General features: G+C 33.3%; 59 protein-coding genes (1 of these 59 running past the window's edge). 4 read left to right on the top strand and 55 right to left on the bottom strand.

From position 1 onward, the window contains the following. Nucleotides 1–387 precede the first annotated feature (387 nt). From KA814_RS02735 to KA814_RS02705, 7 genes are all read right to left on the bottom strand, one after another. Nucleotides 388–1,452: an Mrp/NBP35 family ATP-binding protein gene (locus tag KA814_RS02735; RefSeq protein WP_046208387.1), complete on the bottom strand. Its 1,065-nt coding sequence runs from the start codon at nt 1,450–1,452 to the stop codon at nt 388–390. A gap of 169 nt (nt 1,453–1,621) precedes the next feature. Next, a complete protein-coding gene (locus KA814_RS02730) occupies nt 1,622–2,014 on the bottom strand; it encodes an MFS transporter (protein ID WP_064209397.1) in 393 nt (130 codons plus the stop codon). Between the two features lie 45 nt (nt 2,015–2,059). Next, nucleotides 2,060–2,515 carry a SepA family multidrug efflux transporter gene (locus KA814_RS02725; RefSeq protein WP_046208389.1) on the bottom strand — a complete coding sequence of 152 codons (456 nt, stop codon included), beginning with the start codon at nt 2,513–2,515 and terminating at the stop codon, nt 2,060–2,062. Nucleotides 2,516–2,703: 188 nt separating this feature from the next. Then, nucleotides 2,704–4,047: a multidrug efflux MFS transporter SdrM gene (gene sdrM / locus KA814_RS02720; protein ID WP_210122659.1), complete on the bottom strand. Its 1,344-nt coding sequence runs from the start codon at nt 4,045–4,047 to the stop codon at nt 2,704–2,706. Nucleotides 4,048–4,295: 248 nt separating this feature from the next. Continuing rightward, nucleotides 4,296–4,979, bottom strand: a complete 684-nt coding sequence (gene trhA / locus KA814_RS02715) for a PAQR family membrane homeostasis protein TrhA (protein ID WP_046208391.1) — start codon at nt 4,977–4,979, stop codon at nt 4,296–4,298. A gap of 18 nt (nt 4,980–4,997) precedes the next feature. Then, nucleotides 4,998–6,185, bottom strand: coding sequence for a UTP--glucose-1-phosphate uridylyltransferase (locus tag KA814_RS02710; protein ID WP_046208392.1), 1,188 nt, complete (start codon nt 6,183–6,185; stop codon nt 4,998–5,000). A 115-nt stretch (nt 6,186–6,300) separates the two neighbouring features. Next, entirely contained in the window at nt 6,301–6,801 is a 501-nt protein-coding gene (locus KA814_RS02705; RefSeq protein WP_046208393.1) for a metal-dependent hydrolase, read from the bottom strand. A 177-nt stretch (nt 6,802–6,978) separates the two neighbouring features. Here KA814_RS02705 and KA814_RS02700 point away from each other — a divergent pair, with 177 nt between their 5' ends. After that, on the top strand, nt 6,979–7,239 hold the full coding sequence (locus KA814_RS02700) for a SunI/YnzG family protein (RefSeq protein ID WP_046208394.1): 261 nt from the start codon (nt 6,979–6,981) through the stop codon (nt 7,237–7,239). A 182-nt stretch (nt 7,240–7,421) separates the two neighbouring features. After that, nucleotides 7,422–7,739 (top strand): heme oxygenase, encoded by a 318-nt coding sequence (locus KA814_RS02695; RefSeq protein ID WP_046208395.1) that lies wholly within the window; start codon nt 7,422–7,424, stop codon nt 7,737–7,739. Between the two features lie 104 nt (nt 7,740–7,843). Here the strand turns inward: KA814_RS02695 and KA814_RS02690 are convergent, their stop codons facing one another. The 7 genes from KA814_RS02690 to KA814_RS02660 form a co-directional block, all read right to left on the bottom strand. Beyond that, a complete protein-coding gene (locus tag KA814_RS02690) occupies nt 7,844–9,217 on the bottom strand; it encodes a YjiH family protein (protein ID WP_046208396.1) in 1,374 nt (457 codons plus the stop codon). Between the two features lie 404 nt (nt 9,218–9,621). Then, nucleotides 9,622–10,584, bottom strand: a complete 963-nt coding sequence (locus tag KA814_RS02685) for a FecCD family ABC transporter permease (RefSeq protein ID WP_046208397.1) — start codon at nt 10,582–10,584, stop codon at nt 9,622–9,624. Beyond that, nucleotides 10,581–11,615, bottom strand: coding sequence for a FecCD family ABC transporter permease (locus KA814_RS02680; RefSeq protein WP_064209396.1), 1,035 nt, complete (start codon nt 11,613–11,615; stop codon nt 10,581–10,583). Before KA814_RS02680 ends, KA814_RS02685 begins: the two co-directional genes overlap by 4 nt. Nucleotides 11,616–11,627: 12 nt before the next feature. Next, nucleotides 11,628–12,638, bottom strand: a complete 1,011-nt coding sequence (locus KA814_RS02675; RefSeq protein WP_210122658.1) for an ABC transporter substrate-binding protein — start codon at nt 12,636–12,638, stop codon at nt 11,628–11,630. Between the two features lie 94 nt (nt 12,639–12,732). Next, nucleotides 12,733–13,794 carry an alanine racemase gene (locus tag KA814_RS02670; RefSeq protein ID WP_064209395.1) on the bottom strand — a complete coding sequence of 354 codons (1,062 nt, stop codon included), beginning with the start codon at nt 13,792–13,794 and terminating at the stop codon, nt 12,733–12,735. 2 nt (nt 13,795–13,796) lie between these two features. Continuing rightward, nucleotides 13,797–15,554 carry an IucA/IucC family protein gene (locus KA814_RS02665; RefSeq protein WP_064209394.1) on the bottom strand — a complete coding sequence of 586 codons (1,758 nt, stop codon included), beginning with the start codon at nt 15,552–15,554 and terminating at the stop codon, nt 13,797–13,799. Beyond that, complete coding sequence (locus KA814_RS02660) at nt 15,551–16,726, bottom strand: MFS transporter (RefSeq protein WP_064209393.1); 1,176 nt, start codon at nt 16,724–16,726, stop codon at nt 15,551–15,553. Before KA814_RS02660 ends, KA814_RS02665 begins: the two co-directional genes overlap by 4 nt. Before the next feature lie 100 nt (nt 16,727–16,826). Here KA814_RS02660 and KA814_RS02655 point away from each other — a divergent pair, with 100 nt between their 5' ends. Next, nucleotides 16,827–18,776, top strand: coding sequence for an IucA/IucC family protein (locus KA814_RS02655; RefSeq protein WP_064209392.1), 1,950 nt, complete (start codon nt 16,827–16,829; stop codon nt 18,774–18,776). Nucleotides 18,777–18,845: 69 nt separating this feature from the next. Here KA814_RS02655 and KA814_RS02650 read toward each other — a convergent pair whose 3' ends face one another. The 6 genes from KA814_RS02650 to KA814_RS02625 all read right to left on the bottom strand — a co-directional run bounded on the left by KA814_RS02650 (nt 18,846) and on the right by KA814_RS02625 (nt 24,285). Further along, complete coding sequence (locus KA814_RS02650) at nt 18,846–19,352, bottom strand: Asp23/Gls24 family envelope stress response protein (RefSeq protein ID WP_046208404.1); 507 nt, start codon at nt 19,350–19,352, stop codon at nt 18,846–18,848. A gap of 58 nt (nt 19,353–19,410) precedes the next feature. Beyond that, on the bottom strand, nt 19,411–19,650 hold the full coding sequence (locus KA814_RS02645; RefSeq protein WP_019468675.1) for a DUF2273 domain-containing protein: 240 nt from the start codon (nt 19,648–19,650) through the stop codon (nt 19,411–19,413). Nucleotides 19,651–19,662: 12 nt separating this feature from the next. Beyond that, nucleotides 19,663–20,199, bottom strand: a complete 537-nt coding sequence (gene amaP / locus KA814_RS02640; RefSeq protein ID WP_019468674.1) for an alkaline shock response membrane anchor protein AmaP — start codon at nt 20,197–20,199, stop codon at nt 19,663–19,665. Between the two features lie 143 nt (nt 20,200–20,342). Then, nucleotides 20,343–21,908, bottom strand: a complete 1,566-nt coding sequence (locus KA814_RS02635; protein ID WP_046208405.1) for a BCCT family transporter — start codon at nt 21,906–21,908, stop codon at nt 20,343–20,345. Between the two features lie 344 nt (nt 21,909–22,252). After that, nucleotides 22,253–23,260, bottom strand: coding sequence for a zinc-binding alcohol dehydrogenase family protein (locus KA814_RS02630; protein ID WP_064209391.1), 1,008 nt, complete (start codon nt 23,258–23,260; stop codon nt 22,253–22,255). A gap of 17 nt (nt 23,261–23,277) precedes the next feature. After that, complete coding sequence (locus KA814_RS02625) at nt 23,278–24,285, bottom strand: NADP-dependent oxidoreductase (RefSeq protein ID WP_064209390.1); 1,008 nt, start codon at nt 24,283–24,285, stop codon at nt 23,278–23,280. Nucleotides 24,286–24,429: 144 nt separating this feature from the next. Here KA814_RS02625 and KA814_RS02620 point away from each other — a divergent pair, with 144 nt between their 5' ends. Then, nucleotides 24,430–25,425 (top strand): LLM class flavin-dependent oxidoreductase, encoded by a 996-nt coding sequence (locus tag KA814_RS02620; protein ID WP_064209389.1) that lies wholly within the window; start codon nt 24,430–24,432, stop codon nt 25,423–25,425. A 79-nt stretch (nt 25,426–25,504) separates the two neighbouring features. Here the strand turns inward: KA814_RS02620 and KA814_RS02615 are convergent, their stop codons facing one another. The 35 genes from KA814_RS02615 to rplC all read right to left on the bottom strand — a co-directional run. Continuing rightward, nucleotides 25,505–26,377 carry an alpha/beta hydrolase gene (locus KA814_RS02615; protein WP_064209388.1) on the bottom strand — a complete coding sequence of 291 codons (873 nt, stop codon included), beginning with the start codon at nt 26,375–26,377 and terminating at the stop codon, nt 25,505–25,507. A gap of 245 nt (nt 26,378–26,622) precedes the next feature. Next, entirely contained in the window at nt 26,623–27,015 is a 393-nt protein-coding gene (gene rpsI / locus KA814_RS02610; protein ID WP_019468668.1) for a 30S ribosomal protein S9, read from the bottom strand. A gap of 19 nt (nt 27,016–27,034) precedes the next feature. Then, entirely contained in the window at nt 27,035–27,472 is a 438-nt protein-coding gene (rplM, locus tag KA814_RS02605) for a 50S ribosomal protein L13 (protein ID WP_046208411.1), read from the bottom strand. A 202-nt stretch (nt 27,473–27,674) separates the two neighbouring features. After that, a complete protein-coding gene (truA, locus tag KA814_RS02600) occupies nt 27,675–28,481 on the bottom strand; it encodes a tRNA pseudouridine(38-40) synthase TruA (RefSeq protein ID WP_046208412.1) in 807 nt (268 codons plus the stop codon). Nucleotides 28,482–28,484: 3 nt separating this feature from the next. Beyond that, a complete protein-coding gene (locus tag KA814_RS02595) occupies nt 28,485–29,291 on the bottom strand; it encodes an energy-coupling factor transporter transmembrane component T family protein (protein WP_046208413.1) in 807 nt (268 codons plus the stop codon). Further along, nucleotides 29,281–30,144: an energy-coupling factor transporter ATPase gene (locus KA814_RS02590; protein WP_046208414.1), complete on the bottom strand. Its 864-nt coding sequence runs from the start codon at nt 30,142–30,144 to the stop codon at nt 29,281–29,283. Before KA814_RS02590 ends, KA814_RS02595 begins: the two co-directional genes overlap by 11 nt. Further along, nucleotides 30,141–30,953, bottom strand: coding sequence for an energy-coupling factor transporter ATPase (locus KA814_RS02585; protein WP_046208415.1), 813 nt, complete (start codon nt 30,951–30,953; stop codon nt 30,141–30,143). Before KA814_RS02585 ends, KA814_RS02590 begins: the two co-directional genes overlap by 4 nt. Before the next feature lie 555 nt (nt 30,954–31,508). Further along, a complete protein-coding gene (rplQ, locus tag KA814_RS02580) occupies nt 31,509–31,877 on the bottom strand; it encodes a 50S ribosomal protein L17 (protein WP_046208416.1) in 369 nt (122 codons plus the stop codon). Between the two features lie 18 nt (nt 31,878–31,895). Next, entirely contained in the window at nt 31,896–32,840 is a 945-nt protein-coding gene (locus tag KA814_RS02575; RefSeq protein WP_019468661.1) for a DNA-directed RNA polymerase subunit alpha, read from the bottom strand. A 76-nt stretch (nt 32,841–32,916) separates the two neighbouring features. Continuing rightward, nucleotides 32,917–33,306 carry a 30S ribosomal protein S11 gene (gene rpsK / locus KA814_RS02570; RefSeq protein ID WP_019468660.1) on the bottom strand — a complete coding sequence of 130 codons (390 nt, stop codon included), beginning with the start codon at nt 33,304–33,306 and terminating at the stop codon, nt 32,917–32,919. A gap of 23 nt (nt 33,307–33,329) precedes the next feature. Next, nucleotides 33,330–33,695: a 30S ribosomal protein S13 gene (gene rpsM, locus KA814_RS02565; protein ID WP_046208417.1), complete on the bottom strand. Its 366-nt coding sequence runs from the start codon at nt 33,693–33,695 to the stop codon at nt 33,330–33,332. Between the two features lie 21 nt (nt 33,696–33,716). After that, nucleotides 33,717–33,830 (bottom strand): 50S ribosomal protein L36, encoded by a 114-nt coding sequence (gene rpmJ, locus KA814_RS02560; RefSeq protein ID WP_002482634.1) that lies wholly within the window; start codon nt 33,828–33,830, stop codon nt 33,717–33,719. Nucleotides 33,831–33,861: 31 nt separating this feature from the next. Continuing rightward, on the bottom strand, nt 33,862–34,080 hold the full coding sequence (gene infA / locus KA814_RS02555; RefSeq protein WP_001118443.1) for a translation initiation factor IF-1: 219 nt from the start codon (nt 34,078–34,080) through the stop codon (nt 33,862–33,864). A 173-nt stretch (nt 34,081–34,253) separates the two neighbouring features. Next, nucleotides 34,254–34,904, bottom strand: a complete 651-nt coding sequence (locus tag KA814_RS02550; RefSeq protein WP_019468658.1) for an adenylate kinase — start codon at nt 34,902–34,904, stop codon at nt 34,254–34,256. 17 nt (nt 34,905–34,921) lie between these two features. Then, entirely contained in the window at nt 34,922–36,214 is a 1,293-nt protein-coding gene (secY, locus tag KA814_RS02545; RefSeq protein ID WP_046208418.1) for a preprotein translocase subunit SecY, read from the bottom strand. Further along, nucleotides 36,214–36,654, bottom strand: a complete 441-nt coding sequence (gene rplO, locus KA814_RS02540; RefSeq protein ID WP_046208824.1) for a 50S ribosomal protein L15 — start codon at nt 36,652–36,654, stop codon at nt 36,214–36,216. Before rplO ends, secY begins: the two co-directional genes overlap by 1 nt. 16 nt (nt 36,655–36,670) lie before the next feature. Then, nucleotides 36,671–36,850 (bottom strand): 50S ribosomal protein L30, encoded by a 180-nt coding sequence (rpmD, locus tag KA814_RS02535; protein WP_002482630.1) that lies wholly within the window; start codon nt 36,848–36,850, stop codon nt 36,671–36,673. Between the two features lie 16 nt (nt 36,851–36,866). Continuing rightward, on the bottom strand, nt 36,867–37,364 hold the full coding sequence (rpsE, locus tag KA814_RS02530) for a 30S ribosomal protein S5 (RefSeq protein ID WP_019468655.1): 498 nt from the start codon (nt 37,362–37,364) through the stop codon (nt 36,867–36,869). Between the two features lie 20 nt (nt 37,365–37,384). After that, a complete protein-coding gene (gene rplR, locus KA814_RS02525; RefSeq protein WP_046208420.1) occupies nt 37,385–37,747 on the bottom strand; it encodes a 50S ribosomal protein L18 in 363 nt (120 codons plus the stop codon). Nucleotides 37,748–37,778: 31 nt separating this feature from the next. Continuing rightward, nucleotides 37,779–38,315, bottom strand: coding sequence for a 50S ribosomal protein L6 (rplF, locus tag KA814_RS02520; protein ID WP_019468653.1), 537 nt, complete (start codon nt 38,313–38,315; stop codon nt 37,779–37,781). A 27-nt stretch (nt 38,316–38,342) separates the two neighbouring features. After that, nucleotides 38,343–38,741, bottom strand: a complete 399-nt coding sequence (gene rpsH / locus KA814_RS02515; RefSeq protein WP_019468652.1) for a 30S ribosomal protein S8 — start codon at nt 38,739–38,741, stop codon at nt 38,343–38,345. 31 nt (nt 38,742–38,772) lie between these two features. Next, complete coding sequence (locus KA814_RS02510; protein WP_046208421.1) at nt 38,773–38,958, bottom strand: type Z 30S ribosomal protein S14; 186 nt, start codon at nt 38,956–38,958, stop codon at nt 38,773–38,775. 21 nt (nt 38,959–38,979) lie between these two features. Next, entirely contained in the window at nt 38,980–39,519 is a 540-nt protein-coding gene (rplE, locus tag KA814_RS02505; protein WP_046208422.1) for a 50S ribosomal protein L5, read from the bottom strand. 22 nt (nt 39,520–39,541) lie between these two features. Beyond that, on the bottom strand, nt 39,542–39,862 hold the full coding sequence (rplX, locus tag KA814_RS02500; protein ID WP_040029978.1) for a 50S ribosomal protein L24: 321 nt from the start codon (nt 39,860–39,862) through the stop codon (nt 39,542–39,544). A 41-nt stretch (nt 39,863–39,903) separates the two neighbouring features. After that, the gene (rplN, locus tag KA814_RS02495) at nt 39,904–40,272 is read right to left on the bottom strand and encodes a 50S ribosomal protein L14 (RefSeq protein ID WP_019468649.1); all 369 of its coding nucleotides are present in this window, start codon (nt 40,270–40,272) and stop codon (nt 39,904–39,906) included. Nucleotides 40,273–40,302: 30 nt separating this feature from the next. Further along, on the bottom strand, nt 40,303–40,566 hold the full coding sequence (rpsQ, locus tag KA814_RS02490; RefSeq protein ID WP_019468648.1) for a 30S ribosomal protein S17: 264 nt from the start codon (nt 40,564–40,566) through the stop codon (nt 40,303–40,305). 26 nt (nt 40,567–40,592) lie between these two features. Further along, nucleotides 40,593–40,802, bottom strand: coding sequence for a 50S ribosomal protein L29 (gene rpmC, locus KA814_RS02485; protein ID WP_002482620.1), 210 nt, complete (start codon nt 40,800–40,802; stop codon nt 40,593–40,595). Beyond that, on the bottom strand, nt 40,792–41,226 hold the full coding sequence (gene rplP, locus KA814_RS02480) for a 50S ribosomal protein L16 (protein WP_019468647.1): 435 nt from the start codon (nt 41,224–41,226) through the stop codon (nt 40,792–40,794). Before rplP ends, rpmC begins: the two co-directional genes overlap by 11 nt. 2 nt (nt 41,227–41,228) lie before the next feature. Further along, nucleotides 41,229–41,882: a 30S ribosomal protein S3 gene (gene rpsC / locus KA814_RS02475; RefSeq protein WP_019468646.1), complete on the bottom strand. Its 654-nt coding sequence runs from the start codon at nt 41,880–41,882 to the stop codon at nt 41,229–41,231. A gap of 23 nt (nt 41,883–41,905) precedes the next feature. Beyond that, a complete protein-coding gene (gene rplV / locus KA814_RS02470; protein WP_019468645.1) occupies nt 41,906–42,259 on the bottom strand; it encodes a 50S ribosomal protein L22 in 354 nt (117 codons plus the stop codon). A gap of 28 nt (nt 42,260–42,287) precedes the next feature. Continuing rightward, entirely contained in the window at nt 42,288–42,566 is a 279-nt protein-coding gene (gene rpsS / locus KA814_RS02465) for a 30S ribosomal protein S19 (protein ID WP_019468644.1), read from the bottom strand. A gap of 64 nt (nt 42,567–42,630) precedes the next feature. Then, complete coding sequence (gene rplB / locus KA814_RS02460; RefSeq protein ID WP_046208423.1) at nt 42,631–43,464, bottom strand: 50S ribosomal protein L2; 834 nt, start codon at nt 43,462–43,464, stop codon at nt 42,631–42,633. A gap of 28 nt (nt 43,465–43,492) precedes the next feature. After that, nucleotides 43,493–43,768 (bottom strand): 50S ribosomal protein L23, encoded by a 276-nt coding sequence (rplW, locus tag KA814_RS02455; RefSeq protein ID WP_046208424.1) that lies wholly within the window; start codon nt 43,766–43,768, stop codon nt 43,493–43,495. After that, entirely contained in the window at nt 43,768–44,391 is a 624-nt protein-coding gene (rplD, locus tag KA814_RS02450; RefSeq protein WP_046208425.1) for a 50S ribosomal protein L4, read from the bottom strand. The genes rplW and rplD overlap by 1 nt, the downstream gene beginning before the upstream one ends. 27 nt (nt 44,392–44,418) lie before the next feature. Beyond that, nucleotides 44,419–44,432, bottom strand: the final stretch of a protein-coding gene (gene rplC, locus KA814_RS02445; RefSeq protein WP_064209386.1) for a 50S ribosomal protein L3. 646 nt of this gene lie beyond the right edge of the window; only the last 14 of its 660 coding nucleotides appear in the window; its start codon lies off the right edge, out of view; its stop codon occupies nt 44,419–44,421.

The following is a 44,432-nucleotide window of genomic DNA, read 5'->3' as shown; positions in this document are numbered from 1 at the left end:
TCAGTTTTCAATGTTCATTTTCGATAAATAATTGCTTTTCTATCTTATCATCTTCGTTAACGTTTCGTCAACAAAAAATCAATTTATTTAACAATCACTTAACATCACTTTAATAATATTAAAATATTATTTCCTTTTTTTCAAGTATATTTTTTACACTTTTAAAAATTTATTTAAATAATGTTTTGCCGTTTTTGACGACTTTTATATATTATCAATTTGACTATAAAAAGTCAATGGTTTATATAAATTTTTGTAGCAAACTTTTACAACTATATAACAACACATTTGTTGGTCACAAGAAATCATTTTAACACCAATTCAAAAAATTGCAAGAGAAAAAAATGAGTAGAAAACTTTAATTTTCTACTCACGCTTCTAAAAACCTTATTTTTTTGTTTTGTCGATGATTTGTTTTGCCATTGATTGATATATTTTACCTAGTCGATCTTCTGCTTGGTAAATGGATGGTGCGAAATCTTTTGGATTCCATGATGGTTGCTCTAAAGGTAATTGACCTAAAAGCTCAGTTTGCAACTCATCTGCTAATTTTTCTCCGCCACCTTTACCAAATACATACTCTTTATTTCCGGTTTCTTTACTTTCGAAATATGACATGTTTTCTATGACACCTAATATAGAATGTTCTGTATGTTTAGCCATAGCTCCCGCTCTTGCTGCAACAAAAGCTGCAGTTGGATGAGGTGTAGAAACAATGATTTCTTTACTGGATGGTAACATCGTATGTACATCTAAAGCAACATCACCAGTACCTGGTGGTAAATCTAAAAGCAGGTAATCTAAATCTCCCCATCGTACTTCAACAAAAAAGTTAGTTAACATTTTACCTAACATAGGTCCTCTCCATATAACTGGTGCGTTTTCTTCAACAAAAAATGCCATTGAGATTACTTTAACACCATGTCTTTCAACCGGTATAATTTCTTTGCCGTCTACTTCCGGTTTTTTATCTATTCCCATCATATCTGGAACACTAAATCCATATATGTCAGCATCTACGAGTCCAACTTTTTTGCCTTCTCTTGCTAGTGAAACAGCTAAGTTTACAGCAACAGTGGATTTACCAACGCCCCCTTTTCCAGAAGCAATCGCTATAAATTCAACAGGATTATCTTTTGATAATAGCCCTTCTATTGTTTGTGGTTGGTCATCACTGTTACCTCTATATTGTTCAACAACATCAGACGGCAGCTCCTCAAACCTTATCCCAACAGTATTCGCACCATTTTCTTTTAGCACTTCCACAATAGCCATTTGTAAATCTAACTGAGGCTGTCCTCCTAACTGAGCCATTGCCACTTTCACACTTACATGTTCTATCTCATCTTTTGTTGTTACCTCTATGATTCCATCTGTTTCCTTTAAAGGAACATTAATAATTGGATCTTTAAGTTCTCCAACAAGTTCTTTAACTTGCTCTATCGTTAACACAAAGCGTCCCCCTCTATTTTATAAATATATCCATTAATATTCTAACAAACATCACTTAATTTTGCTTTAAGTAGTTTACATTTAGTATAAATATAATCTTAGTAATACAAAAGAAGTTAGCTCAGTTTGTTTTAATTCTTAACAACTGGAGCTAACCTCTATACTTTCTTTATACCTTTCGCATGTTAAATTCGTTGACATCCCTGTTTTCCTTAATAAACAAAGCTATGATAAACCCAATAACAACGAATACACTAATAACTATAAATGAGAACTCCACACCATTAGCAATCGCTTGTCGTTGTAATAGTTCTTTATTTTCTATACCTCTAGCATTCTGAGTATATATCTTTGTTCCTATTGTCATAACTGTAACCATCAAGGCAGTGCCTAAGGAGCCCGCAGTAACACGGCCAAAATTACTTATTGCAGCTCCATGAGAAATCTCTCTTTTATGAAGTGCATTAATGCAAGCTGTATTTAAAAGTGTCTGATTTAATATAGCAATAAAAGCACTGATAATCATAACCGCAACAATCATGTTTCTATTTGTTTTAGACAAATATTCTACGGAAACTTAATCACCTCTCACCACTTATATCATCGACTATTTATTCTGATTAAGATTTTCGCTATCAGGATAAAAGACTTCTTTACACACAAATAACATACCCATAATTACAACAATTACCCAAAAATCAATATCTATATATGCATAATGAATGTGAACTATAAAATAGAATAGTAATGTGGTAACAGTAAATGTTATTAAATGATACGTTATCCCTTGAAAATAAGGGTTATCTGGTAGTTTTTTCCTAAAATAATCCATCAAATTTTCAATGATAAACAATGTAAAATAACCCAATACGATATAACTACCATAATAGATCAAGTTATCATAAAAGCTTTTATTATAACCAAAGTATGCTAGATGAAAAAATATAAGGATACGACTTAATCCATATAAACCAAATCCTAAGAATGCAAGAAATATAGCACCTGAAATGATAAATACCGAAAGTACAATAAGCGTCGTAAATAAATATTTTATATATTTCATTGCTTACTGTCCTCCCCTTCATCTAATTTATTTTCTGTTTATTTTACATTAATTCTTAATTAAAAAAACTGTTTCTTATTTTACCATTATAACAACATACACCAAAATACAAATAAGCAAGTATTAAAATTCACTAAACTTCAATACTTGCTTAATAATTAAAATACATATGACTTTTCATTTTTATTCTAAGAATTGCATTTGTGATTATCTTGTTTATATTGTTTCTGCCAAAGTACAAACAATATGATTAAGATGATAAGACTAAGTATAATCACATTGTGTATCGGTAAATGGATAAATGAAACCGTTAAACCATAAACTGTTCCCATAATTGTAGAGCCGATAGAATTACCTAGACTTTTCGTTAATGTATATAGTGACATCATGCGTTTCATATTCTGAGGTGACGTTTCTTCTTGAGTTATTACACTGTCTTTCGTATATACTGTTCCAAAACTAACACCAGCCAGCAATAAACTAAACGCTATAAATATCGGTGTTTTTGTACCTGCGAATATAAAAATGCCACATATTGTTAAAAGAGTAAAAGCAAATATATACAAACCTTTTCTAGACATTTTTGCTTCTAACCTATTTAAATTAAAATTCAACACTAACCAAGCAAAGGAAATTGGAAAAATAACAAATCCACTCTGCAAGGGAGACAGACCCAGTTCTTCTTGTAGATATATTGGCATATATAAATTATATCCCATCAGTATCATTGCATATAAAAAATCTGTAGTAAAAACGAGTATGATAGTTTTATTAAATTCTTTAACAGGGAAGAAAGGAGCTGCTACACCCTTTTCATTTTTAATTAATATCATACCCATAATAATTGCTATAATAAATGAAAGACAATTTAAATACCACAGATTGTTATTCATTACTGTAAACATTAAAAAGAAAACAAACAGATAAAATAACATAAGTCCTTTCATATCTAATTTATGTGAAGTTGTAGTCTGTTCATGTTTAAAATGAAATGTAAATATGACCAATAACATGGCGATGATAGCGATAGGTATATTAACGAAAAATAACCAATGCCAAGTAGCTAATTCTAAAATTCCGCCACCTAAGACCGGACCTATAATACTGGATATCCCCCACACACTACCTACAATTCCCATAATTTTATATCTTAAAGGAATTGCAAAAGCAAGCTTTGGTACAATTTGGCTCAAAGCCATCATTATTCCTGCACCCAATCCCTGAATAAAACGCGAGATAATTAAAATACCAAATGTACTACTTATACCTGAAAAAAAGCTTCCAATTGTAAAAAATACTAATCCCAAAAGTGTTATGTATATAATTTTAGTGCGATCCAATAATTCACCTACAATTGGATTAGCAATCACAATTGCTATAAAGTAAACTGAAAATATCAGTGATATTGAACCAGTCACATTTAAATCTTCTTTTATAGTTGGCAATGCTAATGAAACGATTGAAGTTTCAATTGCAGACATAAACATAATTAGTATTAATGCAACAACAACACCAAATGTTTTTATATTCATATTTAATCTCCTAACACGAAACATTCATTATCAATCATTACTAAATCACTATTTGTGCCTAAGTTCAATAGGTTTCCAGTAAATTACTTCTTTTGCCCTATAAAAATGACTAAAAAGAAAGCGAGAATTAAAATCAAATGAACCATTTTGATTTATCTCCCGCTTCCCTGATTAGCTGTATTTCTTTAATCTCATTAATCTTATAAATTAATAATGTTTTACATTAAAACGTTCCATCTATTCGATCATTACATAAAATATAAAATAGCTATAAAGTGAAACACAGAAGCTATTAAAATAAATAAATGCCAAATCATGTGAAAATACGGTCGCTCTTTTTGTGCATAGAACCAAGCACCTATCGTATAGGCTATGCCACCCAACAATATGAATAACATAAACTTCAAGCTCGTATCGAAAAGAATTGTAGGTAAAAATATTATCCCAATCCAACCCATCACTAAGTACATCGTTAAGCTAAGCTTATGATTTACATGTTTAGCCAATGATTTATAGAGTATGCCCCAAATGGTTATGCCCCATAAAACTATCATTGCTGTCCAACCTATCCAACCACCTACTAACACTAGACATACAGGTGTATAGGTACCGGCAATGGCAATATAAATCATGCTATGATCAATGATTCTAAGAATAAATTTGTGCGACGAATGATTAGGCATTGTATGATATACCGTTGAAGATAAAAACATTAAAAAAATACTTATTACATAGATAGAAACACTAAAAGAACCTAAAATACCATGCGCAAAATAACTTTGTAACGCTGCATATGGTAAAGCGCATAATGTTACAAAGGCAGCGACGCCATGTGATACTGCATTACCAATTTCTTCTCCAAATGTTAATGGTATGATATTTTTAAATGTTTTAGTGACTTTATTACTTTTAACCTCTAATGGTTTAGTCATTAATGTAATCACCTTTTCTTAGATCCTATTTAAACGTTTTAAATCAGCTGTAGCAGTTTCTACACTATCTTTTCCTTCTTTATTCTTTAACGGAGAAAACTCTTCTTCTCTTGGCACTTGTAATGTAAGAAAACTATTTGCATATTGGAAAATATCAAAATAAAATAATTCAAATTTTAAAGCGGGTTTTTCAATAATTCCAAAATCGTCATCCAATTGTTTAAGCTGTTTTACTGCTAAATGATAAGGCAATTTATTATCTACAGCAGCGTTAATAAATTGTAACTTAAACATATGTATACCAATGTTTGCATTATTTAATTGGTTTGCAGTTTCCGCTTCTAGTTCAGAGTATTCAAGCACGGTATCTTTATCAGCATTTTTAACTAACCTTCCAACACTCTCACCGTGTTTAGGTTGAATCGATTTCGTCGTAATATCCATACTATTTTGGAAAGTGTATCCTGCAAAAAACAAATCTAACACCTTCACTAAAACATTATCAATGTTATTTAAAAAGATATATTCAACACCGTTTTCAGTCATATCTTCAAGATAGCCTGCTTTTTTCAGTGATTTAAATACACCACCGTTACCATTTGGCGTTTCTAAAATAGAACTATCTACATCTAAAATAAGTTTTCCTTCTTCAGATAATGCAACGATATTATCTTGAATAAAGAAATGAACGTGGTTCTTGTCATATCCAAAATAATTTTTTTCTTCAAAAAACAACTGAGTTTGACTATCATTTATTTTACTTGTCATAATGTACCAATCTACATAAACACCCGATTGTTCTTTCAATTCTAGTAATTGACGTGCTTGTAATTCAAATAGGCTCACATCTTCAATCTCAAATGCACCCTTAGGTCCTTTGTATCCTAATCGTGTGCCTTGTCCGCCTGCCATTAAAACTACTGCAAATCTTCCTTTTTTAATAGCTTCTAGGCCAACATGTTCAAATTGTTTAATTTCTTCTTCAGAGAAATTTTCTTTGATATCGTATTTCACTTCATTTACTGAAGATATGTCATCTATTATTTGTTTATTTAAATACAAATCACGATATAAATTTTGAATGTAAGTTAAATCTAATTGATCCACTTGACTAGCTAATTGTTCTTTTTCATTATTACTCATTAATTTTTCAAATTCTATTAGATGTTCTTGGTTAAACTTTTCTAACTCTTTCTTATCTAACATGTCCTCTCTCCTTTATATTCAAAATAGATAAAAAATATATCTTATATCTAATAGGAATATATAATTTCACTATATGCACTTTATATTATTACAAATATAATCACAACCATAATCATCATAAATTTAAAAAGAAATGATTGAAGAATGGTTTGAATAATACGTATAGTGCACCTATTGAAAGCGCGCCTGCTAACGATAAGTCTACTAAGCCACCTGTTTTAAAAACTAAGGGGAATTTAATCGTTAACGGTATTGGATATAATAACTTTACACCTCTAGGCGTTAACATATCTAGTATAACATGTGAAAGCAAACCAAGGATAATTGAAACTAAATAATACTCTGGTGTTTGAATAATATATAAAAGGATACCAATTATAGAAATAAATAATAACGAGTGTGTGAATGTCCTGTGCCCAAACAGTATACGAACAAAAAAACTTAATACTTTGAAGCGCCTGCCAATTCTACTCTGCGTGTGACAAATATCAGGTAATAAGCTTGATATAACTGCAAGTGTCATTATTGTTATCGATGTAAATAAATCTGTCTGATAGTATTCTATAGTTAATGCACCTACTAACAAACCGCATGATGTGTGAGTTTTGCCTGTCATGTTCATTGCCCCTTTTCTCGGCTAAATTTTACCATAAAATCCACAATAATGCGAACATACTTTCGCGAAAGATAAATAGTATGACATAATAATCAAAAGTATCACACAATCACTTGAAAACGATTACTTTTTGTTGTATGCTATAGCTATAAATAATTTAAAGGATGTGTTCACGATATGGCAATGACAGTAAAAAAAGATAACAATGAAGTAAGAATTCAATGGAGAGTCGCTGATATTAAGATTCCAACAAGCGAGATTAAAAATGTTTCACAAGATCAAAATATCCATGCAGTTCCAAAATTAGATAGAGATAAAGTTTCACGTATTGGTTCTACATTTGGAAAAACTAATCGTGTTATCATCGATACTGATAACCATGAATACATTATTTACACACAAAATGATCAAAAAGTTTATAATGAAATTACAAAATAGTAGTCACTAAAAGTTAAACTTAGTGAATTTAATTGATTATAAAAAGAAGTGAAATTCTGAAAAATAGGATTTCACTTCTTTTTATATGCAAACACATGAAATAATAAATAATGGTTTTCAATCAGATAACAGTTTAGTTAAATGCTATACTAAAAATATCAATATGAAAGTAGGTGGAAAATATGTATGTAGTTACTAATCGAATAGATGTTAAGAAAGGGTTTGCTGAAAAGCTAGCTCCGAAATTTACACAAGGTGGAAAAATTCAAGATTTAGATGGCTTTCATCATATTGAAGTATGGTTAATAGACGACGAGACAGATTACGACCAAATGTATGTTAATACGTGGTGGGAAAATGAAGAAGCTTTTAATGGTTGGCTAAAAAGTGATGCTTTTAAAGAGGCGCACAGCCAAAGAAACACTTCTTCACAAGATGAACCATCACCTATTTTAGGAAATAAAATCGTTAAAGCAACTGTTTTAACAAAACTTCACTAATTAAATAAAACACACACATTTACACATATAAGAAACGTTTTAAAGGTCAATCACTTTTAAAATAATTTCAAATATGAGTTTATGTGTGTTTTATTTTGTTTAATTTAATTAAAATAAAGATGGGCCATTAATGCAATAATCGGTAAAGCAATGATTGTTCTAATCAAGAAAATAACAAATAATTTAAAAATACTAACTGGGATTTTAGATCCTAAAATCACGCCACCCACTTCAGATAAATAAATCAACTGCGTAATACTTAAAGCACCAATGACAAACAATGTTATGTCATTTCCAACGCCTTCAATTAAAATAGATGGCAAGAACATGTCAGCAAAACCGATCAAGACAGTTTCTGAAGCTTGTGCAGCTTCTGGAATTTGCAATAACTCTAAATAAGGAACAAAAGGTTTACCTATAATTCCAAATATTGGAGTATAAGTCGCAATGAGCGTAGCTAAAGTTCCAACACTCATCACAACTGGTAATATAACGAACCACATATCTATAACTGTTTTAAAACCAGATTTAAAGAACGATTTGAATCCTGGTGCTTTGATTCCAGTTTCAGTAGCCATGTCAAAACCATGTCTCAAAGCAGTTTTATTTGCAGGTAACTTTTCAGTACGCATTTCCTCAGATACTTCTTTTGAATATTCATCTTTAATCGTACTCAACGGCCATATTCTAGGTAAAATCAAAGCACATACAATACATGATACAATTACTGATAAATAAAAATAAAAGAAATGATTTTGCATATGTACTGTTTCTGCAACTACAATTGCAAAGGTTAATGATACTACACTGAAGGTAGTGGCTATAACTGTCGCTTCACGTCTAGAATAAAAACCACCTTCATACTGTCTACTTGTTATTAAAACACCAACTGTCCCATCACCAATAAATGATGCTAAATTATCCACTGTCGAACGTCCTGGTAATGTGAATAATGGCCTCATGATTGGTCTGAAAATAGGTCCTAATAATTCCAATAAGCCATACTCCATTAATAAAGGTAAAAAAAGCGCAGCAAAGAAAAATACAGATACAAGCGTTGGTAATAAACTTTCAAACACTAAACCACCAGTATCAGCAGAATAAACTGCTTTTGATCCCATTTTTAAATATGTCATCCAGACAAAAATAACGGCTAAAATTCTTAAAATAAGCCAAACAAATTTGACATTAAATGCATTATTCATTAATCCTTCAGGTTGCAATTTATTTTTTAATACCGTCGAACAGATGATAGATAAAACACCTGAAATAGTTATTATTATTACAATGATTAATGGCATCGCATCACCTAATAAATCTTTTAATAAGCCTGCTAAAAATGCCACTGGTAAAGTCGTTTGCTTTTCGCCATCTTCAGTCACAGTTACAGGAATCAAAAATAGTATAATCCCCAAAACTGACATCAAAATGAATTTTAATCTTCCTTTAATAATTTGTGCTTTACTGTAATCGTCCATTTTGTTCACCCCTTAGGTGTGTATATATTTTTATAAACACTTTAAAAGCAACAGCAATAATTATAACCTATTTTGTATAAATATGTAAATTAAATTTTTATGTCTTTTTAATGTCATAATTTTTTATAGATAATAAAAGGGAGCGGAACAGAAATCTAATTTTATAAAATAGATTTCGTCGTCCCACCCCGGCAAGCATGACTAGAATTGAAAAAATTATAAATTAATTGCTTGAGCCGTCGCTCATGCATAAGTCCCTTTAACTCGATAAAAAGTGAAGTGGACTTTTATTTTCAGCTCAGTCATTTACTGTCAATGTGCAATGAGGCTAGTACGAATCTATTGTTTCTCAGCCTCTACTTTAAATGAAAGCGTTTTCTTTTTCAATCTTTTATATATTAAATTTATAATTTTCTTAATAAAAACAGAAAATAAGGCACACCAACAATAGCGACGATAACACCAACTGGAATATCAATTGGCGGGTGAATACCTCTTGCTAGGCTGTCACTTATCATTAAAATTAAAGCGCCTAACAAACCAGACATAAATGTAATATGTTTGTGCTTGTGACCAACTAACTGTCTAGCCATATGAGGTGCAATAAGTCCTAAAAAGCTTAGACCCCCAACAACAGATATTGAAGCGCCTGCTAGAATAACAGCTAAAAATAAAAGTATTGCCTTTACTTTTTTCACTTTTGCTCCGAGTGCAATCGCTATATCATCACCTAATGTTAAAATATCTAGTTGATGACAATAATAAAATATCACTGGTAATGCAACAATAAACCAAGGTAATATCACCCACACATTTGACATACTATGACCATATAAGCTACCTGTCAGCCAAACTAATGCCGTATTAGCATCAAGGGGGTTACGTATGAGCATATATTGCACGATTGCTGTACATATCGCACCTATCGCTAAACCAATTAGCGCTAACTTAGAACCTTTTACATTAAATTTTGATATTAATATAGTTAAAATCATACTGATAATTAATGCACCTGCAAAAGAGCCAAACGGCAATATGAATAAAGGCGCTGATGGAAATAACATGATAATTGTAACAGCAGATAAACTTGCACCTTTGGTAATACCAATCACATCAGGGGAAGCTAGCGCATTTCTTACAACGCCCTGTATTAATGCGCCAGAAATGGCAAGGCTACTACCTACAATTAATGCTAAAAACATTCTTGGTGCTCTATATTCGTTAATAATAAAATTATTTTGTGTAAAAAGGCTACTTACTGCTTCGAACGGATTGATGAATACAGCACCTATGGAAAGAGACGCAATCGACGCAATCAATAACAATACTGTGACAAGCGAATATCGAAATATGAATGGTCTCATCATAGCCTTCTCACCCCTTTTATTGTAAATGCTAAGAAATAAAAAGCACCTATAAATGACGTTACTATGCCTACAGGTGATTCAAAAGGAAAGGCAATCAATCTGCTTAAAACGTCAGATAATAATAATAAATTTGCGCCGATAATTATTGTTAAAGGAACCATTAATCTATAATCAGTTTTAATATAATGTTTAACGATATGCGGTACAATCAAACCTACAAAACCGATTGGACCTGCTATTGAAACAGAAGTACCTGCCAGTACAATAACTAAGATACCAATAATCATTCTTATTAATTTAACATTTTGGCCTAATGAAGTTGCTAAATCTTCACCTAATTCCATGATTGTCAATTGTTTAGAAATGATAATTGTACAAATAAATGCAAGTATCAACCACGGCAAGATACCTAAAACTTGCGTCCATGTAATCGACGATAAAGACCCTACTAACCAAAACATTACCGTTGATGTAGCATCTTCATTTAATAAGATAATGCCTTGTGTCATGCTTGAAAAAAATAAATGGATAGCCATTCCAGCAAGCGCTAACTTAATGGGTGTCATCCCTTTTGTTGAGCCAGATAATGCATAAACCGTAAGCCCTCCTATAAATGCACCTATAAAAGCGAATATCGTGGCATAAGTCGACAATGAAGGCATGATCATAGTAATCAATACAATCACGAAAGATGCGCCAGAATTTACGCCAAATATTTGAGGAGAAGCCAATGGATTTCTAGTCATTGCTTGCATTAACAATCCTGCTAACCCTAGCGCTGCACCTATGAATAATCCTGCTAACATTCTTGGGATTCGTACATTATGTATTAAAAATGTTTGTTTAGTATGTGAATGCGTTAAAAAATAATCATTAAAATCATTTAATGTAATATGAGATGCTCCTACACTTAAGTTAAAATAAATAATCACAAAAAGCGCACACACACTCACAATAAATGTGAGTGCTGTGCGTTTATTATGTTTCTTATCTTCAGTTTTGGTTTGGTTAATGCTATTAGACTTAGTCATTTACCGTTCACCTTACTTTTGTTGTTTATCATTTTTTTCATCTTTTGAAATCTCTACTAATTGTTTAGCTATCTCTTCAGAAGAAATGATGCCTCGTGCACGAGCCCAAGTATTTCTATCTACAACTGCAATTCTATCATTTTTAACAGCATCTAAACTTTGCCAAACTGGTTCTTCTTCTTGTTTTTTCAAGTTTGGATCATTTTTTCCCTTGTCCACCATGATAAACATGCGTCCTGGATTAATATCTGAAAGCACTTCTGAATTTAGTTGTAAATATGGTCCTTTCAAATATTTAGATAGGTTATCTGTTTCAGTTTTATTAAGCGCGTTGTTAAAGCCTAATTCTTTCAATAATTCACCAACATATGTGTTTTCTGGATGTGCGAGCAAACCAGATTTGGCAATGACTGTCGCTAATACTGGTTGTGATTTATCCATTGTTATTTCTTTCTTGTATTTATCCATTAACTCATTATGTTTTTTTAGTCTCTCTTTTCCTTTATCTTCTTCACCTGTAGCTTTAGCAATTGTTTTAAAAGCATCTAGGTTATCTTTATAATCACTATCAAAGCTTGGTAACATAATCGTTGGGGCAATTTTTTCTAAATCTTTTTGTATACCCTTATGTCTGTTGCTATCTGCAATAATTAAATCTGGTTTCTGATTACTAATTTCTTCCAAATTTGGTTGTTTACGTGCACCCACTGATTGATAATCACTTATTTTTTCACGAATCGGTGCTAAAATCCTCTCTTTTTTTCCATCATCTGCCACACCAACCGGTTTAATATCTAATGCAGCCAATGCATCAACAAATGAAAACTCAAGTGCAACTACACGTTTAGGTTTTTTATCAATGTTCGTTGTTCCCCCATCATGCTTTATCGTTGTGCCGTTTTTACTTTTGTCGTCATTTTTAGATTGGTCAGAACCATTGTCACTAACCTTACCGCAAGCCGCTAGCAAGATAAGCGTTACTGTAATTAATAACAGACCCATCCATTTAGATCTTTGCTTCATCGTTTTCACTCCTTAGATATGTATCATTACACATCTAATTTTATTGATAACGATTCTCAATGTCAATAATTTTTTTATTAAAACTTGATAAAAATCAAATTTTATTCAATATTCCCTTAATTTGGGGATAACACATTTTTTCAATGATATCATCACGCTTATAGTCTTTTGGTAAATTAGGCACAAACATACTTTGCGCTAAAGCTTTGTAACCTAGGCTAAACTGAATTTTATCTCCAATATGATAATGTTCATTATTTAACAAATCCATCATAAGGTGATCGCTCGTTGCACCCAAAACTTTCACTTGATGATGTAATGGTTGAATATCGTTGACGTCTGTGTCTAAATTTCCTATATCTACAATTGCTTGTAAATAATGTTGACCATCATTTACGTTAATACGTGGCTTAATTTCCACAATTTCTGTCTCTAAAATGATGGCATTTTGATATAAAGTATCAAATGAACGATTCGTCGTCGTTTCAATGCCTCTAAATAAAGTTTCTCCGATCCTTAATTCGTTAATTTTCCCTAAGTCATTATAAAGCATTTGTAATAGCATACTAGAGTTGCCACCTGAGATAACATCGAATTGCATATGCATGACTTCCTCGATTGAAGTTATAAATTGATTAATCAGCTTAACATCTTCTTCAGTCGGAGCAATTGCATTAAAACACATAAAATTAAAAGCCAATCCTTTAAGATAGATATGATGCATGTTAATAATTTCTTTAATATAATCAATCACATCGTAAGTCAACACACCTTCTCTAGCATCTTTCCAATCAACCATTAACAATATATTATGTTTCACATCATAATTACTTGCGATTTCATTGATTTGTCGTATTGTTGCCAATTCAGTTTGAATACTCGTGTCAACGTAATGAACTAAATTTTCTAATTCATTACGGTTACTATTTCTAATTAATGTATAAGACATTGCTTTATCTGTACTTTTTTGAATATTACTGATTCTTGCGTCTGCAACATGTGTAATGCCAATATTTTTAAACATTTCAACGATTTTTTCATCGCCAGCCACACATTTAATCACAGGTGTAAAATCAATATGGTGCTGATTTAAAAGCGCACTTAAAGTCATGGCATTGTACTTAATTTTAGAAAGATTTACTTTGATCTTTGCCATAATTACACCTCTTTACTTAAAGGGTTATCTAAATCTACAGTTAAATAATTTTTAACCTTACCTTCCATTCTCATGCGTAACAATGCTTTTACATTAATCTTGGATCCAAATAAGGTTTGTCGTAATATTTGCGCATGTGCTTTTTGAGGGTCAATAGATTGTTCAACAGCTTCACGCACAAGTTCAAATAATTCATCTGCTTCAATATCTTCATATTGTGTAAAATGATGGATTAGTTCTGACATTTGATTTTGAATGACTGCATGTTGGAATTTTGCGATTACCGCTTCAATATTTTCAGCTATTAAACTTTTATTAGTAATATTAATGTTAGGTAATCGGCCCCTCAACGTATTTAAATCAATCCTTGAGCCTCCTAAATCTCTAATCAAAAATTCCATTTTAAATTCTTGATCCAAATGAACAATGGTATTTTGCATATGTGCTTCTAAAGCAATACCATAATCTTGGATATACGCTATTAATGGTTTTATAAGCGTTAATGCATAATTACTAATAAATGTTTTAATTGAAGCTTTGCTTACTTTTAAACCAAGCCATTCTATATAACTATCAACAATAATTTGATTATCTACAGGGTTTCTGTTGACTAAACTTCCTGTTACTATCGTGAGACCAGTGTTTGAAATTTGTGGCTGATAGCGCACGATACAAGCTAATTGTCGTGCGCTATCTTCATCTGTATCAGCATGTAAACCATAGGGCTCCATAGCGACTTTCAATTGAGGATATACATCCATCATATCTTGTAACTCATAACTTAATTTCGGGCCATCAACGGTGGTGACTGATGAAACAGTTCTCACTGCACTTGTCGCCTGTACATTGATTGGTAACTTGACATGAAAAGATTTATCGAGCAAATCCATTGTTCTAAAAGACAATGTTGCTTTGGATTCTATGTCAAAAGGCGTCGCTAAAAGACGTTGTGTTTCTATCCAATGACCAAATTGTTGTGGAATAACATTTTCATATTGCCATGGATGTACAAGTATAATGCGATAATCTGCTAATTCTAAATCATGTGAAGCTAGAAATACTTTTATTTTATCTTTATATTCAGGAATGACTTGATTGATGATATATTGTTCATCACCTTCCATCGCAGTTGCTATACAAAATTGTTTATGAATAAGCATAATTTTCAATGGAATAATTTTTTCAAATTCCGGCGCATATAATTTAACTTCTTCTTTCGTTAATGGCAGCTTTGTTTTAGTTAAAGGATGCGTAGGATGGCCTTCCTCTACAAGACTTTCAGAATAAATTAAATCATTTACACCATTATTTTCTTTCATATGTTGAAGCCATGTAAAAAAGTTGATGGTCCTAGGCATTCTTGAAAATTTCAAACTATCACGAATGTTAGATTGTCTATGCTTAAAATTTTCATAACTCATCGCTAAACCTTCTCGGCTTGATTGTAACTCTGCAGTTAGTCTAGCGCTAATAGGAATATCAAATTGATTTGTTAATATTTCAAGTAATTGTTCCAAAGTTTTAATAGTGACACTTGCATCACCTTTAATATAACGTAGCTCACCCTCAAAAACATAACGCATTAACGGACTCTTTCTGATATAGTTAACAGCTAATGCTTGTCCTTTATATTGTAGTTCTACGCAGTTATCAAAAGATTTAAAAAACATTTTCTCTGGAAAAATATGTTCTTTAAGAATCGCATTAAACATGCGATATTGAATATTTAAATCTGCTGATTTCCATAAATGATGCATCATACAACATTGCCTCCGTTTCTTCTTTGTCTGTTAATCATGCCAAATATTAATGCAATCGTTAAGGTGCTTAATCCCATAATTATAAATGTTTCAATAACACCTATATATTCTGTTAAAAAACTCATGATCATAGCACCTAAAGGAATCATTCCCCTATCCATCATTACAACACTTAATACCTTCCCTCGATGCTCTGATTTAACACGATGTTGAAAATAAATCCTATTGGTTGTACGCGCCCATTGACTGAACAGACCGATTAAGAATATTGAAATAAAAAATAATATCGTATTCTGGCTAATACTGCCTAACAAAGAGACGCCAAATAATATCGAACTATAATAATACATCTTCACCATAGGAATATTTTCTAATAAATTAGGTAAAATCATCGTCGCAATAATTCCACCTATTGCGCAACATGTCATCGCTGTCCCAAACATCGTGACTTGTTCAGGGAACGTCTTATCTGTTAAAACTGGTAATAGTGAAGTATATGTAAAACCACTAGCCATGATAAACAAAGATGTTACAAATATCCTTGTACCCACGCTATTATCCTTAAAATATTCAAAAACAAATTTAATACTCATTTGTTTTTCCACTTCATTATAATGCGGTTGTTCAAACTTTAGAGGCAAACATAGTATCAGAGATATTAAGTAACATATCGCTTGTATACTGAAACTTATTTGTGCGTTATAGTTTGCCATTACTAAACCAGCTATAGCAGGACCTATTGATCGACAAATATTAATAATAAATGAATGGTACGAAACCACCTGAGTTGTTGTTAAGCGTTTCGACAAATCTGGTAGCACAGATTGACGTACTGGTGTTTCTATTGCACTCATCATACCTCTACCCAAAGAATATAATAAAAATACTACAATCGGTATATCCCAATCTTGAAAGATTAAGACACACAGTAAAGTGGTAAGTAGAAAAGAGGAAGAGATAGTTATTTTCAGTAGTTTCCCCCTATTATATCGATCTGCTATTGCACCAGCCCATACACTTATGAGCAAAATAGGTACAAGGCGGAAAAAATTAATCAGTCCAAGATAAATTGCGTTATGATATAACGAATACACATACCAATTTAAAGTGATATGTCCAATCCAATTTCCTAAAAACAATAGGAAAGAACTTGAAAAAAAGTACTTTGCCATATTTTCACCCGACTTTTTAATTGATAATAATTATCATTATCGATATTATGGATTATACAAATATCCTATACTTTTGTAAAATAATATTTAGAGGTGCTTTATGAATTCAAAAAGTATTAACAACAATTTATCAAATAAAATGAACAATGATGAACAACATGCATTTGATTATTTATTATCAATCAATGAACAATGGGCACAATTGTTTTTAAATATGCTTTTAGAAAGTCGAGATAAAATATCTCAAAGATTAATTTCTTCATTACATAGAGAAAATTTAATAGACAGTCGGAGTTACAGTAAGATTATTTCTAACCAAGATTTGAACATTGTGCACTTACCAGCAAACAGCAAATTGTTATCCATTGCGTTCCCGAAAGTTAATAAGACGCTATATGCAACGATTACAGGAAATCATGCATTTGATCGTCTAGACGTTCAAGGACCATTTTATATTGAAGACAACGGAAATTACAATAGAGTCCAACATCCAAATGAAATATTAAATATTATTTTAACGATATCACCAGAGCTAGATAATGAAGCTAGTACACAATTTTATGAAGATTTGAACAACAGTGTCACAAATATGGCCATTGCATTAAGTTATCAAGCATATACATTAGAGAACAATAAAAAAAGCTTATATGAATTAATCATGAATGCAGAGGACAGTTATTTGAGTTCTGAACAGTTTGTTATTGAAGGTCACCCAATTCATCCGGGTGCTAAATTACGTAAAGGAATGACACCAGAAACTGTAATTAATTATTCAGCCGAATTTGGTAATGCCATATCCTTACAATTTATTTTAATACATAAATCAATAGCAAAAGCTCAGACTTATATTGAAGAAGAAAATGATTTACTTTTTAGATTGTTTGAAGGGTTAGAAGCAGCTGTTATGAATCATGTTGGTCATGATCAAGTTAATCAATATTACGTTATGGTCGTCCATCCATGGCAATACGACCATATCTTATTACAAGAATATAAAGAAGAATTAAAAACAAAGCGATTGATACCAATTGATTATCAACAATCTTATTACGCAGGATTATCATTTAGAACTTTAATGCCCAAATATCCTAAAAAGTCACCTCATATCAAGTTATCAACCAATGTTCATATTACTGGTGAGATTAGAACATTATCTGAGCAAACTACAATAAATGGTCCACAAGTAACACATATCCTTAATGATATAAAACAAAAAGATTCATTATTTAAGCATATAAACGCTGATACTATAGATGAACTTGCTGGTATTCATTTTTATAATTCATTGGACAAAGTCACTACCAGAACTAAAAGAAGTGAACAACTAGGTACATTATTTAGAACCAATATTTATCATTTAATTAAAAATGAAACTACACCTATCATCCCTTCAGCGTTAGTTAGTTCAACTATATATAATAATGAACCATTAATTGTTTCGTTAATTAACAAATATAAAGAAAAAAATAAGTTTCCGACCTTTGAAATCGCTGCTTTATCTTGGATAAATCAATACGGTCAAGCCTTAATAGATATCACGATTCCTCTGTATGTGAAATACGGTATCGCCCTTGAAGCACATTTACAAAATTCAATCGCTACATTTAGTGAAGATGGACGATTAGATTGGCTTTATATACGTGATTTTGAGGGGTTACGTATCGATCGCATACGCTTGAATAAGATGGGTTATAGTACTGCAAGTTTTCATGAAAAATCTTTAATTTTATCTGATCAACCTCAAACAGTATTTAATAAAGTCTTTTATTCAAGTATTCAAAATCATCTCGGTGAATTAATTGTCAGTATTACAAAATCAAGTGAAGATTCTAATTTTGAAAAGCAACTTTGGCAATTGATTCGAGATATTTTAATTGCTAAATTAAATGATATTGCAAACGATATAGATGACCAACAACGCGTGAAAAATATAAAATCAATCCTATTGGCACCCAAAATAGATTATAAATGTGTTACAACCATGCGTCTGACTGATGAAGCGGATTACTATACCTATATTAAAGTTGACAATCCTTTACATCAGAAATAAATATACACAATATATATACAAAAAATACCGGTAAAGGATTACCTTTACCGGTATTTTTTAAATTATGTGTTATTGTAAGCCTTTATTTTCGTTGCTTGAATTTTGGCTTTTTTCATTTTTTTGTGACCATTCTTTTCTAGTCATCACGTCTTCAACACGCATATTCACTTCTACAACTTCAAGACCAGTAATATATTTTACTTGTTCTTTAACTAAATCTGTTACTTTGCGGAAAATTTTAGGTGCAGATTCACCATATTCTAAAATAACTTTTAAATCAACTGCAGCTTGTTTTTCGCCTACTTCAACGCTAACACCTTGTGTTACATTGTTGCTGCTTCCGAATGAACTAGAAATGTTATCAACGAAGCCGCCTTTCATTTCTAAAATACCATTTACTTCGCGTGCGGCAATACCAGCAATTTTTTCAATAACTTCGTCTGAGAACGTTAACTTATTTGTGAATTCTGGTTCTTGTTGCTGTTGTTGCTGCTGTTGTTGTTTTTCTTGCTCTTTTTCGTTTACTCCAGTTTGGTTATCATATGCTTGTTTTGCTTTATTGTTATCTACTGCCATAATTAATTCTCCTTTGTTATATAAGATTTTAAAATTAATAATATACTATTTAAATTAATTAACTCCATCGATTTAAGAAATTTAAAAAATCTTGCTTACGGTCTTTAGTATACCCAATACCAATACCAATTAAACATAAAACGATAATTAATATTGTACTCCAGAAACCTAACGTTAAAAATAATATAGCGATAATTAGAAATGCTAAAAATCCAATTATTCTCCATTTAAATGTTTTGAAAAAATCAACAACTTCTTGTGTAGAATCTTGTCTTTGTTGGTTATTATTGTTAGCCATGATAACCCTCCCTTACAACACACGTTTGCCTGAGGCTTTTTGATCTCTAACGTTAACCTCTAATTTTGAAACTGGTAATTCAGTGAAATGCTCAACATTTTGTTTAATGTCATTTCTTATTTCTTCTGTTAATGAACCAACTTGAACATCACCCGGAACAAAGAAATCAGCTTTTAAAGCAATATGTGATTTCTTTTTCTTGTTATATAATTTCGCTATAACATTTGGTTGACGAATTTGGTCATATTTTACAAGTGTATCGTATGCAGATTTTTCAACTGCTTTTCTCGATACATAAATATGTCCATCTTCATAGTCTTTATAAAGTCCAGGTTTTCTATACGTAGGTTTAAACAAGCTAAATACAAGTATTAGACCTATTAAAATCAATAGAGCTGCTAAGCCAATTAACGTTGGTTCAAACCAATTAAATTGCTTGAAGTAGTCCTGGTACTCACTAATTCTAGAATCTTTGATATACATAAATAGTAAAAAACCAACGATGACTACGATTAATAGACCTAGTATAAAATTTTTAATTCGCTTCACCTCGTATGACACCTCCTATAGTCAAATTATATGTACATGTCATACATCTTTATACCCCGTTAAATAAACGTAAAAACATTTTAAATTGAAATTATAATGTATTTGGTAAAATAATTTTAATCACTGCCATGATGCATTTGTAATTAGGTATTTTTTTCATGATCTTGATTTGATTTTCGATATTGTAAATACTTTTCATCAGAAACAAGTAATTTATTGCTAGGACGCGGTTTTTCAATTGATAATGATTTGAATAGTGACCAAATCATAAAGATAATGACGATTGAAAAAGGCAAAGCTGCAATGATTAATAAATTTTGTATTGATTGTGTACCACCTGTATAAATCATAATCATCGCAAATAAAGCTAAAATAATCCCCCAGCTTACTTTTACTATACCGGATGGGTTTATACTACCTTTAGAACTCAACATACCAAGCACGTAAGTTGCTGAGTCTGCTGAAGTAACAAAGAAAATCATAATTACAATGAGCGTGATAATACTGAGTAAAAATCCTAATGGGAAATGCTCAAGCGTTGCAAATGTTGCAGTTTCAGTTGCCTCTTTAGCAATGTTGGCAATACCATTTTGCTGTAAATAAATTGCAGATGCCCCGAATACTGCAAAGAATAAAAAACAAACAAGTGCTGGTACAAAAAGTACACCTAAAATAAATTCTTTAATTGTTCTACCTCGAGAAACCCGAGCAATGAATATACCAACAAATGGCGCCCAAGAAACCCACCATGCCCAGTAGAAGATTGTCCACTGTTGTAACCATTGGAATTTCTCTCCACCTGCTTGTGGGATACGTAAACTCATATTAAAGAAATTAGCAATATAATCACCCAATGAATTCGTAAACATATTTAAAATGTTTAACGTAGGACCGACACAAAATAATGCGATCAAAACTACAAAAGCTAAAAACATATTAATATTACTTAAGTTTTTAATGCCTTTATCAATACCGGACCAAGCAGACCAGGTAAATAACACTGTAGCTATAACGATAATCACAACTTGTGTACCAAAATTAGAAGGTATTTTAAATAAGAAATTCAACCCTTCATTAATTTGTAATGCACCAAAACCTAATGTCGCAGCAACACCAGTTACTGTGGCAATAATTGCAAGCACATCGATTGCGCCACCTATTGGGCCTCGCATCATTTTTTCACCCAAAATGGGTCTTAATGTAGCACTAACTAATCCAGGATATCCTTTATGAAAATTAAAGTACGCAAACACGAGTCCAACAATTCCGTACACTGCCCACGCATGTATACCCCAGTGAAAAAATGAAAACTGCATCGCTTCATTTATAGCAGTTTGTGTTCCTGCTTTATGTATCGGTGTTAAAGTAAATGCGTGACTGATGGGTTCAGCTGTTGTCCAAAATACTAAGCCTATCCCCATACCTGCACTAAATAACATTGCAAACCATGATTTAAGTGAAAATTCTGGGTCTTCTCCCTCTTGACCTAAAGTTATTGTTGAATATCTAGAAAATAATAAATAGATAGATACAACTAAAATGGCTAATACTAATAGTAAATAATACCATCCAAAATTTACTGCAATAAAATTGGTAATTGCTTGTGTAACCGATTCCAATTGTTTAGGCGCAATTGCTCCATATATAACAAATAGCGTACAAATCGTTAACGCTACCCAAAAAACCACTGTTAATTTTCTAAATCGCATATTAACATGACACTCTCCCTTTACTTTATGTGTCACATATACCCTTACATCGTGCTAATATGCGTAATTTATGAATTTAATTGCATTTAACATTTTAATTTATATATAACTTTTATTTTAAGACGCACATATATTCAAAAGTGAAAATGATGATACCGAACATGTGATAGACGGTTATGTTGAAAAAATAAAGGAGCAAAATAACAATCAAATATAATAATTTGACTGCATTTGCTCCTTGAAAGCTCTTAATTTAATCAAATCGCTTTGGCATATCACATATGATTTAACAATAATTTATATATAACTAACAGTGTTTTCGTTAAGAATACTTTTCACTTTTGTTAAATTGAAATAACCAATTTACCGACCATTCTATGATTTTCCATTTTTCTATGCGCCTCAAAAATATTATCTGCTGTTAATCCTTTTAACACTTCATTTGCTGTTGGTTGATAATCACCAGATTCTACTTTATCAGTGATGTCTTTTAGATACGTACCGTGAATAGCCATATCTTCTGTTTGATTCAAAGGTCTTGAATACATATATTCATGAGTAAAGGTTATGCTTTTAGGCTTTAGTAAATTCAAATCTTGCTCATGATTGAAAGCAACAATTGTCGCAATTTTACCACGTGGTTTTACAAGTTCAATCATTTTTTCATAATATAAGTCCGTATCAAAAGTACAAAAAATATAATCTACTTCACTAATTTCATATTTTTTAAATTCATCTGTCAAATTATTTTTATGATTCAACACGATGTCCGCACCTAATGATTTTGACCAATTATACGTTTCATCACGTGATGCAGTGGTGATGACATGTAATCCGTAATATTTTGCTATCTGTGTCGCGATACTACCTACGCCACCTGCCCCATTAATTATTAATAAGGATTTACCTTTATTTTCTTCAGGATTTTTAGAAATATTAAAAACATCAAAAAGTGTCTCTGATGCTGTTAAGCCAGTTAATGGTAAACTTGCCGCTTCTGTATCACTAATATTACTTGGCTTTAATGCTACTAAGCGTTCATCAACAAGTTGATAGGTCTGATTTGAGCCTTGATATGATGGTGAGCCTGAGTAATAAACTTCATCTCCAATTTTAAATTGTTTAACATCTTCACCCAAATCTTCTACAATGCCTACAGCATCATAACCTAGAATTCTTGGCGACTCATTTATAGACGATTGTCTAATTTTCGTATCTACTGGATTAACGCTAATAGCTGTTAAACGTACTAATAACTCACGCTGCTGAGGTTTTGGCGTCTCTATATCCATTTCATAAAATTGATTACCCTCATCTAATGTAAACGGTTTGTCTGCACCAATTGCTTTCATATGTGCATCTCCTTTAGTTATAAATTATCTGATACTTGAACCACTTGTTTACCAAAATTGTCTCCAGTAAATAAATTTCTAAATGCATTAGGCACGTTTTCAAATCCTTCTACGATTGAAGTTTTTGTTTTTATTTTGTCTTCATTTACCCACTGTGCAAGATGCTGACTAGCTTGTTTAAAGTCGTCTGCATAATTAGCCACAACAAACCCTTTCATAAGTGCTTGTGATTTTATTAAAATTGGTTGAATCCGTGGACCATGCTCAATACCCTTATCATTATAACCAGAAATCGCTCCACATACTGGAATTCTAGCAAATTGATTTAAGTGTTTCATAACTTCATCTGCAATGTGTCCACCAACATTTTCAAAATAAACATCTACACCATCAGGCACCGCTTGAGCTAATTGCTCTGAGAAGTTATCAGCTTTATAATCTACGCTAGCATCAAATCCTAATTGATCAGTTAAATATTCCGTTTTACTTGTTCCACCTGCAATACCAACTACACGAGCACCTTTGAGTTTAGCAATTTGACCAACTACTGAACCCACAGCTCCCGAAGCTGCAGATACAACAACTGTTTCCCCTTCTTTTGGTTGTCCAATTTTTAGCAATCCGTGATATGCTGTTTGGCCAGTCATACCTAGTACGCTAAGATATAAGTATAGTGGAATGTCTCGCTGGGTAATTTTCGTAACGCTTTGTGCTGATACATTTGTGTGTTTTTGCCAAGGTAGCATACCTACAACATAATCGCCTTGTTCAAAACCATCAGCATTGGATTGTATTACTTTTCCAACAATATGACCTGCCAATGGTTCATCCAATTGAAATGGTTGAATATAAGATTTACTATCATCCATTCTGCCACGCATATATGGATCTACCGAAATATATATCGCTTCAATTTGAATCTCATCTTTACTAGGCTCATCTATTTCAACAGTTTCGTATCTAAATACATCATCTGAAGGTATACCTTCTGGACGTTTTGCTAATACAATGCTTTCTGTTTTCATTATTTTGCCTCCATTTCATCTTTTCTTCTATTTTATAGTGATGAGGTGATGCAATCAATCAAATCGCTTATTTGATATTTTGTCCACATGTTATGATAAACAGAATAGAGCACTTAAATGATTGTAATGAAGGAGAATGTAAACATGCGATTAAGTATATTAGACTATGTCCCAATATTTGAAGGTAGTAACACCACTCAAGCGATAAATCATTCTGTTGAATTAGCTCAACTTGCTGAATCATTAGGTTTTTATCGATTTTGGGTTGCTGAACATCACAAAGTATTGTCAGTTGCTTCTAGTGCTCCAGAAATGATTATGATGGCTTTGTTAGAAAATACGACTTCGATACGCATTGGCAGTGGTGGCGTTATGCTCCCCCACTATAGTGCTTATAAAATAGCAGAAGTCTTTAAAATATTAGAAGGACGTCACCCTCGTAGAGTAGATTTAGGCATTGGCCGCTCTTTCAGTTTTAAAAATGTAAATCAAGCGTTAAATGAAAACAAAACAGCTAACATTGATTTTGAAACACAAATTGTGGATCTAACAAACTATTTTAATGATGACATTCAAAAGCAAAGATTTCCTGGATTATACGCCACGCCTTTAATCCCAACGCAACCTAATATGCATTTATTAGGCACAAGTCAAAATAGCGCTGAACTCGCTGCACAACACGGCTTACCTTTTGTCACCGCTTTAATGGGGAAAAATAAAAATAAAGTTAAACAATCTATCGCTGTTTATCGTAAGCTATTTTCAGAACTTCATCCAAACCGAACACCTTATGTTATTATTTCAACTTTTGTCATCACAGCAAATGACATTCAAAAAATCAAAGAGTTAGAACAAGCTTTTCATCAATGGCTATTACGCATTAATTATTTAAAACAACCTAGTCATTATCCATCAATTACATTTGCGCAACAAAGACAGCCATCCACTAGAGAAATAGAAAAAATGCATCAAAATAAAGCACGTGTTATCAGTGGTTTGCCAAATGAAGTTTTCACTCAACTTAAAGCTATCGCAAATCAATATAATGCAGATGAAATGATGATACAGCCACATGTATATGGTGAAGCAAATCGCAAAAACTTACTACAATTATTAGCAGCTGAAAATAATACATTTTAAGCCTTTTAGAATGAGTAAATAACATGGATTCAAAACTGTACAAAAGATAATTCTAAAATCATAGAGTTATCTTTTTCATTTATAAGCCCCAAAGAAATGCATTCATTTGATCTGTAACTTTTTTATTATCATGGAGCTCACTATGTTCTGCTTTTGGTCCATATACTTTGTATGTTTTATAAGTTTTAACGTGATTTGACAAGAGATACCTTAACGATTCTGAAGATACATTTGTAACTCTACCATCAGAATGGGTTCCGTCTTTTAAATCTCCATAAATATTAAGCACTTCAGCATTTTTAGGATAGTGCGCTTGCATAGATAATAAATTTCGATATGCTTTTAACATCCTGCTAGGTTTGCCATTTTTATCTAAATATATATTTAAGTCCAAACCATTGATATCCACTTCCCCGTTAAAGTTTCCAGCTAAACTCACTTGCTTATTTAACTTAGGTAAGGCACTATCATCACCATACTTTAACATATAGTAACTAAATGATTGATTTCCCATAGAATGAGCTACAAAATTGAATTTTTTAAAATGATATTTTGCATTAAAAGCAATCATAACATTTTTAATCCATTGCGCATCTTTTTCTAAATCTTTTTCTTCATTATCTTCAAAAATGATTTTTATAATCGGACGTTTCATATTGTTAACTATATTTTTATTAAATGTCACCTTTCCATTTGATGAAACTTTGGCCTCAACAACGTCATTTGTAATATTATTTTGCACTGCTGAATTAACCATGTATTTTTCTGAATTAGCTGTACCGGCAAAACCATGCAAATAAAATGTAGGAATCGATGTCTCGTTAGACATGTTTTTAATGTGGGTTTTGTTAAACAGTTGATTCAAAGTCAAAACGATAATACTAGCTAAAAAAATAAATATTAACACGAAAACCAATTGCTTCAAGAGATGTTTTAATTTATTGAATGCCATATGTATAACCTCTAATACCATTTTTACTTTATTATACTTCATACTAACTGAACTTACTAAAGTAAACCAAATGCTTTGAATTTTAAAAGTAGCAAAGTTTGTTTTTTTAATATTTTATAAATCAAAAAAAACTTCCCATACAAATATGGGAAGTTAGAAATATTGTTGCTATATAAACACCAATTACTTAAGCAATTAATGTACAAATCTGTAGGTGAATCGTATTCGCCACAGTATTTGATATATTAACGTTTTGAGAATTGTGGTGAACGACGAGCTTTTTTAAGACCTGGTTTTTTACGTTCTTTCATACGTGGGTCACGTGTAAGTAATCCAGCGCGTTTTAATGAACCTCTATATTCAGGATCTGCTTCTAATAAAGCACGTGCGATACCGTGACGGATAGCTTGTGCTTGTCCAGTGAAACCACCACCGTGAACGTTAACTAATACATCATAGTTACCTTTAGTTTCTGTAACATCAAATGGTTGGTTTAAGTCTAAGATTAATGATTCGAATGGTAAGTAGCTACGTACATCAGTGTGGTTAACAGTAATGTTACCTTCGCCAGGTACTAAACGTACACGTGCTACTGAGTTTTTACGACGGCCTGTGCCTTTATATTCAACTTGTGCCAATGTAATTTCCTCCTTTTAATTAACCACGTAACTCGTAGTTTTCTGGTTGTTGTGCAGCGTGTGGATGTTCAGCGCCACCATATACAAATAATTTTTTACCTTGTTTTTCACCTAGACGTGTGCTTGGTAACATACCTTTAATTGAGTTTTCAAGTAAACGTTCTGGGTTTTTAGCTTTTAACTCACCAGCAGAGATTGATTTGATTCCGCCTGGGTGGTTACTGTGACGGTAATACATTTTGTCTTGTTCTTTATTACCAGTGAATTGAATTTTAGCAGCGTTGATGATAATTACATAATCACCTGAATCAACGTGTGGTGTATAAGTTACTTTATTTTTACCGCGTAGAATAGCAGCTACTTCTGATGATAAACGACCAAGTGTTTGACCTTCAGCATCAATAACATACCATTTGCGCTCAATGTTTGCTTCATTAGCCATAAATGTTTGACGCATATAATTGTCCTCCTAGAATAAATAAATGTTTCTTGTCTAATTGAAATGATATTTAAACTTAAATGCATTTATTTTGTTAATTTATAATTTCTACGTGCTTCTATATCTTGTTACACAATAAGATTCCGGGGCTTATCGTGGGGTGATATAAAACAATACCGTTAGTTATCGTATAATTTTTATGGTGTTTTGTCAATGTAATTTACCTATTTTGTGTGGATTTTTTTTGATATATTTTTATGTCTTCACCAAAATCACTTATGAGTGCTTCGGGAGACAAGTATATATGTTCCAAATATAATCCTTCTGCTGGTGCAGTAAACGGAACTTTATTGCGATCTTTCGCTTTTAATAATTGTGGAACTGACTCAGGCTGAAATTTCTCTTTACCCACACCAATTAAAAATGCAACTAACACACGTACCATATTATATAAAAACCCTGAACCAGTAACTACATAATCAAAACCATATTCTGTTTTTTCGATTCTACTTTCATATAGAGTACGTACTTTACTTTCAACTTCTGTTTTTTGAGAACAAAAACCAGTAAAGTCATGTGTACCCATAAATAAACTGGCAGCCTGAGACATCTTTTCAAAGTCTAAACTTTCAGGTACGTGTGCTTTCAAACCACATTCAAATGGATTTTTATTAGGTGATTGATAAACTTTATAGCGGTAAGTTTTACCCACACAATCATATCTACAGTGGAATGACGCATCTACAAATGAAACATGTTTCACAAAAATATCATCAGGTAATGCCCGATTCATTGCATACTGCCATTGATCTGGTAAAATGTTAAGCTCTGAATCAAAATGAAAATATTGCTCTATTGCATGCACACCACGATCAGTTCGGCTACTAGGATGAATTCTAACATGTCGCTTGTGCATGCGCTTAAGTATTTTTTCAAATTGCTGTTGTACCGTTCTACCATTATTTTGAATTTGAAAACCTAAGAATTGACTACCTTGATACGAAATATTTACTAAAACACGAACCATCCTTTACACTCCCATATACTTTAACACAAATAATATTATTGCTATTGGTATTATTGATATCAATAACAAGCTATCAGACTTTTGCCAGTTTAATTGACGAAAACTCGTTCGCTGTTTGTTTGTATCATAACCACGTACTTCCATTGCAATTGCTAAATCTTCAGCTCTTTGGAAAGCTGAGATAAATAAAGGAATTAACAAAGGTATAAACGCGCTCACTCTATTGATTAATCCCCCTGAACTGATTTCAGAACCTCTTGATTTCTGTGCTAAGATAATTTTATCCAGTTCATTCATTAAAGTTGGAATAAAACGTAAAGCAATTGACATCATCATACTCAGTAAATGTACAGGTATTTTTATCAACTTTAATGGGTATAATAACCTTTCAAATGCATCAGTAAGATCTAAAGGACTTGTCGTTAAAGTCATAATTGTAGACACCATAATGATAAACATTAACCTCAAGACAATATAAATACCTTCTAAAATACCATGTGTATCAATTGAAATAAAACCGAATTCAAATATCCGTATACCACCTTTAGTTAAAAATAAATGCATTAAAAAGGTAAAAATCAGAAAAATCCATATTGGGGTTAACCCCTTAATTAAAAACCAAGCTTTTATGTGAGCAGTTTTCATCATGGTTACAATGATTATAAATAACCATAAATAAGTAAAAAATGAATGTGCAAAAAATATTAATATAATAAATAAAAAGACAAAAATTAATTTTGCACGTGGATCACGACGATGTACAAAAGTGTCTAATGGAAGATAACGTCCTATAATAAACTTATCTCTCATTTTTTTGCCACTCCTTATACATCTCAGTGAATTCTGATTCGGTTAATGCAATACGGTCAAATTTAATTTGATGTTTTGCTTCAATGTCTCTCTGTAATTTAACGATGTCTGGAACATCCAAGTGCATGTCTTTAACATAGTCATTTGCATTAAACAATTTTCTTGGAGAACAGCTTTCAACTAATTTGCCCTGCTTAATAATTTTTACTTCATCAACATATTTTGCAACGTCATTCATTTCATGCGTGACTAATATGATTGTTTTATGTTGTTCAACTTGAAGTTTCTTTAACATTTCCATGATTTGATTTCTACTTTTAGGATCAAGACCTGCAGTGGGTTCATCTAATATGACAATATCTGGATCCATAGCTAAGATAGAAGTAATTGCTATTTTTCTCATTTGGCCTCCCGACATTTGGAAAGGCGATTGTTCAAGTATATCTCTATTAAAACCGAATTCGATTAATAATTGAAATGCCCGTACTTTTACTTCTTCAAGTGGCATATTAAAATTTTTAGGTCCAAATAATATTTCTCGTTCTACTGAGTCTTCAAAAAGTTGTGATTCTGGAAACTGGAATACTACCCCCACACGTTTTCGTACTTGTTTTAAATACTTATCTTTAGTTTTATGTGTAATTTGGACATCATTGACCTCTAAAGAGCCATGTGAAGGTTTGAGTAGTCCATTAATATGCTGAATTAATGTAGACTTGCCTGAGCCTGTTTGACCAATTACTGCATAATACTTCCCTTGTTCAAAAGTGGTTACAATGTCTTTCAATGCAAGATGCTCATAAGGTGTTCCTTTTTGATAAACATAAGATACTTGATCAAATTTAACAGTCATAATTTGCTTACCAACCTTTCGTAAGAAATATAGTCAGTAACACCTAAGAGTTGTTGGCTCATTCTCATTGCAAACGGTAAATCTAAACCAATTTGTGTCAGTGCCGCTCCTTTATTAAAAATAACTTGAGGCAAACCTGCTTGATATAAGGAACCTTGGTTTAAAACAACTAAATGGTCCGCATCTATAGCTTCTGATAAATCATGAGTGATGGAAATGATTGTCACATCTTTTTCTTCTTTTAAACGGTGAATTAATGAAATTAATTCTGTTCTGCCTTCTGGATCTAACATAGACGTCGCTTCATCTAATATAATGATATCCGTATTTAATGCTAAGACACCTGCGATTGCGACACGCTGTTTTTGACCACCTGAAAGTGATTGCGGCTCATATGTGGCTCTATCCAACATATCTACATCCGCTAATGCTTTGGGTACAATTTCGTGCATCTTTTCGTAAGTTATCGCATTATTTTCTAAACCAAAAGCTACATCAAATTCTACAGTAGACCCTACAAATTGATTTTCTGGATTTTGAAATACAATTCCTATATGTTGTCTTAACTCATTTAAGTTATCATCATTGATACTTATACCGTTCAAATAAATTTGGCCTTCAAAAGGTTTTTGAATGCCTATCATCAGTTTTGCTATCGTTGATTTACCTGAACCATTGTGGCCTACTATAGAAGTCCATTTACCTCTTGGTATGCTAAATGATACATCATTTAACGCAAGTGGTTCATCGCTATTATATTTAAAAGATACGTGATCAAATTTAATTATTTCTTCTGCTTGCGTTACCATTTCAGTTATCTCCTAAATCAAAAATATTAATCATATACTTAATCATTTTACATGAAAAATAATAAATAAGCACTTCTTCTTCACTAATTTTTCTTTTAAATCTCATTTATTGAGTCTTCAAAAAGATACCATTAAACATCTAAAGATTATATTTCACGATTAACAATTACTGATACCTAACAATAAACTTATATGAATTTATAAACAAATAGCTGATTAGCTAGAACTGCTCATGTCTCCACTCCGTGAAGGCATTCCTTATCTTCTTCGAATTAAGGCTCAGTGGTTCGCTATTGCTTTGCAATTGCATAAGTCCCCCTAAATTCTTCGAATTAAGGCTCAGTGGTTCGCTATTGCTTTGCAATTGCATAAGTCCCCCTAAATTCTTCGAATTAAGGGGGACTAACAAAAAAAAGCGCGCACCCCATCATATTTGAGTTCACGCTTTAAAATTTATTAAGTTTGATGGGGTACTCTGAGCTAGACAATATTTGTATGTGGCAAACATTATCGTTGCACTCATTTGCTTTATACATAGTAGTATGTGTATTTAAATTAAACTAATTCTATAATTACTGATTCAGCACCGTCACCACGACGAGGGCCTACTTTAAGGATACGAGTGTAACCGCCTTGACGTTCTGTATAACGTTCAGCAATTTCACCAAATAATTTTTGAAGTGCAGTTTGTGTTGTTTCATCTTCATTTAAGATTTCAACATTACGTAAAGTTTTAGCAGCTTGACGACGAGATGCTAAATCTCCTTTTTTACCTAAAGTGATTAATTTTTCAACAACACTACGTAATTCTTTTGCACGTGCTTCTGTAGTTTCAACACGCTCACTTACAATAAGTGAAGTAGCTAAGTCACGTAACATCGCTTTACGTTGATCAGATGTACGTCCTAATTTTCTGTAACCCATGAGTTAACCTCCTTTATATTAATCTTCTTTTCTAAGACCTAAACCTAGATCTTCAAGTTTATATTTAACTTCTTCTAATGATTTACGTCCTAAATTGCGCACTTTCATCATATCTGCTTCAGATTTATCAGCTAATTCTTGAACAGAATTAATACCTGCGCGTTTCAAACAGTTATATGAACGTACAGATAGGTCTAATTCTTCAATAGACATTTCAAGTACTTTTTCTTTTTGATCTTCTTCTTTTTCAATCATGATTTCAGCATTTTGAGCTTCATCAGTTAATCCAACGAAGATGTTCAAATGTTCAGTTAAGATTTTTGCCGCTAGAGAAACAGACTCTTGTGGCGTAATAGAACCATTAGTCCAAACATCTAAAGTTAATTTATCAAAATCACTACTTTGACCTACACGTGTGTTTTCTACAGTATAGTTAACACGTTCTACTGGTGAATATAGTGAATCCACTGGAATTACACCAATTGGTAAATCACTAGTGTTATTTTGTTCTGCTAATGCGTAACCTCTACCCTTATTAGCAACAAGACGGATTTTTAAATGTCCACCTTTAGATACTGTTGCGATCTTAATCTCAGGATTTAAAATCTCTACATCACTATCATGTGTGATGTCACTTGCAGTAACTTCGCCTTCATCTTTTACATCAATCTCTAATGTTTTATCTTCTTCAGAATAAATTTTCAATGCTAGTTTTTTGATGTTCATGATAATTGTTGAAACATCTTCTACAACATTATCTATTGCTGAGAATTCATGTAATACACCTTCGATTTCGATGTATTTAACGGCTGCACCTGGTAATGAAGATAGTAGGATACGACGTAAGGAGTTTCCTAGTGTAGTACCGTAGCCACGTTCTAGTGGTTCAACAACGAACTTACCGAATTTAGCATCTTCACTAATTTCAATTGTTTCAATTCTAGGTTTTTCGATTTCAATCATTTACAAATATCCTCCTTGATTACGTCGACTTGAATTGTACTGTGTTTCTCAGTGACTTGCGACAATAACGATAATATTATACGCGACGACGTTTTGGTGGACGACAACCATTATGTGGTACTGGAGTAACGTCACGGATTGCAGTTACATCTAATCCAGCTGATTGTAATGCACGGATCGCTGATTCACGACCTGGGCCAGGACCTTTAACTGTAACTTCAACAGTTTTCAAACCATGTTCCATAGCTGCTTTAGCTGCAGTTTCTGATGCCATTTGTGCTGCGAATGGTGTTGATTTTTTTGATCCTTTAAATCCAAGTGCACCTGCTGATGACCATGATAAAGCATTACCAAATTCATCAGTAATAGTTACGATTGTATTATTGAATGTTGAGCGGATATGTGCTACACCATTCTCAATATTCTTTTTCACTCTACGTTTACGAGATACTTGTTTACGTGCCATTTAAAATTTGCCTCCTTTACCTATTATTTTTTCTTGTTAGCTACAGTTTTAACTGGGCCTTTACGAGTACGAGCATTGTTTTTTGTTTTTTGTCCGCGTACTGGTAATCCACGACGGTGACGGATACCACGGTATGATGAGATTTCCATTAAACGTTTAATGTTTAAGTTTTGCTCACGACGTAAGTCACCTTCTACTTTATAATTGTCGATTACTTCACGGATACGACCTAATTCGTCATCAGTTAAGTCTTTAACGCGTGTATCTGCAGATACATTTGCTTCTTCAACAATTTTTTGAGCTGTAGTAGTACCGATACCATATACATAAGTTAACGAAATAACAATACGTTTTTCACGTGGAATATCTACTCCTGCTATACGTGCCATAATTATTTACACCTCTCTTTATTAACCTTGTCTTTGTTTGTGTTTTGGATTGCTACAAATTACCATTACTTTACCTTTACGTTTAATGACTTTACATTTTTCGCAAATTGGTTTTACTGATGGTCTTACTTTCATTTTAATACCTCCCTATATTATGGAGTGACGATTATTTATAACGATACGTAATTCTTCCGCGTGTTAAATCATACGGAGACATTTCTACAGTTACTTTGTCGCCAGGTAGAATTCGAATATAATTCATTCTGATTTTACCACTAACGTGAGCTAAAATCTCATGACCATTTTCTAATTCTACTTTAAACATTGCATTTGGTAAAGTATCTAATACTGTACCTTCTAATTCAATAACATCTTGCTTAGCCATTTATTAACTTCCCCCTTTTTACAATAGTTGGTTATCGTCTAAGATCAACTCTAACCCTACGAGTCTATAAGTGTTGTTAATAAGTTCAACAAAATTAAAATGAATTACTATATCGCATTGTCACTCTTTTTCGTTTATACTCTTGGCATTACATAGACCGTACAAAGTTGATACTATTTTAGATTCTCAAGAATATCGATTACGTTTGAAGTAACCTCGTTAATATCTTTTGAACCATCAATGTTTTTCAATACATTTTCATTATCATAGTATTCTAGGATTGGCTTAGATTGTTTCACATTGACATTTAAACGATTTGCAACTGTCTCTGGGTTGTCATCTTCACGTTGGTATAATTTACCACCGTCAATATCACAAATGCCATCAACTTTTGGAGGATTGAATACAAGATGATAAGTGTGCCCGCATTTTTCGCAAATTCTACGACCAGTAAGGCGGTTCATTAATTCTTCTTCAGGTACCTCTATATTGATAACAGCATCAATTTTTCTATCTAATTCTTGCATGATTTCACTTAATGCTTTTGCTTGTTCAATAGTACGAGGAAAGCCGTCAAGTAAGAATCCTTTTTTTGCATCGTCTTCAGAAATTCTTTCTTTTACGATGCCCACAGTAACTTCATCAGGGACTAATTCTCCACGATCCATGTATGATTTAGCTTCTTTGCCTAAATCCGTTTCATCTTTAATCGCTTTTCTGAACATGTCTCCAGTAGATATGTGTGGAATTGGGAATTTCTTAACAATTTCACTCGCTTGAGTTCCTTTACCTGCGCCAGGTAAACCCATTAAAATGATATTCATAAGTGCCCTCCTACAATTTATCTACCACCAAAGCCTCTATAATCTTTTTGACTCACTTGAGCTTCAAGACTCTTCATTGTTTCAATCGCAACACCAATTACGATAAGTAGACTTGTACCACCGACTTGAATCGATTGTGGTAAGTCCATCACCTTAGTAGCAATGATTGGTAGTATAGCAACGACAGCTAAGAATATTGATCCTACAAAGGTCAATCTGTAGAGAACTTTAGTAATATATTTTTTTGTTTGTTCGCCAGGTCTAATACCCGGAACATAACTTCCTTGTTTTTTAAGGTTATCAGACATCTTTTCAGGATTGACTTGTACAAATGCATAGAAATATGCAAATGCAATAATAAGGATTACATAAACAATCATCCCTATATTATTCGATGGATTTGCAACGTCAGATACTTTTTGCGCCCAACTTGCATCAGGGAAGAACAAAGTTAATGTTCTTGGTAATAAGAAGAACGCCATTGCAAAGATGACTGGGATAACCCCTGCAGAGTTAACTTTCAAAGGTAAATATGTTGCTTGTGAACCTAATCGTTGTGCAGACTGTTTTTTCGCATATTGAATTGGTATTTTTCTAATAGCTTGTAGTACGAATATTGCACCAACTGTTAGCAATATCATTCCAACAATTAACCCAATAACTTTTAACCATGCTAAAGTTGTGTCATCTTGTCCTACAAAGGACTGTTGGTAAAACTGGATTAATGATGAAGGTAATGAAGATAAAATACCTCCAAAGATAATGATGGAAATACCATTACCAACACCGAATTGAGTGATTTGTTCACCTATCCAAATTAAAAACGCTGTTCCAGCTGTTAATACAACAGCTATTGTCAGGTAGCTTATTACGGACTGATCCATAATAAGTTGACCTTGTAAATAATTATTAAATTGGAACGCCATTCCTATTGATTGGATAAAAGCAAGTACAATCGCAAAATAACGGGTTACGTTATTAAGTTTCTTTCTACCTGCATCACCTTGTTTTGCCCACTCTGAAAACTTTGGAACAATATCCATTTGTAATAACTGCATCACAATTGATGCAGTAATATATGGCATTATACCCATGGCAAAGATAGAAAAGTTCTGCAAGGCTCCGCCACCAAACGTATTCAGTAAGTCAGTGACACCTTGAGAACCTTGTTGACTGTCAAAAGCAGCTGGATTTACGCCAGGTGCTGGAATATAAGTACCTATTTTAAAAATAACTAACATTGCGAGCGTAAAAAAGATCTTGTTACGAACTTCTTTTGTAGTAAAGAAGCTCACAAGCGTTTGAAACATTAGATCACCTCGTGTGCTCCGCCTTTAGCATCAATAGCTTCTGCTGCAGAAGCAGAGAATTTGTTAGCTTTCACTGTTAACTTCTTGTCAAGTGAACCATTGCCTAGTACTTTAATACCAGATTTTTCACTTTTAACTACACCAGATTCTACTAATAAAGCAGGAGTTACTTCAGTACCATCCTCAAATTTATTAAGTTGGTCTAAGTTAACAATAGCATATTCTTTGCGGTTAATGTTAGTAAAACCTCGTTTTGGTAAACGGCGGAATAAAGGTAATTGTCCACCTTCAAATCCTGGTCTGATACTACCACCTGAACGCGCTTTTTGTCCTTTTTGTCCACGGCCACTAGTTTTACCGTTACCAGTAGCTGCACCACGACCTACGCGGTTACGAACTTTACGAGAACCTTCTGCTGGTTTTAACTCATGTAATTTCATTTCGGCACCTCCTTAATTATTTTTCTTCTACTGTCACTAAGTGACTTACTTTGTTGATTTGCCCACGAATAGCAGGGTTATCTTCAACAACTACTGAAGAGTTTGTTTTTTTCAAACCTAAAGCTTCAACAGTTTTACGTTGTGTTTCTGGACGACCTATAACACTACGAGTGAGGGTAATTTGTAATTTAGCCATAACTTATTTTCCCTCCTTAATTATATAATTCTTCTACTGACTTGCCACGTAATTTCGCAACTTGTTCAGCATTTTTAAGGTTTTGTAATCCATTAATTGTTGCACGCACCATGTTGATTGGTGTGTTTGAACCTAAAGATTTACTTAAGATATCAGTGATACCTGCTAGTTCTAATACCGCACGAACAGGACCACCCGCAATAACACCAGTACCAGGTGCAGCTGGTTTCATTAGTACACTACCTGAACTGAATTGTCCAGTAATCATGTGAGGAGTTGTACCTTCGACACGTGGAACTTCAACTAAGTTTTTCTTAGCTGCTTCAACTGCTTTTTTGATTGCTTCAGGTACCTCTTGTGCTTTACCAGTACCGAATCCAACGCGACCGTTTTTATCTCCAACTACTACTAAAGCGCTGAAACGGAAACTACGACCACCTTTTACAACTTTTGCAACACGATTAATTGTAACAACGCGTTCTTCAAATTCTTTCGCTTCTTCTCTACGAGCCATGTAAATGTCCCTCCTTTAAATTAAAATTCTAAACCATTTTCACGAGCTGCTTCTGCTAATGCTTTAACACGTCCGTGATATAAATATCCTCCGCGGTCAAATACAATTGTTTTTACGCCTTTTTCATTTGCTCTTTTAGCAATTGTTTCGCCGACTTTAGCTGATAAATCAACTTTAGATCCAGTTTCATTAGCTAGATCTTTTTCTTGTGTTGAAGCTTGTGCTAATGTTTTGCCATTAACATCATCGATAACTTGTGCATAAATGTGTTTGTTTGAACGATAAACATTTAGACGTGGTTTTTCAGCAGTGCCAGACAATTTGTTACGGACACGTGCATGTCTTTTCAAACGCACTTTGTTTTTATCAATTTTGCTGATCATTTTATTACTCCTTTCTTCTGAAAGTTATTTATTATTTACCAGTTTTACCTTCTTTACGGCGAACGTATTCACCTTGGTAACGGATTCCTTTACCTTTGTAAGGTTCTGGAGGTCTTACTGAACGGATGTTTGAAGCAATCGCTCCAACTTGTTCTTTTGAAATACCTTCTACAGTTACTGTAGTGTTTTTATCAACACCGAAAGTGATTCCATCTTCAGCTTTAAATTCAACTGGATGTGAGTATCCAACGTTTAATACTAGGTCATTACCTTGCATTTGAGCACGGTAACCAACACCTACAAGCTCAAGTGTTTTTTTATAGCCATCTTTAACACCTAGAATCATATTATTAATCAAAGCACGAGTTGTACCATGAACTGTTCTATCATTTTGAGAATCAGTTGGTCTAACAACTTCTAATGTGTTTTCATCTTGCTTATATGTCATTCTTTCATTCATTGTTTGTGATAATTCGCCTTTTGGACCTTTAACAGAAACTGTATTTCCTTCGATAGTTACTGTAACGTCGCTAGGGATGTCAATAATTTTTTTACCAACACGACTCATGTTATCGCACCTCCTTGTTATTAATTATTACCAAACGTAACCTAAGATTTCTCCACCAATATTACGTTTTCTTGCTTCTTTATCAGTGATTACACCTTCAGAAGTAGAAACTAATGCAATACCTAAACCATTTAATACTTTAGGTACTTCGTTTGCTTTAGCATAAACACGTAAACCTGGTTTTGAGATACGTTTTAATCCAGTGATAACACGTTCATTGTTTTGACCATATTTAAGGAATAAACGGATAACCCCTTGTTTATCGTCTTCAACGTATTCTACGTTTTTAATGAAACCTTCACTTTTTAATATTTCAGCAATTTCTTTTTTAATATTTGATGCAGGTAATTCTAACTTATCGTGACGCACCATGTTTGCGTTTCTTACACGAGTTAGCATATCTGCAATTGGATCGTTGATTGTCATTGAATGTTGCCTCCTTTCAGACTTTTTTCTATTACCAGCTAGCTTTACGAACGCCAGGGATTTGGCCTTTATAAGCTAATTCACGGAAACAAATACGGCATAATTTAAATTTACGATATACAGAATGTGGACGACCACAACGTTCACAACGCGTATATTCACGTACTTGGAACTTTTGTTTTTTTTGTTGCTTAGCAACCATTGAACTTTTAGCCACTTAATTAGCCTCCTTTAGAGATTATTTTTGAAATGGCATACCGAATTGTGTTAACAATTCACGAGCTTCCTCGTCAGTGTTAGCAGTTGTTACGATAACGATATCCATTCCTCGTATTTTACTTACTCGGTCATAGTCGATTTCAGGGAAAATTAATTGTTCTTTAACACCTAAAGTGTAGTTACCTCTACCGTCAAATGCAGATTTTGATACACCACGGAAGTCACGAACACGTGGAAGTGATACCGCAATTAATTTATCTAAAAAGTCATACATTCTTTCACCGCGTAAAGTTACTTTAGCACCGATTGGCATACCTTCACGCAAACGGAATGTAGCGACAGATTTTTTCGCTTTAGTTACTAATGGTTTTTGACCAGTGATAGCTTGTAATTCTTCTACAGCATCATCTAATACTTTAGAGTTTTGTACAGCATCACCAACACCCATGTTTACTACAATTTTTTCTATTTTTGGTACTTCCATTACAGAACTATAGTTGAATTTTTTTACTAAGTCCGTTGTAACTTCAGTATTAAATTTTTCTTTTAAACGATTCACAGTGGATCCTCCTTTCAATTAATTATTCATTATTAGATTTAATTTCTTCGCCAGATTTTTTTGCAATTCTAACTTTTTTACCGTCTTCGAATTTGTAACCTACACGAGTAGGTTCATTCGTTTTAGGGTCTAATAATTGTACATTAGAAACATGGATTGCTGCCTCTGTTTCTAAGATTCCACCTTCAGGATTAAATTGAGTTGGTTTTTGGTGTTTTTTAATAGTGTTAACACCTTCCACAACGACACGGTCTTTTTTAGGTTCAGTAGCTACTACTTTACCTTCTTTACCTTTGTCTTTACCTGCGATAACTTTTACGTTGTCACCTTTTTTGATATGCATGTGTGGCACCTCCTTAGATTTATATATTTATAAATAGTTTATTAAAGTACTTCTGGAGCTAATGATACAATTTTCATGAAATTACCTTCACGTAATTCACGCGCAACTGGTCCAAAAATACGAGTACCACGTGGGCCTTTGTCGTCACGAATGATGACACATGCATTTTCATCAAATTTGATATATGAACCGTCATTACGACGTACACCTGATTTAGTACGTACAACAACAGCTTTAACTACTTCACCTTTTTTGACAACGCCGCCTGGTGTAGCATGTTTAACAGTAACGACGATTACGTCACCAATGTTCGCTGTTTTACGACCAGATCCACCTAATACTTTGACTGTAAGTACTTCACGTGCACCAGAGTTATCTGCTACTTTTAATCGTGTTTCTTGTTGGATCATGAGTTAAACCTCCTTTATCTTCACTGTTTATTAAATAATTACTGATTCTTCAACAATATCTACTAAACGGAAACGCTTAGTTGCTGATAAAGGACGTGTTTCTTGAATCTTAACGATGTCCCCTAATTTAGCTGAGTTGTTTTCATCATGTGTTTTGTATTTTTTAGAGTATTTTACTCGTTTGCCATATAGTTTGTGTGTTTTGTATGTTTCAACAAGTACAGTTACTGTTTTATCCATTTTATCGGAAACGACTCTACCTACATAAACTTTACGATCATTTCTTTCGCTCACTTTAGTAACCTCCTCTTTCAATTTGATTATTGATTAGCCTTACCTTGTTCAATTTCTCTTTCACGAGCAACAGTTTTTAGACGTGCAATCGTTTTTCTTACTGTACGAATACGTGCAGTTTCCTCTAATTGTCCTGTAGCTAACTGAAAGCGTAGGTTAAAAAGCTCCTCTTTTGAAGATTTGATTTGTTCTTCGATTTCAGAAGTGGTTAAGTCTCTAATTTCCTTAGCTTTCATTTGTTTCACCACCCAATTCTTCACGTTTTACAAACTTAGTTTTAACTGGAAGTTTGTGACTAGCTAAACGTAATGCTTCACGCGCAACTTCTTCGTTTACGCCTGCAACTTCAAATAAAATTCTACCTGGTTTTGCAACAGCAATCCAGCCTTCAACGGCACCTTTACCAGCACCCATACGAACTTCTAAAGGTTTTTTAGTGTAAGGTGTGTGTGGGAAGATTTTGATCCAAACTTTCCCGCCACGTTTCATATAACGAGTCATTGCAATACGAGCTGATTCGATTTGACGAGATGTGATCCAAGACGTTGTAGTTGCTTGTAAACCATACTCACCAAATGTTACATAGTTACCGCCTTTAGAACGACCAGTTGTTTTAGGACGATGTTGACGACGATATTTAACACGTTTTGGTAGTAACATTATTATTTTCCTCCTTCACTAGTGTTCTTAGTAGGAAGAACTTCTCCACGATAAATCCACACTTTGACACCTAACTTACCATAAGTTGTGTCTGCTTCTGCGTGTGCATAGCCTATGTCAGCACGTAGTGTATGAAGTGGAACAGTTCCTTCTGAATATTGTTCTGCACGAGCGATATCAGCACCAGCTAAACGACCAGATACTTGTGTTTTGATACCTTTAGCGCCTTGTTTCATCGCTCTTGTAATAGCTTGTTTTTGTACACGACGGAAAGATGCACGATTTTCTAATTGACGCGCAATGTTTTCCGCTACCAATTTAGCATCTAAATCTACTTTTTTGATTTCAATTACGTTGATGTGTACTTTTTTATTTGTTAATGAATTTAATTTGTTACGAAGTTTTTCTATTTCTGAACCGCCTTTACCGATTACCATACCAGGTTTACCAGTGTGAATAGCGATGTTGATACGATTAGCAGCACGTTCAATTTCTACATGAGAAACTGAAGCTTCACTTAATGCGTTATCAATAAACTTACGGATTTTTAAATCTTCGTGTAATAATGATGCGAAGTCTTTTTCTGCATACCATTTAGCTTCCCAATCACGGATTACACCGACACGAAGTCCAATTGGATTAATTTTTTGACCCACAGTGTTCCCTCCTTAAGATTTTATTAAGCTTCTTTAGCTTCTTCTTTACCGTCACTTACGACGATTGTAATGTGGCTTGTACGTTTGTTGATCGCACTTGCACTACCTTGTGCACGTGGACGGAAACGTTTTAAAGTTGGTCCTTCATTAGCATAAGCTTCTTTAACTATTAACTCATCTGTGTTCATGTCATAGTTATGTTCTGCATTAGCTAAAGCGGACATTAATAATTTCTCAATTACTGGTGATGAAGCCTTGTTTGTTAATTTCAAAATCGCTATCGCTTCACCAGCGCTTTTGCCTCTAATTAGATCTAATACTAATCTAACTTTACGAGGTGCGATTCTTATTGTTTTAGCAACCGCTTTTGCTTCCATTCCAATTTCCTCCTCTACCTGTTAGATATTATCTTCTTGTTTTTTTATCGTCTGCAACGTGACCTTTAAATGTACGTGTTGGTGCAAACTCTCCAAGTTTATGACCAACCATATCTTCTGTTACAAATACAGGCACATGTTTACGTCCATCATATACAGCGAATGTATGTCCGATGAAATCAGGGAAAATAGTTGAACGACGTGACCAAGTTTTGATTACTTGTTTTTTCTCGCTTCCGCTTTGAGCTTCAACCTTTTTCATTAGGTGATCGTCAACGAAAGGTCCTTTTTTAATACTACGAGCCATAGTGGCGCCTCCCTTCTTATTATGTGCGTGCAGCGGTTAAGCCGCACACCCAAATAAGTTATTTTTATTTTTTCTTACGTCCACGAACGATAAGTTTATCTGATGATTTTTTACCGCGACGTGTTTTCTTACCAAGTGTTGGTTTGCCCCAAGGTGACATTGGAGAAGGCATACCGATTGGTGCGCGTCCTTCACCACCACCGTGTGGGTGATCGTTAGGGTTCATTACAGAACCACGAACTGTTGGACGGATACCTTTCCATCTTGAACGTCCAGCTTTACCAACGTTAACAAGTTCGTGTTGGATATTACCAACTTGTCCAATAGTAGCACGGCAAGTTGAAAGAATCATACGTACTTCGCCAGATCTTAATCTGATTAATACATATTTACCTTCTTTACCTAATACTTGTGCACTTGCACCAGCAGAACGAGCGATTTGTCCACCTCTACCAGGTTTCAACTCGATATTATGGATAACAGTACCTACTGGAATATTTTGTAGTGGTAGTGCATTACCTACTTTAATATCTGCTTCTGCACCACTTTCAAGTGTTTGACCTACTTTTAAGTTTTTAGGTGCAATAATATAACGTTTTTCTCCATCAGCGTAAAATAACAATGCGATATTTGCTGAACGGTTTGGATCATATTGAATTGAATCAACTTTTGCTTGGATACCATCTTTGTTACGTTTGAAATCAATTACACGATATTGACGTTTGTGTCCACCGCCATGATGGCGTACAGTCAATTTACCTTGATGATTTCGTCCCGCTCTTTTCGGTAGCGGTTGTAATAGTGACTTTTCAGGAGTAGTTTTCGTAATTTCAGCGAAATCTAAACTAGTCATATTACGACGACCGTTAGTAATTGGCTTATATTTTTTTAGAGCCATTGTCGTTTACCTCCTTATTGGTAATTTTTTAGTTAAATAGATCGATTGATCCTTCTTTTAATTTAACGATTGCTACGCGTCGTTTGTTTGTATAGCCTTGGTAACGGCCCATACGTTTTTTCTTTGGTTTGTAGTTAATAATATTCACATTATCAACTTTTACATCAAAGATTTCTTCTACAGCGATTTTTACTTGTGTTTTATTCGCACGAGTATCAACATCGAATGTATATTTGTCTTCAGCCATTGCAACTGAAGATTTTTCTGTGATTACGGGGCGCTTAAGAACGTCTCTTGCTTCCATTATCCGAGCACCTCCTCAACTTTTTTAGCAGCTGCTTCTGTGATTACGACACTGTCAGCGCTTGTTAAATCTAGAACGTTTAAACCTTGTGCAGTTGTTACTTGAACACCTGGGATGTTACGTGCTGAAAGTGCAACATTTACATCTTCAGATTCAGTGATTACTAACACTTTTGTAGGTTGTTCTAAGTTAGAAAGTACAGTTTTGAATTCTTTTGTTTTCGGAGTTTCAAAACTTAATGTATCTACAATTGTTAAGCTATTTTCTTGTGCTTTGAAAGATAATGCTGAGCGTAAAGCTAAACGACGCATTTTCTTAGGCATTTTGTAAGCATAGCTTCTTGGTGTTGGTCCGAATACGATACCACCACCACGCCATTGTGGCGCACGAATAGTACCTTGACGCGCACGTCCTGTACCTTTTTGTCTCCATGGTTTACGTCCACCACCACGTACTGCTGAACGGTTCTTAACAGCATGTGTACCTTGGCGTAATGAAGCACGTTGTAAATTAATTGCTTCAAAAAGAACGTTGTTGTTTGGTTCGATTGCAAATACTGCATCGCTTAATTCAACTGAACCTGATTTAGTTCCATCTACTTTTAATACATCATAATTTGCCATTATGCATTTCCTCCTTTCGCTCTATAATTATTTATTACCTT

The organism is Staphylococcus sp. GDY8P196P, assembly GCF_017891705.1.
In the GTDB taxonomy this organism is placed as follows: domain Bacteria; phylum Bacillota; class Bacilli; order Staphylococcales; family Staphylococcaceae; genus Staphylococcus; species Staphylococcus ureilyticus.
The sequence above is the reverse complement of the archived record's forward strand: the minus strand, read 5'-3'. Positions and strand labels throughout refer to the sequence as shown.

What these genes read in the sequence shown, in the direction of transcription:
- rplR (WP_046208420.1), bottom strand. Translation starts at nt 37,747, where the DNA reads ATGATCAGCAAAATTGATAAAAACAAAGTGCGTTTGAAAAGACATGCA.
- KA814_RS02675 (WP_210122658.1), bottom strand. Translation starts at nt 12,638, where the DNA reads ATGAAGCAAAGATCTAAATGGATGGGTCTGTTATTAATTACAGTAACG.
- rpsS (WP_019468644.1), bottom strand. Translation starts at nt 42,566, where the DNA reads ATGGCTCGTAGTATTAAAAAAGGACCTTTCGTTGACGATCACCTAATG.
- KA814_RS02645 (WP_019468675.1), bottom strand. Translation starts at nt 19,650, where the DNA reads ATGGCTAACAATAATAACCAACAAAGACAAGATTCTACACAAGAAGTT.
- KA814_RS02695 (WP_046208395.1), top strand. Translation starts at nt 7,422, where the DNA reads ATGTATGTAGTTACTAATCGAATAGATGTTAAGAAAGGGTTTGCTGAA.
- rplB (WP_046208423.1), bottom strand. Translation starts at nt 43,464, where the DNA reads ATGGCTCTAAAAAAATATAAGCCAATTACTAACGGTCGTCGTAATATG.
- rplX (WP_040029978.1), bottom strand. Translation starts at nt 39,862, where the DNA reads ATGCATATCAAAAAAGGTGACAACGTAAAAGTTATCGCAGGTAAAGAC.
- rpsE (WP_019468655.1), bottom strand. Translation starts at nt 37,364, where the DNA reads ATGGCTCGTAGAGAAGAAGCGAAAGAATTTGAAGAACGCGTTGTTACA.
- KA814_RS02705 (WP_046208393.1), bottom strand. Translation starts at nt 6,801, where the DNA reads ATGACAGGCAAAACTCACACATCATGCGGTTTGTTAGTAGGTGCATTA.
- rplM (WP_046208411.1), bottom strand. Translation starts at nt 27,472, where the DNA reads ATGCGTCAAACATTTATGGCTAATGAAGCAAACATTGAGCGCAAATGG.
- rpsH (WP_019468652.1), bottom strand. Translation starts at nt 38,741, where the DNA reads ATGACAATCAACGATCCAATTGCAGATATGCTAACTCGTGTAAGAAAC.
- infA (WP_001118443.1), bottom strand. Translation starts at nt 34,080, where the DNA reads ATGGCTAAGCAAGATGTTATTGAATTAGAAGGTACAGTATTAGATACT.
- KA814_RS02690 (WP_046208396.1), bottom strand. Translation starts at nt 9,217, where the DNA reads ATGGACGATTACAGTAAAGCACAAATTATTAAAGGAAGATTAAAATTC.
- trhA (WP_046208391.1), bottom strand. Translation starts at nt 4,979, where the DNA reads ATGACTAAACCATTAGAGGTTAAAAGTAATAAAGTCACTAAAACATTT.
- rplP (WP_019468647.1), bottom strand. Translation starts at nt 41,226, where the DNA reads ATGTTACTACCAAAACGTGTTAAATATCGTCGTCAACATCGTCCTAAA.
- KA814_RS02590 (WP_046208414.1), bottom strand. Translation starts at nt 30,144, where the DNA reads ATGACTGTTAAATTTGATCAAGTATCTTATGTTTATCAAAAAGGAACA.
- KA814_RS02630 (WP_064209391.1), bottom strand. Translation starts at nt 23,260, where the DNA reads ATGAAAGCAATTGGTGCAGACAAACCGTTTACATTAGATGAGGGTAAT.
- rpmC (WP_002482620.1), bottom strand. Translation starts at nt 40,802, where the DNA reads ATGAAAGCTAAGGAAATTAGAGACTTAACCACTTCTGAAATCGAAGAA.
- rpsM (WP_046208417.1), bottom strand. Translation starts at nt 33,695, where the DNA reads ATGGCACGTATAGCAGGAGTAGATATTCCACGTGAAAAACGTATTGTT.
- KA814_RS02665 (WP_064209394.1), bottom strand. Translation starts at nt 15,554, where the DNA reads ATGATGCATCATTTATGGAAATCAGCAGATTTAAATATTCAATATCGC.
- KA814_RS02685 (WP_046208397.1), bottom strand. Translation starts at nt 10,584, where the DNA reads ATGATGAGACCATTCATATTTCGATATTCGCTTGTCACAGTATTGTTA.
- KA814_RS02595 (WP_046208413.1), bottom strand. Translation starts at nt 29,291, where the DNA reads ATGAGAGATAAGTTTATTATAGGACGTTATCTTCCATTAGACACTTTT.
- KA814_RS02710 (WP_046208392.1), bottom strand. Translation starts at nt 6,185, where the DNA reads ATGTTAGATAAGAAAGAGTTAGAAAAGTTTAACCAAGAACATCTAATA.
- rpmD (WP_002482630.1), bottom strand. Translation starts at nt 36,850, where the DNA reads ATGGCTAAATTACAAATTACCCTCACTCGTAGTGTTATAGGTCGTCCA.
- KA814_RS02700 (WP_046208394.1), top strand. Translation starts at nt 6,979, where the DNA reads ATGGCAATGACAGTAAAAAAAGATAACAATGAAGTAAGAATTCAATGG.
- truA (WP_046208412.1), bottom strand. Translation starts at nt 28,481, where the DNA reads ATGGTTCGTGTTTTAGTAAATATTTCGTATCAAGGTAGTCAATTCTTA.
- KA814_RS02620 (WP_064209389.1), top strand. Translation starts at nt 24,430, where the DNA reads ATGCGATTAAGTATATTAGACTATGTCCCAATATTTGAAGGTAGTAAC.
- KA814_RS02575 (WP_019468661.1), bottom strand. Translation starts at nt 32,840, where the DNA reads ATGATTGAAATCGAAAAACCTAGAATTGAAACAATTGAAATTAGTGAA.
- rplQ (WP_046208416.1), bottom strand. Translation starts at nt 31,877, where the DNA reads ATGGGTTACAGAAAATTAGGACGTACATCTGATCAACGTAAAGCGATG.
- KA814_RS02725 (WP_046208389.1), bottom strand. Translation starts at nt 2,515, where the DNA reads ATGAAATATATAAAATATTTATTTACGACGCTTATTGTACTTTCGGTA.
- KA814_RS02680 (WP_064209396.1), bottom strand. Translation starts at nt 11,615, where the DNA reads ATGACTAAGTCTAATAGCATTAACCAAACCAAAACTGAAGATAAGAAA.
- KA814_RS02655 (WP_064209392.1), top strand. Translation starts at nt 16,827, where the DNA reads ATGAATTCAAAAAGTATTAACAACAATTTATCAAATAAAATGAACAAT.
- rpmJ (WP_002482634.1), bottom strand. Translation starts at nt 33,830, where the DNA reads ATGAAAGTAAGACCATCAGTAAAACCAATTTGCGAAAAATGTAAAGTC.
- KA814_RS02635 (WP_046208405.1), bottom strand. Translation starts at nt 21,908, where the DNA reads ATGCGATTTAGAAAATTAACAGTGGTTTTTTGGGTAGCGTTAACGATT.
- rplO (WP_046208824.1), bottom strand. Translation starts at nt 36,654, where the DNA reads ATGAAATTACATGAGTTAAAACCAGCAGAAGGTTCTCGTAAAGTTCGT.
- rplN (WP_019468649.1), bottom strand. Translation starts at nt 40,272, where the DNA reads ATGATCCAACAAGAAACACGATTAAAAGTAGCAGATAACTCTGGTGCA.
- rpsK (WP_019468660.1), bottom strand. Translation starts at nt 33,306, where the DNA reads ATGGCACGTAAACAAGTATCTCGTAAACGTAGAGTGAAAAAGAATATT.
- KA814_RS02585 (WP_046208415.1), bottom strand. Translation starts at nt 30,953, where the DNA reads ATGGTAACGCAAGCAGAAGAAATAATTAAATTTGATCACGTATCTTTT.
- rplD (WP_046208425.1), bottom strand. Translation starts at nt 44,391, where the DNA reads ATGGCAAATTATGATGTATTAAAAGTAGATGGAACTAAATCAGGTTCA.
- KA814_RS02650 (WP_046208404.1), bottom strand. Translation starts at nt 19,352, where the DNA reads ATGGCAGTAGATAACAATAAAGCAAAACAAGCATATGATAACCAAACT.
- secY (WP_046208418.1), bottom strand. Translation starts at nt 36,214, where the DNA reads ATGTTTCAAACGCTTGTGAGCTTCTTTACTACAAAAGAAGTTCGTAAC.
- rplV (WP_019468645.1), bottom strand. Translation starts at nt 42,259, where the DNA reads ATGGAAGCAAAAGCGGTTGCTAAAACAATAAGAATCGCACCTCGTAAA.
- KA814_RS02625 (WP_064209390.1), bottom strand. Translation starts at nt 24,285, where the DNA reads ATGAAAACAGAAAGCATTGTATTAGCAAAACGTCCAGAAGGTATACCT.
- KA814_RS02670 (WP_064209395.1), bottom strand. Translation starts at nt 13,794, where the DNA reads ATGGCAAAGATCAAAGTAAATCTTTCTAAAATTAAGTACAATGCCATG.
- KA814_RS02615 (WP_064209388.1), bottom strand. Translation starts at nt 26,377, where the DNA reads ATGGCATTCAATAAATTAAAACATCTCTTGAAGCAATTGGTTTTCGTG.
- rplF (WP_019468653.1), bottom strand. Translation starts at nt 38,315, where the DNA reads ATGAGTCGTGTTGGTAAAAAAATTATTGACATCCCTAGCGACGTTACA.
- sdrM (WP_210122659.1), bottom strand. Translation starts at nt 4,047, where the DNA reads ATGAATATAAAAACATTTGGTGTTGTTGTTGCATTAATACTAATTATG.
- KA814_RS02660 (WP_064209393.1), bottom strand. Translation starts at nt 16,726, where the DNA reads ATGGCAAAGTACTTTTTTTCAAGTTCTTTCCTATTGTTTTTAGGAAAT.
- rplW (WP_046208424.1), bottom strand. Translation starts at nt 43,768, where the DNA reads ATGGAAGCAAGAGACGTTCTTAAGCGCCCCGTAATCACAGAAAAATCT.
- KA814_RS02550 (WP_019468658.1), bottom strand. Translation starts at nt 34,904, where the DNA reads ATGAATATCATTTTAATGGGTTTACCTGGCGCAGGTAAAGGAACTCAA.